Origin of the sequence: Mesorhizobium sp. ES1-1 (assembly GCF_020164785.1) — a bacterium.
Lineage (GTDB): Bacteria > Pseudomonadota > Alphaproteobacteria > Rhizobiales > Rhizobiaceae > Mesorhizobium.
The window spans coordinates 230687-286158 of the sequence record NZ_JAIUGX010000002.1 but is presented as its reverse complement, the minus strand read 5'-3'; the positions used below and the strand labels follow the sequence as shown (position 1 = coordinate 286158).

The following is a 55472-nucleotide window of genomic DNA, read 5'->3' as shown; positions in this document are numbered from 1 at the left end:
GGCGAGCTGTTCAAGGCCGCGCGGCGTCTGAATTGGGGAGATACATTGGAGGTAACCCCTAGCTGGCCGTAGATTGTTCTTGCTTCGTTCTTATGGCTCACGTAAGAATCGCCGCTTGCTGAGTCAACTGGAATCCGGCCGCTCCAGCACTCTGCTGTGGACGGTCGCCCGATCCCTGTGAACAACGGGCATCAACGCCGTTTGGGTATGGGGTGATGCAGAAAGGTCAGCACCTGCTCGTCTCGTTCTGATATCGGAAGGCGAGACCGGGAATGGGGACATCATGGCTGAAGCAGCGCGAAAATTCGGCATCGCGGAAACACCGCTTTATCGCGAGGCGCCGAATAACATCGAGGCCGAGCAAGCCCTGCTTGGCGCGATCCTTGTCAACAACGATGCCTTCTACCGCGTCTCCGATTTCCTCAAGGCGGGTCATTTCTACGAACCGCTGCACCGGAAGATCTTCGAGGTCGCGGCCGAACTCATAAGGATGGGTAAGGTCGCGACGCCGATCACGCTCAAGACCTTCCTTCCCGCCGACGAGAAAGTCGGCGACATGACCGTCGCGCAATATGTCGTGCGGCTGGCGGTGGAAGCCGTCACGGTCGTCAACGCCACCGATTATGGCCGCGCCATCTATGATCTGGCGACACGGCGCGCGCTGATCACCGTAGGCGAAGACATGGTCAACATCGCCTATGACGCCCCGGTCGACATGTCGCCCTCCGAGCAGATCGAGGATGCCGAACGCCGCCTGTTCGAACTGGCCGAGACCGGGCGTTACGATGGCGGCTTCGAAAGCTTCACCGACGCCGTCAAGACGGCCGTCGACATGGCCAACGCCGCCTATATGCGCGACGGCCATCTGTCTGGCCTCGCCACCGGGATGCGCGACCTCGACCGCCGCATGGGCGGCCTGCAGGCGTCCGACCTGATCATCATCGCCGGACGCCCCGGCATGGGCAAGACGTCGCTTGCCACCAACATCGCCTTCAACATCGCGGAGGCCTATGTGCCGGCTCAGCAGGCCGATGGTTCGTTCAAGGCCGCCAATGGCGGGGTCGTCGGCTTCTTCTCGCTGGAAATGTCGTCCGAACAGCTTGCTACCCGCATCATTTCCGAACAGACGGAGATCTCCTCCTCGAAGATCCGCCGCGGTGAGATCACGGAGATGGACTTCGAAAAGCTGGTCGCCTGTTCGCAGACCATGCAGAAGATCCCTCTCTTCATCGACCAGACCGGCGGCATCTCGATTGCCCAGCTCTCGGCCCGCGCCCGGCGGCTGAAGCGCCAGCGTGGCCTCGACCTGATCGTCATCGACTATATCCAGCTGATGCAGGGTTCGAGCGCCAAGTCGTCGCAGAACCGGGTGCAGGAAATCACCGAGATCACCACCGGGCTGAAGGCGCTGGCCAAGGAACTGGCCGTGCCGATCATCGCTCTATCGCAGCTGTCGCGTCAGGTCGAAAGCCGCGACGACAAGCGCCCGCAGCTCTCGGACCTTCGCGAGTCCGGCTCGATCGAGCAGGACGCCGACGTGGTGATGTTCGTCTACCGCGAGGAATATTACCTCAAGAACCGCGAGCCGAAGCTTGGCACCGAGGACTATGTCAAGTGGGAGAACGAGATGAACGAGATGCGCGGCAAGGCCGAGGTCATCGTCGCCAAGCAGCGTCATGGACCGACAGGATCCGTCACGCTCGCCTTCCAGGGCGAATTCACGCGCTTCTCCGATCTCGCGGAAGAGCACCATATCGCCGAAAGGTTCGAGTAGCTTTTTGACCCAAAGTCGCGCTCCGTCATTCTGTCTTCGGCCCTGCCGGACATCCCGCTTGCAAGCAGGGCGGGCTGGATCCGCACCTAGGATCGTCGAATTGCAGGCCGGACCCGTCTGATGGCCAAATCGCGCGTCCAGTTCATCTGCCAGAATTGCGGCTCCGTGCATCAGCGCTGGGCCGGCAAATGCGATGCCTGCGGCGAGTGGAACACGCTGGTCGAGGAAGGGACTTCCGGGGGCATCGGCTCCGGCCCCGCCAACACGCGGAATGCGCGCAAGGGCCGACCTGTGGTGCTCACCACGCTGTCGGGCGACATCGAGGACGCACCGCGCATCATCTCGGGCATAGGCGAACTCGATCGCGCCACCGGGGGCGGCTTCGTGCGCGGCTCGGCGCTGCTGGTCGGCGGCGATCCCGGCATCGGCAAATCGACGCTGCTCACCCAGGCCGCCGCCGCGCTGGCTTCGCAGGGCCATCGCATCGTCTATGTCTCAGGCGAAGAGGCGGTGGCGCAGATCAGGCTGCGTGCCCAGCGGCTGGGCGTTGCCTCGGCGCCGGTGGAACTTGCCGCCGAAACCAATGTCGAGGACATCCTCGCCACGATCGCCGACGGCAAGCGGCCCGACCTGGTGATTCTCGATTCGATCCAGACGCTATGGACCGACCTCGCCGATTCGGCACCGGGCACCGTCACGCAGGTGCGCGCGGCAGCCCAGGCGATGATCCGCTATGCAAAATCTACAGGCGCAGCGATCGTCCTGGTCGGTCATGTCACCAAGGAGGGCCAGATCGCCGGGCCGCGGGTGGTCGAACACATGGTCGACGCCGTGCTCTATTTCGAAGGCGAAGGCGGCCATCATTATCGGATCCTGCGCACCGTGAAGAACCGCTTCGGACCGACCGACGAGATCGGCGTCTTCGAAATGTCGGACAAAGGTCTGCGCGAAGTCGCCAATCCATCCGAACTCTTCCTCGGCGAGCGCCACGCCAAATCGCCGGGTGCGGCGGTCTTCGCCGGCATGGAAGGCACAAGACCGGTGCTGGTCGAGATCCAGGCGCTGGTCGCGCCCTCCTCTCTCGGCACGCCGCGCCGCGCCGTCGTCGGCTGGGACGGCGCCCGGTTGTCGATGATCCTCGCCGTTCTGGAGGCCCATTGCGGCGTGCGCTTCGGCAGCCATGACGTCTATCTCAACGTCGCCGGCGGCTACCGCATCTCGGAGCCGGCGGCCGATCTGGCGGTAGCCGCGGCCCTGGTTTCCTCCCTCACCGGTCTTGCCCTTCCCGCCGATTGCGTCTATTTCGGCGAAATCAGCCTTTCTGGCGCGGTGAGGCCGGTTGCGCATGCGCAGCAGCGCCTCAAGGAAGCCGAAAAGCTGGGGTTTGGAAGCGCGGTGCTGCCCTTGGGCAGCGAGGAACTTGTTGGTGCCAACGGGTCGGGGGGGATCGGGGCCGGCGCTTTCCAGCCGACCGAGCTTGCGGACCTCGTGGCACGCATAGCCGGCTCCCGCCGAAGCCGCGTGGACGAGCAGGACTGACGCGGCTGATGGAGTGGGGCGAAAGACATGCCAATTACGCTGCTTGACGGAATTCTGGTCGGCTTCACCCTGGTCTCGGCGATGCTCGCCATGGTTCGCGGCTTCTCGCGCGAGGTTCTATCGGTCATCTCCTGGGCGGCGGCGGCGGCGGCGGCTTTCTTCTTCTACAAGCCGGTCCTGCCTTACCTCACGCCTTACGTCGACAATGAAAAGATCGCCATGGCGGCTTCCGCCGGCATCGTCTTCATCCTCGCCCTGATCATCGTTTCCGTCATCACCATGAAGCTGGCCGACTGGATCATCGATTCCAGGATCGGCGCGCTCGACCGCACGCTGGGTTTCCTCTACGGCGCGGCGCGCGGCGTACTGGTCGTTGCCGTAGCCCTATTGTTCTTCAACTGGCTGGCTGGCGCCAAGGCGCCGGCTTGGGTGACGGAGGCCAAGTCTCGTCCATTGCTCGAATCGATAGGCGCCAAGCTCGAAAGCCTGCTGCCCGAGGATCCCGAAAACGCAATCCTCAAGAAGCTGAGCCCTCAGCCTGCCGCCGAGACGCCCGTGGCTCCTGACGCTCCGGCGGCGGACGCTCCCGCGGGTAACGACGATGGCAGCACACCGGCGCCCGACGACAGTGACACGACGACGCCTCCGGCCGACAGCGCGCCGGCCAATCCAGCGCCGGCAAACTGACGTCAGGATTGACGATCATGTGAACGGCGGTACGGCGCGCGTTGCTTTCGATGCGAACCCGCACTATATGGCGATTTTAGCGGAGCTTAAGATGGCAGACGCAGACGACGTGCTTTCCGCAGAGGCCGACGACCACTTCCATGACGAATGCGGCGTGTTCGGCATTTTCGGCCGGCAGGATGCGGCCGCCATCGTCACGCTGGGCTTGCATGCGCTGCAGCATCGCGGCCAGGAAGCAGCAGGCATCGTTTCCTACGATGGTACCCAGTTCCATGTCGAACGTCATGTCGGCCTGATCGGCGACACCTTCACCAAGCAGCGTGTCATCGACAGCTTGCAGGGCAACCGCGCCATCGGCCACACGCGCTATGCCACCACCGGCGGCGCCGGCATGCGCAACATCCAACCCTTCTTCGCGGAACTCGCCGATGGCGGATTTGCCGTCGCCCACAATGGCAACCTCACCAATGCGATGACCGTGCAACGGGCTTTGCAGAAGCAGGGCGCTATCTTCTCGTCCACCTCCGATACCGAGACGCTTCTCCACCTTGTTGCAACCAGCAAGGAGCGCGACCTCAACGCGCGCTTCATCGACGCGGTGCGGCAGGTCGAGGGTGCGTTCTCGCTGGTAGCGATGACGGCCAAGAAGATGATCGGGTGCCGCGATCCGCTCGGGATCCGTCCCCTGGTCCTCGGCGACCTGGATGGCGCTTGGATCCTCGCCTCCGAAACCTGCGCGCTCGACATCATCGGCGCGCGTTTCGTGCGTGACTTGAAGCCCGGCGAGATGGTGGTCGTCACCGCCAAGGGCATTGAGAGCCTGTTTCCCTTCGAGGCCCAGAAGACGCGTTTTTGCATCTTCGAATATGTCTATTTCGCGCGGCCGGATTCCTCGGTCGAAGGCCGCAATGTCTATGAGGTGCGCAAGCGCATCGGCTCCGAGCTGGCGCAGGAAAGCCCGGTAGAAGCCGACATCGTCGTGCCGGTGCCGGATTCCGGCACCCCGGCGGCGATCGGGTTCAGCCAGGCAGCCGGCATCCCCTTCGAACTCGGCATCATCCGCAATCACTATGTCGGCCGCACCTTCATCCAGCCCGGCGACTCGATCCGCCACATGGGCGTCAAGCTGAAGCACAATGCCAATCGCCGGATGATCGAAGGCAAGCGCGTGGTGCTGGTCGACGACAGCATCGTGCGCGGCACCACCAGCCAGAAGATCGTGCAGATGGTTCGCGACGCCGGCGCCAAGGAAGTGCATATGCGCATCGCTTCGCCGCCGACGCGCGCCTCCTGCTTCTATGGCGTCGACACGCCGGAAAAGTCGAAGCTGCTGGCATCGCGCATGTCGATCGAAGAGATGGCCGAGTTCATCCGCGTCGATTCGCTTGGCTTCCTCACCATAGACGGGCTGTATCGCGCCGTCGGCGAAGCGAGCCGCGACAACGACCAGCCGCAATTCTGCGATGCCTGTTTCACCGGCCAGTACCCGACCCGGCTGCTCGACTTCGAAGGCCACGACAATGTGCGCACGCTATCGCTGCTTGCGACAAGCGGCGCTTAGGCCAGACCTCCTCACGGAAATTCGCGCATGACCCTCGACCTTACCGGCCGCGTTGCGGTCGTCACCGGCGCCTCGCGCGGCATCGGTTACTTCATTGCCAAGGAACTGGCCGCTGCCGGTGCTCACGTCATCGCGGTTGCGCGAACCGTTGGTGGGCTGGAGGAGCTTGACGACCAGATCAAGGCGGCGGGCGGACAGGCGACGCTGGTGCCACTCGACCTCGCCGACATGGCCGGCATCGACCGGCTGGGCGGCGCCATCCACGAACGCTGGGGCAAGCTCGACATTCTCGTCGCCAATGCCGGCGTGCTCGGCGTCATCTCGCCCATCGGACACGTCGAGGCGAAGACCTTCGAGAAGGTGATGACTATCAACGTCACCTCGACATGGCGGCTGATCCGTTCGGTGGACCCGCTGCTGCGGCTTTCCGACGCCGGCCGCGCCATTCTGCTGTCTTCCAACGCGGCCCATTCGGCTCGGGCATTCTGGGCTCCCTACGCGGCGTCCAAGGCAGCGGTCGAAACGATGATGCGCTCATGGGCGCATGAAACGGAAAGCCTGGCCCTGCGCGTCAACGCCGCCGACCCCGGCGCCACCCGTACCGCGATGCGAGCTCAGGCTGTGCCCGGCGAGGACCCGACGACCCTTCCGCACCCCTCCGAGATCGCCAAGCGCATCGTGCCGTTGGCCAGCGCAGACTTGAAAGAGACCGGACTGATTTTTCAGGCCAAGCACAATCGCTTCGTCGCCTATCGTCAGCCGGAATAATCATATCCTTCCCGCGGGGAATTCCGGAACTCTCCAAATTGCTGCCGTCAATGGACGGGCGAGGAATTATCACGCGGCTGTGAAGTCCTTCTGGAAGCCAGCTCGGCGGTCATGCTTTCGTCATTTCGGAGGAGTTGATAAGATCGCAGCGACTCCCCCAGCAAGCGCCCATAAGGGCAGAACAAGGAAATCCCCATGGCTTCGACCGTAGCGTTGGTCTGGTATCTGGTAATCGCTGGTCCGCAAGGCGGCATGGTGGTGCTGCCCAGCACCTTCGACAAGCGCGAACAGTGCACCGCCGCCATCACCGAATATCAGAAGCAGCCGACACCGGCCGGTTGGTCGGTACAGTGCGTGCCGAGCGCCTCGCCTTTCACCGACGAGGGCGATGCCGAAGAACCGGCGGCGCAGTAACCATCAGGCGCAGTGAGATCCGCGGCCATCGGCCGGGGATCTCATCGCGGTTCAGCGCTTTGCCATCACGGTCAATTCGGGCTTCTGGTTGATGGTCTGGAAAACCACGCAATAGCGCTCGGTCAGCTTCAGCAGGGAATCGATCCGCTCCTGCGGCTCGTCAGTGTCGAGATTGAAATTGAGCCGGATGGCCTGAAAGCCAACCGGCGCCTCTTTGGCGACACCGAGCGTGCCGCGAAAGTCGAGGTCGCCCTCGGCCTCCACCGTGGCGGCGCCCAGCCTAAAGTCGAGCGCCGTGGCCACCGCCTTGAGCGTCACCCCGGCGCATGCCACCAACGCTTCGAGCAGCATGTCGCCCGAACAGAGGTCAAGTCCCGACCCGCCGGTTGCCGGATGCAGTCCGGCGATGGCGATCGCCCTGCCCGTCTCCACCTTGCAGGCGACGGACTGGCCATCGATCGAGCCCCTCGCCTTCAGCGTGACCAAGGCCCGCGAAGCGTCGCTGCGGTAAGCCTCCTTCAGCGGCGCCTGCATGGCTTTCAATCCCGTGGCGTCCATCTGCGCTCCTTTTTTCGCTGTCGGGCCGGCAGAGGCACGGCCTGCGGATATAAGAGCCGATGGCCTGACCAAAGCAAGATTGTCGGACTCCTGCGCCAACGCAAGCTCGGGGCTGGCGTAGCGCTGCAACGACTTTCGACCGTATAGCTCTGTCAGAGGGCCTGCCCTTCTTCACCCGCGCCTGACAAGCACGTCTTTGCTACGCAACCCTGGTCGAGCGCCCTATGGCCGACATCGCCATTCTCGAAACACGCGAAAGGGTTCTCGCCGGAATCCTGCTGACGGGCGGCGCCTATTTCCTGTTTTCGACCCAGGATGCTTCGATCAAACTGCTGGTTGCCGGCATGAGTGTCTGGCAGATCATGTTCTTCCGCAGCCTCACCATTCTCGGCGCCTGCGCGGCGATCGGCGGCCCGCGATTGTTCGCGGACGCGGTTGGCTCGCGGATCGTCTTGCCGATGCTGCTGCGGAGTGCCTTCACCCTCGCCGCCTGGCTTTGTTACTATAACGCCGCGCGCAGCCTGCAGCTGGCCGAACTAACCACCGTCTACTATGCGGCACCGATCATCGTCACCGTGCTTTCGGTTTTTGTGCTCGGCGAGAAGGTACCATTGCTACGCTGGCTGGCGGTCGTGATCGGCTTCGTCGGGGTCTTTGTTGCCTGCGACCCGACCCATCTTGGCCTGTCCTTGCCAGTGCTGCTGGTACTTGGAGCCGCCTTTTTGTGGGGCATAGCTATCGTGCTGCTGCGCAAGACCGCCCTTGCGGAGCGCTCGATGATCCAGCTTCTCCTCAACAATTTCTATTTCCTTCTCTTTTCCACGGTGCCGGCACTGTTGTGGTGGCACACGCCAAACTGGGGCGAGTTGTTGCTGCTCGCCAGCGTCGGTGCGTTCGGCGGCCTTGCGCAGTACCTTCTATTCGAAGGCATGAAACGAACCCCGGCGTCGATTATGGCACCTCTCGAATACACATCCCTGCTATGGGCGTTCGCGCTCGGCTTTGCCATCTGGGGCGACGTGCCGCGCAGGGAAGTTTTCGTGGGCGCCGCGCTTATCGTGGTCGCCGGGCTGCTGATCGTCGGCACCGAGCATTTCCGCAAACGGCTATGATGTGGATGGGATCTCCTGCTGACACTACGGTGTCATGACCCAATGAATTAGGCTGGCGCATGCCCGACACTGGAATCACCACCGATAGCGCGGAACGCAAGCTGGGCATTCTGCTGGTGTCGTCATCGGCGGCGGTCTTCGGGCTCACCGGCGTTCTGACCAAATCGATCCATGCCGACCCGCTGACCATCATCTGCTGGCGCGGCTTTGTCGGCTCGATCCTGATCACGCTCTACGTTCTATGGCGGCGGCGTCGGTCGGACGGACGCGAGAGCCTGCGGCTGGGGTGGCGCGGCTGGCTGCTGGCCGTAGAAGGCGCTCTCGCCAGCATCGCCTTCATTTCGGCATTCAAATTCACCTTCGTTGCCAATGTCGCCGTCATTTACGCCACCGCCCCTTTTGTCACCGCTTTGCTGGCCTGGGTTCTGACGCGTGAGCCTTTCCGCCTACAGACCATGGTGGCTGCGGCCGTCTCGCTCTGTGGCGTGGCCATCATGGTTTGGTCCGGTTTCGGGACCGGGAATCTGTTCGGCGATGGGCTGGCGCTGCTGATGACGATCGGCAGCGGGCTGTACATGATCATGGTGCGCGCCTTCCGCGACACGCCAGTGGTGTGGGCTGGCGCGGTGTCGGCCTTCCTGCTGTTCATACTCGGCTGGTTCGTCACCGATCCCCTGGCGGTTTCATCGAGGGACGCCATTCTGCTCTCGACCTTCGGGGCATGCTTCGCCCTCTCCTCGATCCTGTGGACGGAAGGCGCCCGGCTGATCCCCCCGGCCGAATCCGGCCTGCTTGGCTCCGCCGAAGTACCATTCGCCATCCTGTTTGCATTCCTGTTCCTGAGCGAGATTCCTCCGGCCGCCAGCCTGCTGGGCGGCGTCATTGTGCTTTGCGCGGTGTTCGCCCATGCAGGCCGCGACTGGCTGGTGGCTCGCTCACAAAGGACAGCTGCAAATTCTTTCTAAAAAAAGTGGTACGCGATGGAACCATCTGTAGCTTGGCGGATTAATAGCGCGACGGGCCCCCCCAAAGTCCCCCCAAACCCCTCGGCCCGTCCTACTCCCAAGCCGACCGAAAGGTCGGCTTTTTCTTTGCCGTTCGTTGAACTGTCGCGGTGGACCACCTGATTTCAGGCTGAGGTGGTCGACAAGGCAAGATTGGACCTCAGGAGCGCAGCCAGGTCTCTGGCAGGGGCATCGGCCTGCTCGCGCAACCGTACGGCGAACTCAGCAAGAGGCACAGCCGGCAGGTCGAAATCCCGTGGCGCCTCAATGATACCGGAATGTGCAAAACGCGCCGTGCGCAGTGTCAGCGCGATACCGGCATTTACGGCTGTTCGCAGCCCAGCCAGGCTGGCACTACCGGCGGCGATGCGATAGCGGCGGCCTGCCGCATCGAGCGCGGCAATCGCAGCTTCGCGAAAGCCGCAATAGGGATCGAGCAAAGCCAGCGGCAAGCCGTCCTGCGCGGCCAGCCCTTGTTGCGAACACAGCCACATCATCGGCTCGCGCAGGATACCGACCTCGTCCTGTGCCGCCGTGTGGCGCATGACGATCGCCAGATCGAGGCTGCCGCCCTGCAGCGCCTGCGCCAATTCGGCGGAGCGCCCGACACGCAGCTCGATCCTGACGCGCGGATGACTGGCGGCAAAGGCACGCAGCAGTTCAGGTAAGCCGCTGTCTGCGAAATCTTGCGTCGTGCCGATGGCAACATGCCCGGCTGCCCGGGCTCCTTTCAGCGCCAACCACGCTTCACGATGAACAGCGAGGATGCGCCTGGCGTGGGCGACAAGGTCCTCGCCGGCCGGCGTCAGGCCACGACCCCTGCCCTGTGTTACCAGCAGCGGCTCGCCGATGATCTCCTCCAGCCTTTGCATCTGAGCGGTTACAGCCGAGGGCGAACGGCCGACATGTGACGCCGCCTGTGCCAGCGAGCCGCTGTCGACGAAGGCGAGGAATGTCCTGAGCAGGTCCGGGTCCAACGTGTCCATAATTCGATAGTATCGAATCTTTGCTTTAATACAATTCGATTTTTCTGATCTAACTTCGGTGCCATGGTTTATTCATCGGCAATCGGACGCCGCTCGAACCAAGGAGAAGAAGATGCCCATCATCAACATCAGCTTAACCAACAAGCCTGACACCGCCCTTTCCGCCGACATCGCCGGGGAAATCACCGAGATTACCGCCAGGCTGCTGCGCAAGGATCCGACGATCACCGCGGTGGCGGTATCCTACATCGATCCGCAACACTGGTTCGCCGGCGGCAAGTCGCTGGCCGAGCATGGCACCAACACGTTCTGGCTTGACATCAAGGTGGTCGATGGCACCAACACCAAGCTCGAGCTGGAAGCCTATCTCAAGGCAATCTTCGAGGCGTTCGGCCGCCTGCTCGGGGGCGTCCATGAGGAAAGCTATGCCTTCGTGCATGAGGTGCCCGCCGCTGCCTATGGTTATGGCGGCAAGACCCAGGAATTCCGTTTCATCAGCGGCCGGCAGAAGGCCGCGTAGCGATCACCTTACCTGCCACGGTGGAGCCAGCCGGGTTGAGCATTGCATCGCTACGCTGACTAGAAGCGACTGGATCATTTGACCTACGTCGCGCTTCCGGCAGTTCCACCCGGCGGCGCCCGGGCCGGTCTCCCATTGCCACGCCGGGGGACAACAAGCTCCGCATTGACCTCGCGCCCACTTGCGTTACCCTCCCTCCGAAGCGGCCACAGAGCCGCGACGACGAAAATCGTTGGGAGAAACGCGGCAATGATCCTGACACTGGCGCTGCTTGCGGGTCTGGTCCTGGCCTGGCTGCTGATAGGCGTGGTGGAGAAATTCCGCCTTGGCCTGCGCTTCACGCAAGCGCTGCTTTACGTTCCCTTCAAGCTTGCCTACCGGATCGGCGACAGCCGCATCGCGATCGCCCGCAAGGCGCGCTTCCCTGTCATCTACGTCATCTCGCATCAATCGCGCATCGAGCCTGCATTGATGCTGTCGCTGCTGCCCGACGACACTTTGCATATATTGGACGAGGTCTCGGCTCGGTCGCCCTGGCTGGAACCTTGGCGCGAACTTGGCCGCACCATTGCCTTCAACGCCGAACATGTCTTCGTCAGCCGGCGGCTGGTGCGTGTGCTGAAGGGCAAGGGCCGTCTCGCCGTCTATTTGCCGGATGCGGTCGAGCCTGACGTGAAAACCTTCCGGCTGTTTCGCGCCGTCACCCGCATCGCCATGCAGGCAGACGCCCGGATCGTGCCGATTTTCATTGCGGGAGCGCGCAGCCTGCCCGTTTCGCTGACAGCAGCAGGCAAGGCACAATGGTTTCCCCGATTGTCTATCAGCGTGCTGGAGCCGATGACCATCGCCGAACTGGCGGCACGCAGTCCGGGTCAGGCGTCGAACACCAATGCATTGTTCGATCGTGTCGCCGAGGCGCGGCTTTTCGGCACCGACCTCGATCGTGGCCTGTTCTTGGCGATGCGCGATGCCGCGGCCAAAGCGGGGGCCTCGCACCCGATCATCGAAGACGTCATCTCGGGCGCGTTAAGCTATCGTAAGATGTTTATCGGTTCGCGGATACTGGGCCGACGCTTCGAGGCGGTGACCGCCGCGGGCGAGGCCGTCGGCCTCATGCTCCCCAACGCCAATGGCGTTGTACTGTCGCTTACCGGACTTCTATCGGCGGGGCGAGTGGCGGCCATGATCAACTACACGGCCGGCCCCGCCAGCGTCACGGCAGCCGTGCGGACGGCCGTCATCCGCACAGTCATCTCTTCGCGTGCCTTCGTCGAAAAAGCCGGTCTTGCCGATATCGTCGCGGCGGTCGAAACGGGCGGCGCCAAGCTTCTGTGGCTGGAGGATGTACGGACCAGCGTCACCGCGCTAGAAAAGCTAGCCGCCGCCCTGCTGTGGCGCTGGCCGCTGCGTCGGCAGGATGCCGCCAAACCAGCGGTGATCCTGTTCACATCCGGGTCGGAAGGCACGCCCAAGGCTGTGGTCCTGTCGAACAGGAACCTGCTCGCCAATGCCATGCAGGCCGAGGCGCGGATCACCATTTCCCCAGCCGACACCCTGCTCAACGTCTTGCCGGTGTTCCATTCCTTCGGTCTTACAGGCGGCACCATCCTGCCACTGGTCAGCGGCGTGAAGCTGTTCCTCTATCCATCGCCCCTGCACTACAAAATCATTCCCGAGATCGCGCGGAAGGTGAAGCCGACCATCATGTTCGGCACCGACACGTTCCTCGCCAACTATGCCCGTACCGCAAAGGATGGCGACTTTTCCAGCTTGCGCTTCGTCGTCGCCGGCGCCGAGGCGGTGAAGCCGGAAACCCGCCGCGTCTATCGCGAACGCTTCCAGGCGGAGATCATCGAGGGATACGGGCTGACAGAAGCAGCGCCCGTGGTTGCCGTCAACACCGCGTCCCATGGTCGCGACGGCAGCGTTGGCCGACTGCTGCCGGCCATGCGCATGAGACTGGAACCCGTAGAAGGCATTGCCGATGCCGGCCAATTGTGGCTCGACGGACCGAACCTGATGTTGGGATACATGACGGCGGACCGGCCGGGTGAATTGCAGCCGCTGACCGGCTGGCACGACACCGGCGACATCGTGGCGGTCGACCGAGAAGGCTTTATCAGCATTCGCGGCCGCGCCAAGCGCTTCGCCAAGATCGCCGGCGAGATGGTGTCGCTGGGTGCGGTGGAGATGCTGGTTCAATCGCTGTGGCCCGAAGAGCGCCATGCCGCTGTCGCGGTGCCGGACAAGCGGCGCGGCGAGCGCATCGTGCTGGTGACCACTGCCGACGATGCCAACCCCGACGAGCTTCGCAAATTCGGCAAGCAGGCCGGTGCGGCCGAACTGATGGTGCCCAACGACATCATCAAGGTGGACGAGATCCCGGTGCTGGGATCGGGCAAGACCGACTATGTGTCGACCAGGAAGCTGGCGATCGACAGGCTGGGGCTCGGCATCGCGGCCTGACTCGGATCAACAACTTCGACGGATTTTCTAACCTATGTCGGAAGGCGGAACCCTCTCGCCTTCCCGTTTCGCGCGCTTGGAGTAGGCAAGCACGCTGAAGGGCAGGAAGACGAGGTAACCGGCGACCGAGGCGGTCAGCGTGTACCAGGGATAAGTCATCAGCAGGAGAACATAGAGCACGACGCCGAGGATGATCGGCAGCACCCTGTCGCCCGGCACCTTCAAGCTCTTGCCGGAATAGACAGGCAACCGGCTGACCAGCAGGAATGCCACCAATACGGTGAAGCCGGCGGCAACGAAGGCTGCCGGACGGCCCGGTTCCAAGCCGACGCGCAGGAAGGAGAGATAAAGCGGCAGCATCACCAGCACGGCGCCGGCCGGCGCCGGCACGCCGACGAAATATTCGGACTGCCAGACTGGGCGATCGGAATCCTCGTCGAGCACGTTGAAGCGGGCAAGTCGCAGCCCGCATGCGATGGCAAACAGAAGGACCGCGATCCAGCCCGGCGATCCGGCACGATCGAGCAGGAAGGCATAGAGCACCAGAGCCGGCGCCACGCCGAAATTGACGATGTCGGCAAGCGAATCCATCTGCGCGCCGAATTTGGAGGTCGCCTTCAGCATCCGCGCAAGGCGCCCGTCAATGCCGTCGAGGAACGCCGCGAGCAGCACCATCACCACCGCCGGCTCGAAGCGTCCCTCGAAGCCGAAGCGGATGCCGGACAGGCCGGCACAGATGGCAAGCACGGTGACCAGGTTGGGCAGAACCATGCGCATGGGGATTTCGCGGATGCGCGGGCCGCCGCTGCCATGGGCTTCGAACTTCTTATATTGCGTGCCCACCGTTCAGGAAATCCGCACGAGAGGCGTGCCCGTAACACCACCGAATTCGGCCAGGACAGTTTCACCGCCGACCGCCGTCTGGCCTACCGCGACACGCGGCGTGGCGGTCAAAGGCAGGAAGACGTCGACGCGCGAACCGAAGCGGATCAGGCCAAAACGCTCGCCGATGGCGATCGAGCCGCCGGCCTCGGCCCAGCACACGATGCGGCGGGCGACCAAGCCGGCGATCTGGACAGCGGCCACGGTGCCGTTGGGGCTTTCTATGACCAGGCCGTTACGCTCGTTTTCGGTGCTCGCCTTGTCGAGTTCGGCGTTGAGGAATTTTCCCGGCCGATGTTCGATCTTGGCGATGCGGCCTCGCACCGGGGCGCGGTTCACATGGCAGGAAAAGACGTTCATGAACACCGAGATGCGGGTCATCTCGATATTGCCGAGGCCTAGCTCGCGCGGCGGCACCGCCGGCCCGACTGCCGAGACGATGCCGTCGGCGGGGCTGACCACCAGGCGGTCGTCGACCGGGGTGACGCGTTCGGGGTCACGGAAGAAATAGACGCACCAGGCGGTCAGGATCAGGCCGATCCAAAACAGGATCGAGGAAAAATAGCCGAGGAAAAGGGTCGCCGCCCCGAAAGCCGCGATGAAGGGGTAGCCCTCGCGATGGATCGGCACGAACACGTTCTTGACCGTATCGACAAGGCTCATCGGGCTGGGGCGGCTCCGTTTCGGGTGGGGCCTCAATAGCCGAAAGCCCCCCTTCCCGCAACGCAACAATGGCTGGCGTCGCATTGGCCGCGGCAGGGCGAAGATCGATCACGGCGCATACCGCAGCGAGAACTAGTGATCGGTGAGTTTGGGAAACCCGCTGTCTGGAACCATCACTCGCCAGTAGAGCGAGTAGGCGTAATGATCTCCGAGCTCGATCCGATCAGTCCCTGCCAGGCTTCGCTGCTTGTCGGGACGGAGGAAGACACCGCGGGATGATCAGCTCACCTCCGAGGTGCGTCGACGCACGATGACGCCCAGTTCGTCTCCCTCGCGGGCGATGCGCAGCCGCTCCTCGGCCTCGGTCGCCTCGCGCTGGCGGTCCCACATCGAGGCGTAGAGGCCATGCTTGCGCATCAGATCGGCGTGCGTGCCACGTTCGGCGATCTGGCCATCCTGCAGGACGATGATCTCGTCGGCGGAAATCACGGTCGAGAGGCGGTGGGCGATGACGATGGTGGTGCGGCCACGGCTGACCAGATCGAGAGCCGCCTGGATCTCCTGTTCGGTGTGGCTGTCGAGTGCCGAGGTCGCCTCGTCCAGCATCAGGATCGGCGGCGCCTTCAAGATGGTGCGGGCGATGGCGACGCGCTGTTTCTCGCCACCCGAGAGCTTCAGCCCGCGTTCGCCGACCATCGATTTGTAGCCATCGGGCAGACGCTCGATGAATGGGCCGATCTGGGCGAGTTCGGCCGCCTTGCGTACGTCTTCCTCGCTCGCGCCGACGCGCCCATAGCGGATGTTGTAGGTGATCGTGTCGTTGAACAGCACCGTGTCCTGCGGCACCATGCCGATCACCGCCCGCAGGCTTTCCTGCGTCACGTCGCGTACATCCTGACCGTCGATCAGCACCTGGCCGGACTGGACGTCGTAGAAGCGGAACAGCAGCCGCGAGATGGTCGACTTGCCGGCGCCGGACGGGCCGACGATGGCCACTGTCTTGCCGGCCGGGACTTCGAAGCTGACGCCTTTCAGAATCTTGCGGTTCGGATCATAGGAGAAATTCACGTCGCGGAATTCCACCGTGCCGGCTTGGACAACCAGCGGCTTGGCGCCCGGCTTGTCGACGATTTCCGGGGGCACGTCGAGCAGGTCGAACATCTGCTCGATGTCGGTCAGGCCCTGGCGGATTTCGCGGTAGATGAAGCCGATAAAGTTAAGCGGCACGGAAAGCTGGATCAACATGGCATTGATGAAGACGAAATCGCCGACCGTTTGGGTGCCTGCCTGCACCTCCAGCGCCGACATGCACATGACGATAACGGTGCCGAGACCGAAGATGACGCCCTGGCCGAAATTCAGCCAGCCGAGCGAGGTCCAGATTCTCGTCGCCGCGATCTCATAGCGCGCCATCGAGCGGTCGAACCGCTCTGCCTCCATGCCTTCATTGTTGAAATACTTGACCGTCTCGTAGTTGAGCAGCGAGTCGATGGCCTTGGTGTTGGCGTCGGTATCGCTGTCGTTCATGTCGCGACGGATTGATATGCGCCAGTCGCTGGCGCGCACCGTGAACCATACATAGAGGAAGACGGTGACCGCGACCACGGCCACGTATTTCCAGCCATAGGTATAGGCGAAGATGCCCGTCGTCAGTCCGAATTCCAGGATCGTCGGCGCCGTGTTGAGCATGATGAAGCGCACGATCGTCTCGATACCCTTGGTGCCGCGCTCGATGATGCGTGACAGGCCGCCGGTGCGCCGCTCGAGATGGAAGCGCAGCGACAATTCGTGCATGTGAACGAAGGTGCGGAAGGCGAGTTGCCGCACCGCGTATTGTCCGACACGCGCAAAAAGGGCGTCGCGCAACTGATTGAAACCGAGTTGCACCAGGCGCACGACATTATAGGCGACGACCAGCATGACGGGCGCGAGCAGGAAGGTGGGCAGTGGCGGCACCGACTTGGAATCGCCGGCCAGCGCATCGGTCGCCCATTTGAAGAAATAAGGTCCGGCCACCAGCGTGAGCTTTGCGACGACCAGCAGAAGCGTCGCCCATGTCACCCGCGCCCTGAGGTCGGGCCGATCCGCCGGCCACATATAGGGCCACAGATTGATCATCGTCTTGAATGTGGAGCTGTCGGCTGAGACGGTTTTTTCGGCCATTCTGGTGCTTTCTTCTTATCTTTCAGCGGCCGGTGCAGCAGGAATTGACGAGCGCGGCAAGCGATGCCGAGACTTTGGCGAGGCCGGAGCGATCGACTTCATAGCGCGAGCGCTGGCGGTCGGGCGCGAAGCGGACAAGACCGGCATCAACCAGTATCTTCAGATGCTGGGAAACGGTCGACTGCGCCAGGTCGAGATGATCGACCACGTCGCGGCAACAGCAGGAGTTGCTGGCCGACAGATGTTTTATGATTTCGATCCGCGCAGGATGCGAAAGCGCGGCGAGCCATACAGCAACAGCGCGGCTGTCCGGAACGTCCGTGACACGGTTATGGCTGCAGGGCTGAACAATGGATTCGGTCATCGTCCATCGGCGATAGACGATGACCGAACCGACGGCAAGCTGGCCTTAAGGGCAGCGAGCGATCGATGCCCCGGACATTGTGCCGCGAGAACCGCAACTCGCCCCCGGACGGTCTCCGAAGGTAAGCATTGGCAACGCCTCAATTGGTCTTGGTCGGTGTCGTCGTGGCCTGCTCGCCCATGGCCTTGAGGTCGGCGGCTTCACCTTCCTTCGACGTTTCGGGGACCTTGAACACCTGACCCGGCCAGATGCGGTCGGGATCGCTGATCTGGTCCTGGTTGGCGAGGTAGATGGTCGAGTAGCGCACGCCATGGCCGTAGACGCGCCGCGAAATCCGCCACAACGTATCATGACGCCGGATGATGACGGCACCGTCGCTGTGCTCCAGCTTTGGCGACACGACTTCGGGCACGTCGGCTGGCGGTGTGGCAGAGGCAACAACTGCCGAAGCTTCCGGTGCAGGCGGTACAGCTGTCGTGTCACCCACAGCGGCGGCGACGGGCGGAGCTGGCGTTGGCGCGTCGGTGGCCGGTGCGGCGGGAGTCGATGCGGAATCGGCTGGCGCGGCCTCGGCAACGGCAGGCTTTGATGTAGCCGGAGCAGCGGGCGAACTGGCGACGGCGGCTGGGGGTGGGTTAGCCTCGGCCGGCTTGGTCTCGGTGGGCTTGGTTTGGGCGGGCTTGGTCTCGGCAGGTGCCACTGCGGCGATCGCCTCCCCCGGTTCGCGTTCGAACGGCACGGCGGCACGAGCCACCACCTTGGCTCCGTCGGCATCGAGACCGTCGACATGGATGGTATAGCTGCCGACCGGAATGTCGCGTGTCGCCTCGACCAGGAAATGACCGTCCGGCGATGTCAGCGCGTCACCAAGCAGGATGTCATTGGCATAAGCCCGCACCTTACGCCCCGGATCGGCAAGACCGGCGACGAAAATCTTGTTGCCGTCGATCTCGACCGCCTCGACGACGATCTTGGGTTCCGCCAGGGGTGCGAAGGGCGGCTTTGCGGCCACGGCAGGAGCCGGCGCAGCAGGAGCTGGCGCAGCTTCGGCAGCCGGCGCCGGGGCTGTTGCAGCGGGTGCCGGAGCGGCAGACGCCGGTGATGGCGGCGTCGCCGCAGCAGCCGGGGCCGGAGTAGCCGCCTGATCACCGGCGGCCGGTGCCGCGGGCTTGGTCTCGGGCGCCGGAACGGTGAGCAGTTCCGCTGGCTTGCCGGGTTCCTCGACCATGGCCAGGACCTGACCGGCGGCATCCTTGGGAACCGAGACGACAGCTGTCTGCGCCGAAGCGGTCACGACATCGCCGGCGACTGCGCGGAGCGCGATTGTGTAGTCGCCCGGCTTGAGCGGATCGTCCAGCACGATGACGAAGGCGCCATCGGGGCCGGCGACCGTCGAACCGAGGACGGTCGCGCCGTTGAGGATCTCAACCTTGGAATTGGGCGCCGCATTGCCTGCGACGACAATGGAACCGTTGCTTTCGACGCGCACGACATCGAATGTCGGTGCGACCGGGCCGGCCGTGGCGGGTGCGGCGGGAGCCGCCGCATCGGCTGCCGGTGCGACCGGAGCCGTCGCATCCGTGGCAGGCGCGCCGGCGGCGGGCGCCTCGGCGGCTGGCGCGGTCGGTGCGGCCGGAGCCGTTGCCTGGGGGGCAGTGGCGGGAGCAGCCGGCGACGCCGGCGCAGCAGGCAGCCGACCTTCCGTGCCGGGATCGGCCGGTTTGGGGGTCTCGGGCGCAGGCAATGCGGCCACTTGCGCCGGCGGGGAGCTGTCGAGATACGGGTCGAGTGCGCCCGATACATAGGCGGCTCCCGCGACCGCAACGGTCCCACCCGCCGCGAACAGGAACACCCTTAGTGGATTAGTTGCCATTTTTCCCCTACCCCTTAGCCACCTAAAGCCGGTCTAGCGTGTTTTCCCAAGGCCGACAAGAAAAAGGGGCCTACAGAAAAAGGCCATGCTTGTGAGCGTCTGGGGCTTGACCACACTTTCACAGACTATCACCAATCATCGGCATGAACACGATTCGATCCATCTGCGTCTATTGCGGCTCATCTCCGGGCCGCGATGGAATTCATGTCAAGGCCGGACACCTGCTCGGACGCTCGATTGCCAAGGCAGGGCTGAGGCTGATCTATGGCGGCGGCACCAAGGGCATCATGGGCGCCGTCGCTGAAGGTGCGCTCAAGGCCGGCGGCAAGGTGACGGGCATCATCCCGCGCTTCCTGATCAACCGGGAGGCAACCGAAACCGCGCTGGACCGCCTCGACGAGTTGCTGATCACCGAGAACATGCATGAGCGCAAACACAGCATGTTCGAGAAATCCGACGCCTTTGTGGCGCTGCCCGGCGGTATCGGTACGGTCGAAGAGATCGTCGAGATCATGACCTGGGCCCAGCTTGGACATCACCGCAAGCCCATCGTCTTCGGCAATGTCAACGGGTTCTGGGATCCCATGCTGGCGTTGCTTGATCACATGGCGACGGAGGGCTTCATCCATACCGCGCAGCGGGTCAAGCCGCTGGTGGTGGAAGACCCCGAAGCGATCGTCGCCGCCATCATGGTTGCTGGCTCTTCGGTCGACGCGCCAACGGAAGGCGTGCAGTCGGTGATCGAGAAGATGTAGCGGGAACGCCAGCGGCCGGTAAGGCCGAAGGCGACGCGGTTACTGACTTGCCGCCCCACCATCCGGCCACACCGGCAGGCGTGATCGGCTGTCAAGAACCTGTCACACGAAACCAGGTCTGCTCGTGCTAGGGGTCGTTGCCTGCGTGACGGCCATGCAGCACGCGTCGAAACCAATTCTGGCACGTCCCCCCTTGAACATCGCTCTCGCACCCGAAGGCACCGATCTGTCGGCTTACATGCCGGATGAGCATGGGCTGTTCTTCGTCTATCATTTTTCCGCCGACGGCCTGCGTACCACGGATTCCGCTCAGGCGGCATGGACTTGGCGCAGCTACCAGATCACCGACCTGCATGCCCGCCAGGAGATAAGCGCCGAGAAGGCCTTGTCTTCAGCGGCTCGCGATGCATTCCTCGCTCCCAGCCATGGCTGCCATATCGACTACGAGGACAACTGGCTGTTTGGTGACCTGCCGGATTTGAGGCACGATTTTTCGGAGGCGCGAGGCCTCGTCCATTTCCGTTTCGCCTTGAACGACACGATGCTGATCGGCGCCCGCAAGCAGCCGCTCGAATCAGTGGACGCTGTCCGCAAGGCGGTGGAGAACGGGGCCCGCAAATTCCGTTCGCCGGCTGAGCTAATAGAAGCGGTCATGGGCCAGTCGCTCGACGGCATGGCGCGCGGCCTCAGCAAGCTGGGCGACACGCTCGACGGCATCGAGGATCGCGTGGTGCGCGATGCATGGCACAATGAACGGCAGTCCCTGGTCGAGGCGCGGCGGCAGCTGGTGGTGATCCATCGGCAGATGGCCACACTCACCAACCTGTTCAGGCATCTTGAGCATTCCCACCGCGACGAACTGCCCGAGCCGCTCAGCGTCATGGCGGCGAGGCTCTCGCAGCGGGCTCACACGCTCTATCATGACGGCGAGCAGTTGCAGGCACGCACAAGGCTGTTGCAGGATGAGCTGATGGCCAAGCTGACCATGCAGTCGAACCGGCTGCTTTATGCGCTTTCCGTTATGACGGCGGTGCTGCTGCCGATGACCATCATCTCCGGCCTGTTCGGCATGAATGTCGGTGGGCTGCCACTGACCGACACGCCGATGGGCTTCCGGGTGGTGACCGGCATATCGCTGGTTATCGCGGCGGCCACCTTCTTGTTCGTCAGAGGGCTCGGCAGAGGAAGTTGACAACAGCGCGACATCTAGGCCGTCGCGCGAAAATCCTCTGTTATGGTGCCGGCGGCCGTGACTTCCGCCTCGTGGCCCGGCTCACGCCAAGGTTCGGCAATGGCGTCGGCATACCATTGGCGCATTGCCGGCAGGGCTAGCAGGCGTGCCGGATAGTCGGCAGCCGCACCCTCGAAAGCGAGCCCATAGGACTGAGCCCGAAACGCCACCGGGGCAAAGAAGGCATCGACGGCGGTGAAATGGGCTCCGGCCAGAAATGGGCCGGCGAAACGGGCAAGGCCATCATTCCAGAGATCGCCGAGCCGAAAGAGATCCTGTTCCAGCGCAGCCGACATCGGGAACGGCTCCACACGCACACCGCAATTCATCGGGCAATCGTTGCGGAGCGCGGTGAAGCTCGAATGCATCTCGGCCGCGGCGGACCGCGCCCAGGCGCGCGCCCTGGCCTCGACAGGCCAGACGCCGTGGTGGCGTTCCGCCAAATATTCGATGATGGCAAGGGAATCCCAGACCGGCCGGTCATCGTCGCTCAGGCATGGCACGCGGCCATTGGGCGAAAATGACCGGTAGAGATCCCAGCTCGATCCGGTCGGAAATGGCGTCAGTCGCTCCTCGAACGGGATGTCCAGCGTCCGCATCAGCACCCATGGCCGAAGCGACCACGAAGAATAGTTCTTGTTGGCGATGTGCAGGACATACATCGGAGGACCTCTACCGTGCTGCGGGCACTGTCGCCCGACTTTCCCGACCGCGGAACATCGACCAGGAGTAGATGGCTAAAGCTGCCCAGATCAGTGCAAAGGCTATGGCTTGAACCGTGTCGAAAGGCTCATTGAAGATCAGGACGGCGATCAGGAAGACCATGGTCGGCGCGATATATTGCATGATGCCAATGGTGGAGAGGCGCAACAGCTTGGCGCCGAAGGCGAACAGCAGCAGCGGCACCGACGTGACGGGGCCGCAGCCGATCAGCAACGCCGTGTCGGTCATATTGCCGGACACAAGATGGTCCTGCCCGCTGGCGATCAGATAGACGATATAGCCAAGGGCCGGCACCGACAGCAGAAGCACTTCGAGCAGGAAGCCCTGGCTCGGGCCTATCGGCAACGTCTTGCGAAAGAAGCCGTAGGCGGCGAAGGAAAACGCTAAGGCCAGTGACACCACGGGCAGCTTGCCGCCCTCGAAGGTCAGCACCGCGACCGCGATCGCCGCCAGCACGACTGCTGCGACCCGCAGTCGGTCGAGCCGCTCGCCAAGCAGCAGCGCTCCGACAACGACGTTGACCAAGGGATTTATGTAATAGCCGAGCGCTGTCTCGACCGTACGGTCGACGGCGATCGCCCAGACGTAGATGCCCCAATTGAGCGAGATCAGAGCCGCCGTGAGTGCGGCCATGGCGATGGTGCGCGGCGAGCGCAGCGCCGCCTTGAAATCCGCAGTGCGGCCCGCCCAGACCAGGACAGCGGCGGCGATCGGGACGGACCAGACGATGCGGTTGGCGATGACTTCGGCGAGCGGCAGATGCGCCACGGCCTTCATATAGAAAGGCAGCAACCCCCACAGGAGATAGGCGCCCAGCGCGAGCAGGAAGCCGCGCCGGCCCTTTGCATTCGCATCCAGGGTCGTTGCTTCAATGGCCATGGGCCAACGCTATGGCTCAGTCCCCCTGGCAAAACCATCGCAAAGTTATGATGGATCAATGGAGTTTCGCTGATGGTTCAAATCACTCCGCGGCCACCAGCCCGGCCATCTCGCGGTTCTTCATCAGCTTGTAGAGGATGGAATCCATCAGCGCCTGGAAGGAGGCGTCGATGATGTTTTCGGAAACGCCGACCGTCCACCAGCGAGCCCCGGTCCCGTCATGGGACTCTATCAGCACGCGGGTGATCGCCTCGGTACCACCGTTGAGGATACGCACCTTGAAATCGGCGAGTTCAAGATTGGCGATCTCGCCCTGGAATTTGCCGAGGTCCTTGCGCAAAGCCAGGTCGAGCGCATTGATGGGGCCGTGGCCTTCGGCGACAGACATCTTTTCCTCGCCGTCGACCAGAACTTTTACGATCGCCTCCGAGACCGTCTTCAGCTGGCCGTTGGCGTCGAAGCGGCGTTCGACCATGCAGCGAAACGAGGTAACGGCGAAGAATTCGGGCAAGCCGTGCAGCATCTTGCGTGCAAGCAGTTCGAATGAAGCATCGGCGCCTTCATAGGCGTAGCCTTCGGCCTCACGCTCCTTGACCACGGAAATCAGCGCGTCGAGCCGATGATCGTCCCTGGGCACGTCAATGCCCCGTCGCTTCAGTTCGGCCAGGAAATTAGCCTTGCCGCCCTGGTCCGAAACCATGACGCGACGGCGGTTGCCGACAGCTTCGGGAGGCACATGCTCATAGGTCGCCGGCTCCTTGGCCAGTGCCGATGCATGGATGCCGGCCTTGGTGGCGAAGGCCGAGGCGCCGACATAGGGCGCCTGCGCTTCCGGCGCGCGGTTGAGCAGTTCGTCGAACGCCCGGGAGAGCCTGGATATGCCGGCAAGAGCCTGCTGCGAGATACCGATGTCGAATCGGGTGGAGAAAGCCGGCTTCAGGGCCAGGGTCGGCACGATCGAGACCAGATTGGCATTGCCGCAACGTTCACCAAGGCCGTTCAGCGTGCCTTGGATCTGGCGCACGCCCGCCTCGACGGCGGCCAGTGAATTGGCGACGGCCTGGCCGGTGTCATCATGGGCATGGATGCCAAGATTGGCGCCGGGAATACCCGAGGAGACCACCTTTTCGACAATGGCGCGGACCTCCGAGGGCTGCGTGCCGCCGTTTGTATCGCACAGCACGACCCAGCGGGCACCGCTATCATAGGCCGTCCTTGCGCAGGCAAGCGCGTAGTCGGGATTTGCCTTGAAGCCGTCGAAGAAATGCTCACAATCGACGAGCGCCTCCTTGCCGGAAGCCACAGCCGCCTCGACCGACGCCTTGATAGCCTCCAGATTCTCCTCATTGGTGCAGCCCAGCGCGACGCGGACATGGTAGTCCCAGCTCTTTGCGACGAAGCAGATGGCGTCCGACCTTGACTGCACCAGCGCCGCCAAGCCGGGATCGTTCGAAGCCGACACCCCCGCCCGCTTGGTCATTCCGAAAGCGACAAACTTGGCGCCCGCAGTGCGCTTTTGCTGGAAGAAGGCCGTGTCGGTTGGGTTGGCGCCGGGATAGCCGCCCTCGACATAATCCATGCCGAACTCGTCGAGCAATCCGGCGATGGCGATCTTGTCCTCGACGGAAAAGTCGACGCCCGGCGTCTGCTGGCCGTCGCGCAGCGTCGTATCGAAGAGATAAAGCCGCTCGCGGGTCATTTTTTGCCCGCGAACTTGTCCGTCGCCCGAATCAGCTGGTCGAGGATGCCCGGTTCGGAGAAGGCATGGCCGGCGCCCTCGATGAGGTGGAAATCGGCCTTCGGCCAAGCCTTGTGCAGCGCCCAGGCATAACGGGCCGGGCACGGCATGTCATAGCGGCCATGGACAATGGTGCCCGGAATATCGCGCAGCTTGTGGGCATCGCGCAGCAACTGTCCCTCTTCCAGCCAGCCGGCATGGACGAAATAGTGGTTCTCGATGCGCGCGAAGGCGACCGCGTAGTCGTCCTCGCCGAAGGGGCCGCTGGTTTCGGGTTCCGGCAGCAGCGTGATCGTCTCGCCTTCCCAAAGGCTCCAGGCGCGCGCGGCTTCGATTTGCGCCTTACGATCGTCGCCCACCAGCCGCTTGCGGTAGGCGGCCATCATGCCGCCGCGTTCGGCCTCCGGGATCGGTGCCAGGAACCTCTCCCATTTGTCCGGGAACATTTCCGAGACGCCGAATTGATAGTACCATTCGAGTTCGGCACGGGTGAGCGTGTAAATGCCGCGCACCACCAGTTCGCTGACACGCTCGGGATGAGTCTCCGCATAGGCCAGCGCCAGCGTCGACCCCCATGAGCCGCCGAAGACCAGCCATTTGTCGAAGCCGGCCATTTCGCGCAAACGCTCGATGTCGGCGACCAGATGCCAGGTCGTGTTGGCCTCGAGGGAGGCGTTGGGGGTCGATTTTCCGCAACCGCGCTGGTCGAACAGGATGACGTCGTAAAGTTTCGGATCGAACAGCCGCCGATGTCTTGGCGCTATCGTGCCGCCCGGCCCGCCATGCAGGAAAACCGCCGGCTTGGCACCCCTGGTGCCGGAGCGTTCCCAATAGACCTGATGGCCGTCGCCGACATCGAGCATGCCGGAGTCGAAAGCCTCGATCTCGGGATAGAGCGTGCGCAATTGACTGCTCATAGTTGCAAACCCTTGGTTGGCCAATCCGCCGTTTCATGGTCGGGGTGCTGGAAAGAAATGATGGATTCCTGCCTGGTGTAGAAGTCTGGGTCCTGGTGGACGGGTTGATCGAAAATGGTCTCCACCCAAGGCAGCCGCGCGGCGTAGTTGACCTGGATTTGCGGGGCGAGATCTGACCGGTCGTCGAAGGCGCCAATGGCAATCTCCAGTCCGCCGGGCTGCCTGTAGGTGAGTGGCGTGCCGCAGCGCGCGCAGAAGCCGCGATCGATGTTGACCGATGACTGGAAATAGCTCGGCTGCTCATGGGTCCATTCGACACCGTCCTTCGGCACCGTCACCAGCGCGCCAAAGAACGATCCGAACTGCTTCTGGCACATCCGGCAGTGGCAGATGGAGGGGCGGCCGAGCGCTCCATGAACGCGGAAGCGCACCGCTCCACATTGGCAACCTCCGGTTCGTATCGTCTCGGTCATGGCTTTTCCTTTGGCGGCCATTGTTCAGTGTCGTGGTCGGGATGCTGGTAGGAGATGAGGTCGGCCAGATAGGCGGCCGACGACAAGTCAGCCATCGTCTCCTCGCCCCGCAATTGCGGAATCGCGTCGACATAGGGCAGCTTCGCCTCGACGCCCCACTGCACCAGCGGCACGATTTCCGCCGGATTGTCGAAGGCGCCGATGGCGAGGCCGACCCCGTCCGGTGCGGTGAAAGTCAGCGGCGTGCCGCAATTGGCGCAAAAGCCGCGGTCGACCCTGTTGGACGAGCGGAAGTATTTCGGCTCGCCGCGTGTCCAATCGAGCTTGGCGTCATGCACCGAAACCAGCGGTGCGTAGAAAGAGCCGAAAGCCTTCTGGCACATGCGGCAATGGCAGACCGAGGCGTCGCCAAGCGCGCCCTCGACGCGAAACCGAACCGCGCCGCATTGGCAGCCACCCGTGTAGATCGGCCGATTGTCGAGGCTCATCTTAGTCACTCCGGTTCATGGCAGACGGCTCGACATTGTTGCCGTCAGGATCGAAGACGAAGGCGCCGTAGTAGTTCGCATGATAGTGCGGGCGCAGGCCAGGAGCGCCATTGTCCCTGCCGTCGGCGGCCAGCCGCCGCATGGAAAGCGTCGACTTCGGCGCGGCTGCGCGCTGTAAAGGCCACGTGCTGACGATCCTTCGGCCGCTCCTTGCCGGCATTCAGCCAGAACACCGGACGGTCGCGGCCATAGCCGCCAACCATGGCGCCGCCAGTGAATTCCTGCGGCACCATGTAAAGTAAGGCAGCGCCCAATGGCGCCATCGCCTTGTCGTAGAAGGCCTTGGACGTATCGAAATCGGCAACGATGATGCCAAGGTGGTCGATCATAGTACAGCCTCCCTCGCTGGTTCGCTCGCCGGCACCTGGGCAGCCGCCAAACCGGCCTCGATTACGATGTGCTGACAAACATTGCCCATATCGCGAATGACGTCGTCGTTCCAGAAACGCAGGATGGTCCAGCCGCTGGCCTGCAAATAGACGCTTCGTGCCTCGTCATATTGCAAATGCCCCGCGTCCGCGTGTTGACTGCCATCGACCTCAACAATGAGGCTATGAGCCGAGCAGGCAAAATCCACGATATAGGGGCCAATCGGGACCTGCCGGCGAAAGCCCATCCCCATCAGCCGATGGGCACGTAACTCATTCCATAGTTTCAACTCTGCTTCGGTCATGACACGACGCATCGTTTTTGCATTCCGGCGGTGGCGTGACTGAACGAGATCGTGACCCATAGTCAGGCGGCCTTGCGCTGGAGATTAGCGAAAATCCGGGCAGCAGCCGATCTCCCCCCATGCGGGGGAGATGTCCGGCAGGACAGAGGGGGGTGCTGTCCCGCCAGCTTATCAACCGGCGGCCGCTGCCCTCTCAAGAAACAATTGGAACGGACAAACGCAAAAGTTGGCAATCCTTCACACCCCCCTCTGCCCTGCCGGGCATCTCCCCCGCAAGGGGGGAGATGGGCTGTTACCAGCGCCTCCGCCAAACTTGTAGAGGCCCTTGGCGCCGCCGTCACCGCTTGACCTCCCACGTCGTCACACGTTCGCCGGTAGCCGGGTCCTTGCCATCCTTCAACTGCACGCCCTGCGCCAGCAAGTCGTCGCGGATGCGATCGGCCGCCGCCCAATTCTTGGCGGCGATGAGTGCCAGGCGATCGGCGATTGCCCTGGAGATGTTGTCCTCATCCACAGTCGCGGAGGCGACATCGAAGCCCAAAAACAACAGCGACGCTTTCAGCCATGACGCCGCCTCATTGTCGTCCCCCGCCTCGCCCGCCAGCCGCGTCAGCACCTGGAAGGCGGCGTAGGTGGCGAGATCATCAGACAACGCATCCAGAACCTCGGCAGGCAAGCTGGCTGCCGGTGATGTCGCAAGATCCGCCGCTCGCTTCCATTTGCGCAGGGTGTTCTCGGCCTCTTCCAGCTTTCGTACCGAAAAATCGATCGGCTCGCGATAGTGCGTCATCAACATCGCCAGCCGCAGCACCTCGCCCGGCCATTCGCGTCCGCCAAAGGTCCTGGTCTCCAGCAACGCGTTGATCGAATAGAAATTGCCGAGGCTCTTCGACATCTTCTGGCCTTCGACCTGCAGGAAGCCATTGTGCATCCAGACCCTTGCCATCGCTTCGGTGCCATGGGCGCAGCGCGACTGAGCGATTTCGTTCTCGTGATGCGGGAAGATCAGGTCGAGACCGCCGCCATGGATGTCGAAGACCTCGCCGAGATAGGCAGCCGACATGGCCGAGCATTCAATATGCCAGCCCGGACGGCCCCTGCCCCATGGAGACTTCCAGCCCGGCTCTTCCGGCGAGGAGAGTTTCCAAAGCACGAAGTCGCCTGAGCTCTTTTTGTGCGCGTCGACGGCGACGCGAGCACCGGCCTGCTGCTCATCGAGGTTGCGTTTCGAGAGCTCGCCATAGTCCGGCATCGACGCGGTGTCGAACAGGACTTCTCCTGCCGCGACATAGGCATGGCCGCGTTCGATCAGGCTTTGAATCAAGGTGATCATGTCGGCCTTGCCATCGGCGCGCGGCTCGACGAAATCGGTAGCGCGCGGCTCGAATGTGGGCTCCAGGCAGCCCAGCGCCGCAACGTCCCTGTGAAACTGATCGGCGGTCTTCTCGGTGACGCGGCGGATCGCCTCGTTGAGGGAAAGCGCCCCGGAAGCGATCTCGCCGCCGAAATCACGCAGGGCGCGCGCGTTGATCTTGTCGTCGACATCGGTGATGTTGCGCACATAAGTGACATGCGCCTCGCCATAGACGTGTCGCAGCAGGCGGAACAACACGTCGAAGACGATGACCGGCCTGGCATTGCCGATATGGGCGAAGTCATAGACCGTCGGGCCGCAGACATACATGCGCACATTGCGCGGATCGATCGGGACGAAGTCCTGCTTGCTCCGCGTTAGCGTGTTGTGGAGGCGCAGGCCCTTGGATGCGTCAGACATTCGTGCCTTCCCGGTCTGTTGTACTCGGAAGCCCACACCGCGCCGAGACGCAACACGGACTCCAGCCTGCTGGCCGGGGCGTTTGTCCAATCTGGGGAAAGATGAGGCGAAAACGTCCGGACCAGCGCGAAGCTAGCCAATAATGCAAATACCACAAATGGCGAAAGACGTTTTCATGGGCGGCTTTATCGCCTTGCCCAGTGTTGCCGTCAAGTCGCTCGTTTCAACAAAACCGTCGCTGAAGCACAGGTAATCGCTCCGTGAAACATTTTATTAAACATGTCGGCACAGTCATGAAACATTCGCCGGCTAGAGGACCAGACGTCACGATTTGGTCGGATTCGGCCATCAACGATGACACGGAAATGTTACCTGGGAAGAAACCATGCTCCGAAGCAAGCAAGAGTCCAGCCGCGCCAAGCACCCGGCGCTGACCAAGCACTATCGCGCGATCGGCCCGGCGGCGATCGTCGCCGCCCTTCTTCACACCGCCAAGAAGAACAAGCCTGCGCAAAAGATCATATCGCCTCGCGCTGGCTGAGACGCGCGCCCGGCTCCCAGCGCCGGATATGGCGGGTCGCGGACGCATCGACATTGCGGCCTGCGCTAGAACAGCGTCATCTGACCGCCGTCCGCGCCTGGCTTCCGGCCTCTGCCGTTTGTTTTGGGCTCCGCGGACGCCGTTACGCCCCTCTCCTGGATAATCGGTCCGGTGTTGGCGACCTTGTTGACAAGGTCGGATACTGGAATGGCCTCGAAGAAGTCCGCTGGTGCGGGCCGCAGCAGGTCGGCGACATCGCGCGGCTCCTGAGTCTGGCAGTCCAGCCAGCGTTCAAAATCCCGCGTAGCGATGACGACCGGCATGCGGTCGTGGATATGGGCGATGTCGGCACTGGCTGTTACGGTCAGAATGGCGCCGGTGTCCATCTCGGAGCCGCCAGGCTCTGCATAGGTTTCCATCAGGCCGGCAAAGGCAATCAGGCCGCCTTGCCTGGGCCGGATCCAGAAGGCCTGGCCCCTCCTGCCGCCGGTTCGCCGCCATTCATAGAATCCGGACGCCGGAACCAGAGCGCGGCGATGGCGCATGGCGGCCTTGAACGATGCCTTCTCTATCGCGGTTTCGGATGGCGCGTTGAACAGCAGCGGAAATTTCCTGACGTCTTTGACCCAGGCTGGGATCAAACCCCATCGCACCAGCAGGGGTTGCCGGTTTGGGAGATTTGATCCGACGGCCGGGGCCACGCCGCTCATCGTCATCAATATCGGCTGGGTCGGGGCAATGTTGTAGCGTGGCGGGAAATCCTCGACCGCCACCATGTCCAGGAAGGACGCTGTCTGATCCGGCGTCGCGGTCAAGGCGAAGCGTGCACACATGATGATTTGCTCCTGCCCCTAAAATGACTACGCACGAAAGTGGCGATGGAACAGCAGCGCCGCAACCGATAAAGCTCTCCAAAAGTTAATCGGCCCACGGCGGTTTGTGCCTCGAGAGGTTGGCTATGAACGAAATGCGCGCGACGCTTCCGGCAGTTTCGGTCGCTGTAGTTCGTGGCGACACGGTGCTCCTGGTCAAGCGCGCGCGCCAGCCTTCAAAAGGCCTCTACGCCTTTCCCGGCGGCAAGGTCGAGCCAGGCGAGACACTTGCCGACGCCGTGGAACGTGAACTGCTTGAAGAGACCGGCCTGCACGCCACAGACTACCGGCCATTGCGGGAGATCCATATAGACGGCAGGGATGACGGGCACCCCGTCGATTATCGGCTGACCGTATTCGGCGCCGCCTACGCCGGTGGCGACGCCGAGGCCAGTGACGACGCTGAGACCGCGGCATTCTACACTCTCGACCAGATGAGCGCCCTGCCACTGGCGGGGTCGGTGTTCTCCGTTGCCGAGGAACTCCTCCGTGCGGATCCCTCCCGAACGCGTTCCTGAAAATCGCCTTGCGGGCGACAAAATGCTTCGCCAAAAAGGACTTACTGTTGCCCCCACGACGAGCCCACGATCGGCGAAGGAGCGGTTCGGCGGGCCATAATGCTACGCCGTTAGGCGGAGAAGGATCATGAAACGTCGATCGATTCTCGTTGCGCTCTGTCTCACCGCCAGTACGGCCATCTCGACTCGGCCAGTTTTCGGCGCCGAGGCGCCGTTCGAGCCCGGTTTGATGCGGCTGGCGGAGGTTCTGGGATCGCTGCATTTCCTGCGCAATCTGTGCGGCGAGAAAGGCGACCAGTGGCGGGCGGAGATGGGAAAACTGCTTGAGTCGGAAAATCCGAACGCCGACCGGCGTGCCCGCTTCATCGCGAGTTTCAATCGGGGCTACCGCTCGTTCGGTGGGACCTATACGCAGTGCACGCCCTCAGCGAGCGAAGCGATCAGCCGCTACATGAAGGAGGGCGAAACGCTGTCACGCGAAATCGCCTCGCGTTACGGCAACTAGGTGCTGCGAGCCCATTGGCCACCCGCACGCGGACAATGGCGGAGCACGACGTTCATATTCGGCTTGTGCGGAAAATCCCCTGGTGCGATCGTAATGTGGCGATTCTGCAACAGTATTAATCAAACCTTACCGCACCAGTGTCGAATTAACTCAAACTGAAGGTTTTCGCCCCGGGGCCCGTTCTTATCGGCTAAGTTGACTCGAACTGAAGGCATGGTTGCGCCGGTCAAAGGAATTCGTCCGAAGCTACCAAAAAAATGTCTTATTTACAGAGACTTAATTACCACGCAAGTGAAGTGGACAGATCAGGCCAATCCAAATCGCACGGATCCGGCTTGAAAGGGTGGGCATCGCATATGGAACATGCCGTCAACGACATCGACGCCCTGGTCAGGGAAGAAAAGCGCCTGACCGCCGTGGAGAGCCACAATGAAGCGTGGGCGGAGGGCCTCTCCGCGGGCATAGAGCCCGAAATCATTGCCGAAGCTGCACTCGAAACAGCCTTCGGCGAGATGCTGCGGGCCAATGGCGAGACCTCGGCACTTGCCCTGCTTGACCGCATGCGTGAAAAGGTGATCGCAGGCGCCTTCGAACCTGAACGGCCTCGGCACTGAACTCACGCCCGGTTCATTGACGATATGCCGCTCGGGCGTGATGCCCGGAATTAAGGAGAGCGGGCAGTGACTCTTTCGATGTCAGGCAAGCCAAATGGCTTGTTGCCCTTCATCTGTTTCGTCGCCTCCTGTGCCGCGATTCCCCTGGTGGCCTGCCTGGCAAGCGGCCCCGCCTATGCGTTGAGCGAGATCAAACGCGAGGAGCTACCCTCACCCGTCACGCCGCCGGCGGACGACGACATGGTGCCCGGAAGCACCGTGCCGATGCCCGATCCGGTAGGTGCTCCGCCCTCCACCAGCCAACCGGCGGCCCCCGACGGGGCACAGCCTGAGAGCCCGGCCGATGGCGGTACGACCAGGCCGCGCGTAGATCCGGACACACCGGCACCCGAGGTCGTTTATGATCTCGGAAAGCTGCCCGAGCCGGTGCGGCGCATGCATGACCTGATCGTCGAGGCCTGCAAGAGCGGCGAAATTGAAAAGTTGCGGCCCTTGATCGGCAAGGGCGATAGCATGACGCAGATATCGCTGACCGATATAGACGGTGACCCCATCGCCTTCCTCAAGGGACTCTCCGGCGACCCGGACGGCCAGGAGATCCTGGCCATCCTGGAGGAAGTGCTGAGTGCCGGCTATGTCCATGTCGATGCCGGAACACCGCAGGAACTCTATGTCTGGCCGTATTTCTTCGCGCTGCCGCTGGACAAGCTCGACGCCAGGCAGAAGGTCGAACTGTTCAAGATCGTCACCGCGAGCGACGTCGAGGACATGAAGCAATTCGGGGCCTACATCTTCTACCGTGTCGGCATCACGCCGTCGGGGCAATGGACCTTCTTCGTCGCCGGCGATTGAGCGGCCTTGCCTGCACGGGCTACGGGGTCTGGACCGGCAGGGCCTCGGAAAACTCGACCGCCCTTCCCTGAGCCGGCGTGACAATCTCGCCTTCCCACATGACTCGGCGACCGCGAATGACGGTCCCGATCGGCCAGCCGGTGACGTCCTTGCCATTATAGGGCGTCCAGCCTGCCTTCGAGCCGACCTGCGCGTCAATGATGGTTTCGCGTCGCTTCATATCGACGATGGTGAAGTCCGCATCGTAGCCGGCGGCTATGCGGCCCTTTCTCGCCATGCCGAAGATGCGTTGCGGGCCGTGGCTGGACAGGTCGACGAAGCGCTGTAGCGTTAGCCTGCCCGCATTGACGTGGTCGAGCATGATGGGCACCAGCGTCTGCACGCCGGTCATCCCTGACGGCGAAGCCGGATATGGCTTCCCCTTCTCGGCTAGCGTATGGGGCGCGTGATCGGAGCCGAGCACGTCGACAATGCCTTGCGCGATGCCATGCCAGACGCCGTCGCGATGGCGCTTGTCCCGTACAGGCGGGTTCATCTGGATCAGCGTGCCGAGCCGGGCATAGTCGTCCGCCGACAGGGTCAAATGATGCGGCGTCGCCTCGCAGGTCGCAACATCCTTGTGCCCTTCGAGAAACAGGATCTCTTCCGCCGTCGAAATGTGAAGCACGTGGATGCGGGCGCGGACGCGTCGCGCGATGCGCACCAGCCGCTCGGTGCAGCGCAGGGCGGCGATTTCGTCGCGCCAGACCGGATGCGATGAAGGATCGCCCTCGATGCGCTCGCCCAAGCGTTCGCGCAGGCGGAATTCGTCCTCGGAATGAAAAGCGGCACGGCGGCGTGTATTGCGCAGGATCGAGGCAACTCCTTCGTCGTCCTCGACCAGCAGATCGCCGGTGGACGAGCCCATGAAGACCTTGATGCCGGCCGCTCCCGGCAACCGCTCGAGCTCACCGACGTCTTTCGCATTCTCGCGCGTGCCACCGACCCAGAAGGCGAAATCGCAATGCATACGGTCGGTGCCGCGTTGAACCTTGTCGGCAAGCGTCGCCTCGCTGGTGGTCAGCGGATTGGTGTTGGGCATCTCGAACACGGCGGTGACACCGCCCAGCACCGCCGACCGCGAGCCGCTTTCCAAGTCTTCCTTGTGCTCCAGTCCGGGTTCACGGAAATGCACCTGGCTGTCTATGACACCTGGCAGGATATGCAGACCACGGCAGTCGATCGTCTCGCCTGCCGAAGCCTGGGCGAGATCGCCGATGGCCGCGATCCGTCCTTGCCTGACGCCTATGTCGCGAGCACCTTCGCCGTCATGGTTGACCACTGTGCCGCCTGTCAGGATGAGGTCGTAGGTCATTGCCATGCTCTCTTGCGGGGGGAGTGCCAGCGGCTTACGTAAAGGCCGACCGTTTTGCAAGATCAGGTTCACTGCCGCCAATGCCCCTCGCCCAGCTCACAGACCGCGCGCTAGTTTCTGTCTCGGGCCCGGATGCTGAGCATTTCCTGCAGAACATCCTGACCACCGATCTCGACGCCCTTGTCGCGGGCGACGCAAAGCCGGGAGCCCTGCTTTCGCCGCAAGGCAAGATCCTGTTCGACTTCCTGATCTCGCGCGCCGGCGAAAACGCATTCCGGTTGGAATGCCGTGCCGACATATCGGATGATTTCGTGCGCCGGCTGACGCTCTACAAACTGCGGGCCAAGGTCGAGATTGGCAAGGCGGATCAGGCGCTTGTCACAATCGCCTGGGGAGGCGAGTCAACGACCTCTCAATCCGAGTCAGCCGCGCTAGTCGACCGACGCTTTTCCGGCAATGGCGTTACCCGTTCCTATGACGACGCCGTGGCGGGGGGCGATGGCGCTGCGTGGCTGGCCTTCCGTATTGCAAACGGCATTGCCGAAAGTGGCAGCGACTATCAGCTGGGAGACGCCTTCCCCCATGATGTGCTGCTCGACGAAACCGGTGGTGTCGGCTTTAGGAAGGGCTGCTATGTCGGCCAGGAAGTGGTTTCGCGCATGCAGCATCGCGGCACGGCCAGGCGGCGCGTGCTTATCGTCGCGGCCGAACAGGCCCTGCCCGCTCCCGGAACCGAGCTCACCGCCGATGGCCGACCGGTCGGCGCGCTCGGCTCGACCGCCGGCGTGGTCGGGCTGACGATTGCCCGTATCGATAAGGTCAAGGCGGCAGTGGACACCGACAGGCCGATCATGGCGGGAGACGTGCCAGTCACGTTAGCTATTCCCAGTTGGGCTAAATTCAGCTTCCCATCGGAAGCCGTCAGCGAGGAGCAGGCCTGATGTCAGCCGACCGCGTCGGCGCGCCGGCACGCGCCTGGCAGCGCATGCTGTCCGGCCGCCGGCTCGACCTGCTCGACCCCTCACCGCTAGACATCGAAATCTCCGACATCGCGCATGGGCTTGCCCGGGTCGCCCGATGGAACGGCCAGACCCGAGGCGAGCATGCCTTTTCGGTCGCCCAACACTCGCTGCTGGTCGAGGCCCTGTTCTGTGACATCATGCCTGATGCTCCGGCCAACGCCCGGTTGGTGGCGCTGCTGCACGATGCGCCCGAATACGTCATCGGCGACATGATTTCTCCGTTCAAATCCGTGATGGGCGGAAGCTACAAGGACTGCGAGCTGCGCCTGCAGCGCGCCATTCATCTGCGCTTCGCGTTGCCGCCGGAACCGGCCGCCGCGCTTCGCAGAGAGATAAAGCGCGCTGACCAAATCGCTGCTTATTTCGAGGCAACGCTGCTTGCGGGTTTTTCGGCCGCCGAGGCGACGGAGTTCTTCGGGCGTCCGCGCGGTTTCAGCGCCGATCGCTTCGATTTCACGCCCCGTTCGGTGACCTGGGCCCAGAACGCGTTCCTGGAGCGGTTTTCAGCGATCGAGAAGGCGCGAAGCGGAGTTCCAGCCTCCGCGCCAGGTTGAAGGCCAAAAGCTCCTGGTGCTGCATCGGCGTCAGTGCAGCGTGTCGATGTATTTTTCGTGGAAGCTGACATAGCCAGGCTCGACCACCTTGAGGTGCCGCTCGATCAGCGCGTGAAATTGCGGCAATTGGTGGAATGGCACGCCGGGATAGGCATGATGCTCGGCGTGAAACGGCATGTTCCATGCAAGCTTGCGCACCACCCAGTTGGTCAGCGTGGTTCTGGTGTTCTCCAGCATGTTGGCGACGAACGGACAGCGGCCGTGCTCGGCCAGCAAGTAGAGCCGCAGGAAGGGCTGGCCGAGCAGAGCGGGAATGATCCAGATATAAAGAAGCACCGTGAGCCGGAAGTAGACGGCTAGAAGGAGCAGCACGGCGTAAAATCCAATCATGGCGCGTGCCTCGGCCCGCACCTTGGGGCGGCCCTTCGTCGGAACGTAGCTCTCCTGGCTGTCGCCGAGGGCATTGGCGTAGATCGTCTTGAGATGGCCCCACCAAAGCGGGATTCCGGAAACATGCACGAGGTATTGCCGCAGCGTTTCGGGTTTGGGAAACGCCAGCTCCGGGTCATTGTCCGGATCCTGCGTGTAGCGGTGATGGGCGAAATGGAAATACCGGAACCAGTCGGCCGGCAATGCCAGCGCCAGGCTGCATATTCGCGCGACGACGTCGTTCAGCCACGGGGTCTCGAAGGCGGTGCGGTGGACAGTCTCGTGCAGCAGCGTGAACAGGAAGACGATCAGGATACCTTGCGGCAACATCAGCAACTGCCAGAACGGCACTTTTGCAGCGATCAGCGATCCGATGATCAGGATCGCGAGCCAGTGGGCGGCGAGCTGAAAGAGACCCGCAGCGTCGGATTTGGCCGTCAGGCGATTGCGCTCTTCGGGAGTCAATGAGGCGATGATGTCGCGATGGTCCATCGGCTCCGATCCGGGGTGTCGATCCTATTGCCAACTCTATCAGCTAAAAAAGCTTTCCAAAAACGACGATTCCTGCGATTTGGGTAAGCTCACCTTATCTATCCGGCGGTCATGGAAGCACTCCCATCACTAAAGGGGCTTCAGGCCTTCGAGGCCGCGGCGCGCACGGGCAGCTTTGCCACCGCGGCGGAAGAGCTTTCGGTGTCGGCCGCCGCAATCAGCCAGCTTATCCGCACCATCGAGGAACAGACCGGCCGCAAGCTGTTTCACCGGGTTAACCGCCGCGTCGTGCTCACCGAGGCCGGCTTGGAAATGCTGCCACGGCTGACCCTGGCCTTCCAGGAAATCGGCAGCGTCTCGCGAGAGCTGGGCGGCGCAGCGTTCCGTCCGCGCCTGGTGGTCTCGGTACCACCTTCGATGGCCATGGGTTGGCTTTCGCAGCGCCTCGCCGGCTTCGTCGCCAGCCATGGCGCGGCCGACATATCTCTGCGGGGTGAGGACGATCCGGTGCCATTCGATCGCGAGTTGATCGACATCAGGCTCTCCTACGGTCCACATTACCGTGAGCACCCGACCGAGGAGATTGCTCGCGACGCTGTCTATGCCGCCTGTGCACCACGGCTTGTTGGCGCGATCGAAGCGAACGAGAGTTCGGTTGCAGAGTTGCCGTTGATCCACACCGACTGGGGTCCAACCGGGGCGGCGTTTCCGTCCTGGCGCCACTGGTTCGAGGCTGCCGGTATCGAACCTCGCGGGCCAGCGCGGCGTGGCCTTTCCGCCAACTCATCACGCGCGGCGCTCGACCTCGCCATTGCGGGACTGGGCGCGACGCTGGCGCAAGGGGTCTATTGTGCCGAGGCGCTGGAGAACGGCAGGCTTGTGGGAGCGTCGCCCACGACAATTTCGTTGCGCCAACCCTATTGCCTGACGATTCCCGAGCGCAGCGCAAAGCGGGACGTGGTGGCGGCGTTCCGCGTCTGGCTGATCAACGAATGCCAGCAGGCGGTGGGCTCACCGGCGTTGCGTGCCAAATCCACACCATAAAGAATTAGCCGCTTTGCCCCGGACCAGCGGCGCCCTTGTAGACCAAGTTACCGCCCAGGGCGGTCGAGCCGCTCTAGGAACCATTGGGTCAGCCGTACCCAGACTTCATCCTTTTCGCCGGAATCCTCCCAGCCATGGTCAAGGTTCGGGTTGTCGTTGACCTCGATGACGAAGACGCCGTCCTTGGTCTCCTTGAGGTCGACACCGTAAAGACCATCACCGATGCAGCGCGCCGCCTTGACCGCCGTCTCAACGACATGCGCAGGCGTCTCCTTCAGCGTGAACGTCTTGATGCCGCCCTGGTCCGGCTTGCCGCTGGCCTTGTGGTTGACGATCTGCCAGTGCTTCTTGGCCATTAGATAGTGGACAGCGAATAGCGGTTGGCCGCCGAGCACGCCGACGCGCCAATCATATTCTGTGGGAATGAACTTCTGTGCGATCAGAAGGTCGGAATCCTCCAGCCATTCGGTGGCGAGCGTCTTCAACTCCTCGAAGTCGGCGCATTTCTTGACGCCGCGCGAGAATGACGAATCCGGGATCTTCAGCACCAGCGGGAAGCCCAGCGTCTGCGCCGCCAGTTCGAGGTCTGAGGTGCCAGCGATCATTACCGTCGGCGGCACCGGCACCTTGTTGTAGGCCATCAGCTCGTTGAGATAGACCTTGTTGGTACAGCGGATCATCGACAGCGGGTCGTCGATGACCGGCATGCCTTCCTGCTGGGCGCGGCGGGCGAACCGATAGGTGTGGTTCGAGATCGATGTGGTCTCACGGATGAACAGCGCGTCGTAATTGGCCAGCTTGGCGAGGTCCCGCTTGGTGATCGGCTCGATTTCGACGCCCATCTTCTCGGCGATCTTGGCCCAGTAGCGCAGCGACGAAATCTCCGAGGGCGGCAGTTCCTCGTGCGGATCGACCAGGGTTGCGAAGGTGTAGCGCGCCGGTGTGCGGCCTTTCGTGTCGCGCCATTCGCGGTTCGTGTAGGTCTCCAGGCACTGGATGAAGCTCTTCTCTTCGTCGTCGGTCATCCGCGCCAGCGGGTGAAAGCCGATCTTGCGGATCGAGGCCCATTCGTCGCTGTCTCTGATGTGGACTTCGAGTGCGGGTGCCCGGAACCAGTCAAACAACAGCTTGGCGAAACGATCCCAGATCTTGGAGGGGCCAATGCCGAAGAAGACGCAGACCTTTGCCGGAAAAACGCCGCCGAGATCCTTTCGGCATTTGTTGAGTGCCAGCTCCAGCTCCGGCAACGCATGCTCGTAGAGCTTGCGTTCGGACAGGTCGATCATCGTCTCGACCGTCGGGATCACCTTGTGGCCGCGCGAGCTTGCCAGGAGCGAGGCATAGTAGCCACGGCTCTGGTAGGCGTAATTGTTCGACAGGTTTATGACTTTCGGCCGCTGGCCGCGAAACAGCGAGGGATGTGCCAGATAATCGCGATTGGTGATGATCTTGTGCGGTGTCGCCACCTGGTCGAGATCGCTCTGCCTGCCGGTAAGGATGACCCAGGTCATTGTCTTTCGCGCTTTCCCAGAGTGATGGCGGCGCGCAGTCCGTCGCGGCCGAACTGCGCCATGTTCATGAAGATGTCGTAGGGCACGGGAATGTTGGCGGCATCAAGGATGGTCTCCTGCCTTTCGTCCTCCACCCATGGGTCATGGATCAGGATGTGATCGCCGTCGTCGCCTATGGCAAGCACCCAATGCGGCACCTTCTTGCCGAACATCAGAAAGCCGCTGATCAGCACCAGAACCAGTTTGCCCCCGGCTATGGCATTGCGGATGTCATCGATTGTGAACGGACGGTAAATCACTGGAATACCGTATTGTTCCGCGCGGCGTCGAAAGTCGACCTGCGCCAGTTCCATCACTCGGCGCTTGTCCCCGCTGCGGACCGATTGCAGGAACAGCGCTCCGTAAAAGGAGACGTGGATCTCCGCCGAAAGTCCGCCTTCATATCCCGAAACGGCAAGTCCGAACGGCTCGCAGCCGCCGGGCCCGGACATCATGAAGACGGTCGTCGCCTCGCGCCAGAGGCGGATCTCCATCACCGGATCCGGCACGAAGGTGCGGTCGAAATTGGCCATGGCCATCATCAGGCAGCATGGGCCGCAGGTGAACTCGCATGTCTGCTGGTAGAACGGTACCTCGGTAGCGACGGGCACGTCGCCGCGCAGGGTCTTTTCGTACCGAAGCGCTGTCTCGCCGTCCTCGTAATAGCCGTCCTCACGGCCGATCTTGCGATAACCCGCCTGCTCATAAATGCCGATGGCGCGGTCATTGTCCTCGCGCACTTCAAGACGGAGCATCATGCGGCCATGTCCGAAGGCGGCATCCTCGGCCGAGGCCAGTAGCATGCGGCCCACGCCGAGACCGCCGAAAAAGGGCCCGGTGGCAATAGAATAAAGGCGCGCCACGCCACTGCCCTTGCGAAACAGCACGATCGCATAGCCAGCCACGCGGCCACCGACTTCGGCCACCAGCGTCTCGGCCGTCTCGCGCTCGATGAACAGGCGGAAGGAGCGGCGGGAAATCCGGTCGCTTGAAAAAACAGCTTTCTCTATGGCGGCGAGATCATCGACGTCAGACGCGCGGGCCGTGCGAATCTCGGCAGGCATGCGACTTGAGAAAACCTCGATTGGGTTGCGGAAACGGCCCGGTCAAAAGCGTCGCAACACTGGGCGAAATTCCAACATTCCTCAAGCGCTATCGCACCTTGATTAGGGCCGAATTGTGACAGTTCGAGCCGCACAGGAAGCCCGCGAGCATTGGGCGGACACGAAGCATTAGAAAGAGAAGGCGGGCCAAATTACGGGCGATTCATGTAGCGAGGCCGGCCAAAAGCTGGTCGTAGGCGCTCCTTGCCACGACGGCCAGTTGCCCTTGGGGCAGCGAGCCGACGACGGCGCATCCATAGCCCTTGTCCAGCCAGTAGACGGCCTGTGGGCCGCTCTGCTCCGACGCATAGGTACCCTTGGCATTCTCGGTTGATTCCGCCGTGACGAAGAGGGATATGCGCTCGCCCTTGTCATCTTCGTAAAGCAGCATCGCGGCCTTGCCCTCGCCAGCCGGCAGCAAACGTCCGCCGATCAACTGGAAACCGTTGGCGCTCAAGTCCGGCGCCACCAGCTTCAGGCCCACCCGGTTGGACAGCCAGGTCTGCAGGTGATCCTTATCGCTCGCCGGCACTTCCACCGCGTGCCGCTTCTCGGCGGCGAAAATGACATGGGCGGCTATCGCCTGCTCGGCCAGTTGATCCTCGGCCGGATCCTCCCGGAGAATACCGTCCATGCCGGCAAGATAGCCTCCGAGCCCGCCCGCGACCAAAAGCGCGGCCGCGGCCGCGCCGAGCCACCAGCGCGAGGGTGGAGCCGACTTCTTGGCAGGTGCCTCGCCGAGAACCACGTTCCGCAACCGCGCAGGCACCGCCTCATCCAGAACGCTGGCGAAGGCGGCGCGCATTGCCGCCCGGTCGGCCGTGAAGCGACTGCTCCTGGCCTTCATCTCGGGATTGGCGTCGAGCCAGGCATCATAGGCGGCGCGCTCCTCGGCAGGCAATTCCCCGTCGAGCGCCATGTGGATGTCACGTTCGGAAAATTCTCGGCGGATCATTGCTCGACGATCCTTATCGCGCGGCGGCGCGCGGTGTCATCCAGCAAGCCGCGCAGTTCCTCGCGCCCGCGCGCAATGCGTGACATCAACGTGCCTGCCGGCACGCCAAGTATGTTGGCGGCTTCGGCGTAGGAAAACCCTTCGATGGCAACCATGACGAGGGCCGCGCGGCGGTCGGGGTTGATCGCCTGCAGCGCGTCGATGATCTCGCGCGACGCGATGGTCTCCACCTGATCGGCGGGTTGGGCAACCGCCTCGCCGGCCTCAAGCGGCAGCATCGCCGCCTCGCCGCGACGGTTCACCTTGCGCATCTGGTCGATGAACAAATGATGCATGATCGTGAACAGCCACCTCCTGGGGCTTTCTCCCGTCTGCCAGTTTTCGAGCCGCGAAAGTGCCCGCTCGAGGCAGTCCTGAACAAGGTCGTCGGCGGCATCGCGGTCGCGCAGGAGCGAGCGTGCGTAGCGTCGCAGGCGCGGTATTTCACCAAGGAGTGCTGCCTTCTTGTCGTCCATGACCGCTGGTTCTGAGAACGCCCTTGTGAATCCCGATTGAACGCGCCTTCGCGGCGCGGCGCAAGCGACCAGCGCGAAGCGGTCCGCGCTCCGATCACCCGAGCAATGACACAACGACACGGGATGCCGGTTTATTCCCGGCCGGTTGAAAGTCTGGTTCTTGTTGCTTCATCCGTCGGCCTTCGCCGCCCTGGTCAAGAGCCGTTGATAGAACAGGCCGATGCCGATCAGGACCGCGCCGAGGCCGATGAAGGAGAGCGCTCTGAGCACGCCTTCAAGCTCCGACATGTCGAAGAGGAAGACTTTCAATACGGCAATCGCGATCAAGGCTGCGGACGCCACGCGCAACACCTGCGACTTCAGCCAGACGCCGGCGGTCAGCAATGCCACGCCTATGACCAGCCAGAGCGCCGAATATGTGTAGGTTTCCAATTGGCCAAGGCCGCTCCACAGGCCGATGAACTCGCCCTTGAACAGACGCCTCACCGAGAGCGTTGCGTAGGCGAAGGCCAGGAGTGCCGCCACCAGGGCAAGCATTGCCGAATACCATCGCGGGCGCTTGCCCCTGCTATAGAGCGCCAAACCGCCGGCGGCGACAGCTGGCAACAAATAGGCGAGGAACAATAGGTTGAACACCGCGATGCCGCCGGTCGATTCGTCGGTGAACAAGGGGTTCAGGACCAGGAAATGCTGGACGACGATGAACGCGGCCGAGACGACGCCTGCCGCCATCGAACCCTGGCGCAGCACCGCGCTTGGCGAGCGCATGTCGATGGCGACCAGGATCGCGCCGGCGCCGATGGCGATCAGCGTGTAGATCGCCTGTTCGGCAAGCGTCACCGCGCCGGTGCTGATCACCCCGCCATGCATGGCGTGGCGCACGAGCATTGCGACGGTCAGAAGCGCGAACAGCGCCGTCGCTGCCTCTATGGCGAGACGCGGCCGACCGTTGGTGGTGCGCGCCAGCTGCCAGGCTGACACGCCGAACGCCAGCGCCGGTATGCCGTAGCCGGCCAGCAACCAGTTGAATACCGGCGTCCTCGACAGGAATTCGGCACCGACGATGGTCGGATCGAAGGCGACGCGGGCAAGCACCGCGATAACCGCGCCGACCGAGATCCAGCCGAGGACGGGATAGGACCGCCAGCGCGTCGCGAGCGCCGGAACGATGGCAGCAGCACCCAGCAGGATCGTTGTCCAGCCCGAATTGAAAGCCATGTGAAGCATCGCCAGCCCGGCTATCGCCGAGCCGCACAAGGCAAACGACACGGCCAGGCCGCCCTTTAGCGGAGGCTCTTCGGCGCGTGCAATCCATTCGCCGCCGGCGGCGAACGCCACGACCAGCAGTGCCGCGACCACGGCGTAGACGAAATCGCGGTCGAGATTGCCAAAGGCAGACCAGAGCGCAAGCAGGATGACCAGCGGTACGATGACGCCCCAGGCCGCCCATGACGCGGCGCGGACCCGTGCCGTCGCGGACCGCCGCGCGGCCCAGAAGCCCGCACCGATGAAGACCAGGCCAAGCGCGATGCCGATGCGCAATGTCAGGCTGCCTAGCGCAGCAACGGGCGAGCCGTCGGCGCCCATGGCGCCGATGGAAAAGTCGGAAACCATGGTCGTCGGCGGAATGATGCCGATATAAATCATGGCCGTGACGGTCCCGGCCGCATAAAGCAACGGCAACGCCAATGGGCGATAGAGCGCCACGGCGACCATCGCGGCGAGAACCATCGCTCCCGGCAAGGCATAGCCGGCGGCGGCGAAAGCAGGATCAACCGACAGACCCAGAGCGGAAAACGCGACGAACAGGCCTGGCACAATCGTCGGCCAGTCGAAATCGCGGGGCGGTCCGGCTGCATCACCACGGCCGCCTAGCCAGACAAGGGCCAGAACGCCCAGCGTGGCGGCGTCGATGAACAGGATGGCGGAGAGGTTCGCGCCCGGCGCGTCGACCATGTAGAGGATGGTCCAAATGCCGGTGCCGGCGAAGGCCGCCGCCATCAGCAATTTCCAGTCGCGCATTCGGGCGATGGCAGCGCTGGCGACAAGCACGATTGCCAGATAGCCGAACAGCGCCCATGGATTGGGGGCGCGCGAGGCGATCAGCATCGGCGTCATCATTGCGCCGACGAGACCGATACCGGCCAACGCCTGGCCGTGGACAAGGGCGGCCGCGATCGTCGCCAAGCCGATGGCGCCCAACAACGTGAAGGCCAGCGCCGGGCCGATGAAGCCGTAAACGCCATGTGCGGCGTAGACCGTGCCGAACAGGATGAAAGCGCCAGCCGATGTCAGGATCGCGGGGATATAGGCCCCGGCGGCACCTTTCACCGGCACCTTGAAGCCGGTGCGGCGAATGGCTTCGCCGCCGGCGATCAGGATCATACCGAGTATCGCCGCCATGGTCAGCCGAACGCCCGGCCCAAAAATGCCGGCCTCGATCGTGTAACGGACCAGGAACAGTCCGCCCAGCGCCAGTGCGATTCCGCCAACCCAGACGGCCCAGCGCGTGCCGAGCGCCGTTTCAACTTCGGATTGGCCGGCCGCTTTCGGCCTGGCCGGCTCAGCGGGCTTTGCAGCCTTCGGAGTCCCCTCGCCTGGCGCCCATGGCCCGGACACGACCTCACCGGCCTGGCTTTCCGCCTTGGGAGCGCTTGCCTGCACCACAGCCGGATCACTGACCACCGGCGATGCGGCATCGGTCGCCGCGACAAGCGTCGGAGCAGCGACCGCCGGCTGATCTTCGACCGCCTTCTGTTCGGATGGCTTGGCCACCGGCGGCACGCCTGAAAGGACGAGGCTGCGCAACGCGCCAAGTTCTCGCTCGACCAGGCCGAGACGGCTCTGCAGGCGCGAAATGATGACGAACAAAGCGATGATGGCGACAAGGCCGATCAGGCTTTCAAACATGGCGGTTCCCCCAAACCAGGCCAGTTCTCACTGACGTTTCGTGTCACTGACACTCAAATGCGGCGGCCGAACGGCCGGAAACATGCGCAATACTACCCTATGGTTCAACGGCGCTCATGCTGCGCTCTCCCCCGCAATCGCCTTGCCGCGCGCATGGTGCTTGCGCAGTGCCGCAAGAAAGCCGGTGCGGGCATCCGGTTGCTCGATGCCGCGCGGCTCGTAGACATGACGATTGAAGAAGAAACCGGTCAGCCGGAAGGCCTCGTCGACCGCTGCCTGATCCGCGCGCAAGCCGGAGCCGCGCTGCAGGAAGGCCGGCAGCGCCAGCATTTTGTCGCGCCATGGCGCGCCGGCTTCGCGCGATACGGCGCGTCCCGACTTTGGCGAGACATAGGCAAGGTCTTGTTGCGTGCCTGTAGCGGCGCACCGGCTGAGATCGAGGCCAAAGCCGAGTTCATCGAGAACAAGAAGCTCGAAACGCGCCACCAGCTCGCCGGCTGCGTCGGCGTCGTCGAGATGAACGATCATCACGGCAAGCGTTTCGAAGAGGCCTTCATGAGCGTCGCGCTCGGGCAACAGGCGCAGATGGGCCGCCATGGTCTGGAGCCCGTAGACGGCGACGGCGCTGTCCATCAGCCGCGCGGCATTCATCTCGATCGCCTCGGCCTGGAATGTGCCGAGATGTTCGTCGAGCCGCGCCCGCCACAACAAGTCGACGCGATTGCCGGGCTGAAGGACGGGCTGCTGCTTGCGCGAGCGGCCTCCGCGCACGAGGCCGAGATGACGACCATGCGCGCGTGTCATCACCTCGAGAATGGCGCTGGTTTCGCCATGCTTTCGGGTGCCGAGAATGATTCCCTCGTCGCGCCATTCCATCGCCGGAGCTTTTCACCGGTTGGGTGGCGAAATCAAGGTTTGCGATCAAGCTCCGTCCATCCAGGACAGGAACAACGCGCAACCAAGCCGCTCGCAACGAGACGTTGCGGGCGGCTTGATCAGGTCAATCGATCCTAGAACGAGCGCTGGAAGCGAACGATGCCGCCAATACCGTCCTTCTTGTCGGCCTTAGACCAGTTGCCGTAGATCGACTGATTGCCATGGTTGCCGTAGTGGTCCCAGTCGACTTCGGTCGTGATCGTGAAGCCCGGCACGATCGTGTAGGCCACGTTCGCCGCGAGGGCGATGTTCTTGTCGTCGTCGGCCGAAGCCTGGAGGTTGAACAAGGTCTTGTCGTTGAACTTGTAGGTACCACCGCCCCAGACGGCCCAGTTGCCGCCCCAAGGCTTGTACTGAGTGCGGCCGTTCTTGGCAAAGACGTCGCTGTTGTCGGTGGTGCCATAGCCGCCCATGATGAACAGCGAGAATTCCTTGCTGACATTGACGTCGAGGCGAGCCTTGCCGGCCACTTCTTCGTAGTTGCTGTCATAGGCGACAACGCCCGTGATCGCCCCCCAGTCGCCCTTGTACTTCACGCCGCCGACGACGTGCGGAACATAGCTGTCGATCGTGTCATCGATACCCGTGGCATTCGCGCCTTCTTCGAGCGAAACGACGCCCGTGAAGCCGTTGCCAGCGTCGAAATAATACTGGAGGACGTTGGTGTCCTTGACGCCATAGGGAATGATCGTGTCCTGGATGACGTTGCCAGCATAACCGATGAACTGGTCGTATGCCGTTTCGTCCTTGCCGACGCGCAGGCCACCAAGCTGGATCCAGGCGAAATTAAGGGTAGTGCCCTTGTTGACGGCCTGCCAATCGTTGGCGCTACCAGCGTTCTGATTGGTATAGTCACCCGACTTGTTACCGAACTGGAAGCGGGTTTCGGTAAAGGTTTTCAGCGTGCCGAGCTCGGTTTCCTGGCCGGTATAAGTCCTCAGCGTGAAACGCGTGTTCTTGTACCGGGTGTCGTTGCTTTCGCCATCCTGGCGATCTGGAACGTTGTTCACGCCATCCAGCGTGCCGGAATCGCCTACGCCCATGTCATAGCGGAGATAACCGCCGATGCGCAGGCAGGTCTCGGTGCCTGGGATGTAGAAGTAGCCGGCGCCGTAGACGTCGCAAATCTTGACGTATTCGGCCGGTTCCGGTTCGGCGACGACGACAGCGTCCGCTGCGCGCGCGCCTGATACCGCGATCAGTGCCGCGGCTGAGCCGAGAAGGAGGCTCTTGATGTTCATTTTATGACCTCTCCAGTCAAAGTTAAAAGGCTTCGGATCTGTGGCTGGCGGATATGTTTCCCGCCTCACCCCCAACGAAAAAGGCCCGCACCGCGCCCCCTTTTCGCGGCGAACATACCCATCAACCCTCCGCCTTCAATGACGATTCCAGAAATAATCCTGCTTTTCTCTACAGATTAATGTTGTGTTGCACAAATAACACTAAACGTACCACTAGATGGCACAAATGGTACATCGTTATATATTCAATATAGAGCTTTATATTTCGACGGCTCACTATCTGCTTTTTGCTCAGTTTTTATGTATGCACTAAAGAAAGGGGGATTTCCTGCTATTTATCGCCAAGAAATACCATTTCCTCGCTCGTCTGATATCCATTGAAATCATCAGCATGCCGGTCGTCCTCCCAGTAGGGACCGGAAGCGAGCATCGACCACCGGTCGGAAGGCTTCTTTGCCAACGCGTCCGAAACTTGTCGCAGCGCCTTCGCGTATTGGATTGTGACAGCAGCCAACCCTTGCAGACGGATCATCCGTGACGCTTCCCGCCCTTCTTGTCGCAGTAGCCATCGCCTTGTCGCTCGTGATGGCGGGAGCCTGGCTGATCGCGCTTCGCTCGGGGCAGTCGGGTTGGGTCGATGCGATCTGGTCTTTCGCGACCGGAGGCGCGGGCGTCGCCATGGCGCTCGCCCCCGTGGGCGGTTGGCATCAGCCCACTTCCAGACAACTCATCGTGGCGGCGCTTGCCGCGCTCTGGGCGCTGCGCCTGGGCTCGCATATCGTCGGGCGTACGATCAAGGGCGGCGATGATCCGCGCTATGCGCAGTTGCGGCGGGACTGGGGAGCGGACTTCGGCGGGCGGCTGTTCTGGTTCCTGCAAATCCAGGCAGCATCCGCTCTGTTGCTGGCACTGACCATCGCGATAGCCGCTCACAATCCAGCGCCTCGCCTTCGCCCAGGGGACGTGTTGGGCATGGCCATCCTGGCTGTCGCAATCGGCGGCGAAGCGATAGCAGATCACCAGTTGACGCGCTTTCGGGCTGATAAAGCCAGCAAGGGCCGGATTTGCGATATCGGCCTATGGGGATATTCGCGCCACCCAAACTATTTCTTCGAATGGCTCGGCTGGCTTGCCTATGCGGCAATCGCCATCGACCTGACGGGCGCCTATCCCTGGGGTTGGATCGCGCTTTGCGGCCCGGCCTTCATGTACTGGCTGCTGGTGCATGTGTCGGGCATCCCACCGCTGGAAGCGCATATGCTGCGGTCCCGTGGTGACGCCTTTCGCGAGTACCAGCGTCGCGTCAATGCCTTCTGGCCGGGTCCGCAGACGCGGCCGTCATCCATCAAGACACCGGGGAACTCAAGCCGATGAACCTGATCGCGTCCGCCATCAACACGGTCGAGCGTGCTCCCCTTCCCGATCCGGTTACGCGCTACGGCATCCGGTTCCTGGTGGGCCGTACACGCCGTCGATTGTCCGCTGGCTCGATGGCCACGGAGGCGGATTTCGCGCGCGAGATGGCGCGGCGTCCGATCGCAATGCATGTCGAGTCCGCAAACGAGCAGCATTACGAACTGCCTCCGGCCTTTTTCAGCCTGGTGCTTGGACCGCGCCGTAAATATTCGAGCTGTCTCTATGACAAGGGCGCCGAGACGCTGGAGCAGGCGGAGTTGCGTGCCTTGGAAAAAACGGTTGCCCATGCCGACCTGGCCGATGGCCAACAGATTCTCGAACTCGGTTGCGGCTGGGGATCGCTGACCCTTTACATGGCCGAGCGCTTCCCAAAGGCGCAAATCGTCGCCGTCTCCAACTCCGCGCCACAACGCCACCACATCGAAGAACAGGCCAGGATGCGCGGGCTCGACAATGTCCGCATCGTCACAGCCGACATGAACGATTTCAGCCCGGAAGGTGTTTTCGACCGGGTGGTGTCGGTTGAGATGTTCGAACATATGTCGAATTGGAGGGCATTGCTCGAGCGTATAAGCGGCTGGCTGGCGCCCGACGGCAGGCTGTTCCTGCACGTCTTCACCCACAGGCTGGGCTGCTACCGTTTCGACCACGCCGACAAGAGCGACTGGATCGCCAATCATTTCTTCACCGGCGGCGTCATGCCGAGCCATGGCCTGATCCGCTGTTTCGCGGACATCTTCGAGGTCGAGCAGGAGTGGCGTTGGAACGGCAAGCACTATCAGAGAACAGCGGAGGACTGGCTGGCCAATTTCGATGCAAACCAGCCGGAGATCGATCGGATCCTGCTTGCGGTCTATGGCGCCGACGCCGGATTGTGGCGGCGGCGCTGGCGGCTGTTTTTCCTGGCCACTGCAGGCCTGTTCGGCCATGCCGATGGCGAGGAATGGGGCGTTAGCCACTACCGCCTGCAGCCTGCCAAAGGCAAACAGCGTTGAACATTTCGTCGCTTTGGCAATCGATCAAGACTTATGCGGCGCATCCCGACCCTTTGGTGGCGACCGCCAACACGATCGCCCTGGTGGTCGTCTCCAACCAGCCCTTCTACCCTCTTTATCTTTATTGGCTTGTGGGACCGGATGTGGCGCCATCCTACTGGCTGTTCCTGTCGACACCCTTTTTCGCCTTGGTGCCGGCGATTTCTCGATTGAACACCGTCGCCGGCCGTCTCCTTCTGCCGCTCGCCGGCATCGCTAACACAATGCTCAGCGCCAAGGTTTTCGGGGTCGCGTCGGGCGTAGAGATGTTCCTCATCCCATGCGTGCTGATCGGGTTCGTCGTCTTCAGGCCAAGCGAGCGGATTATTGGCCTTGCCATCGCCGGGCTCGCGTTTCTCATATTCACCATGCTGCACAGGGCTTATGGGCAGCCGGTTCATCTCTACACGGCCGAAGAATATGCCAACTTCATCAAACTCAACGCAACCAGCGTCGGCACGTTGACGGCATTCGTCGGGATGCTGGCCGCGGGGCTGATCGACCAGCGCGGCAGGACATCGTCATAGCCGGGAAAAGTGGCGAGCTATGATGAAGCCCAACGTGGCGGACGTGGCCGTCAGCACCGTTCCCCAGCACAGATCGGCGAGAGTGATCTGAACCGGCCAGTTCTTCAGGGTCGCCTGGTTGGTGAGATCGTAAGTTGCGTAGGCGACAAAGCCGAGAAGCGCGCCGTTCAAAGCCGCCGTCGTCGTACTGCCATTGGTCAGGGCCGGCTGGATGGCGAAATAGACGATGCCGCCGATATAGACGACATAAAAGACGATAGCTGGCGCGACGTTGAAGCCGTCGGCCAGCATGTCGCCGAGCAGCGGCCTGTAGAGCCTGCTTGCGGTCAAAGTCAACCATACGGAATCGATGCCGAGAAAGACCAGTGCTGTCGCCAGATAGGCAATCACGTATGTTTTCAACAAATCTCTCTCCTGTGCCGGCGCCCGCCTCTGCGTCACAGAAACGGTCGATGAGGCAATACAGTTTCGCGGCAGATGCGTCCGCCCTTCCCGGCAATCTACAGAACCACTGAAATTCGAGCTTTCTGCGAAACTCCCGCCCGAGGAACCGCGTATTTCCGCTGGTAGCAGGGTGACGAGGTGGACATGAAAATCAGCAAAATCGCCGTGGGGTTGGGCATATTCTGGATGGCTGGAGCCGCCATTGCCGCATCGAGCCCCGACCCAAGCGGCATCTGGATGCGTGGCGACGGCAATGCCAAGGTGCGCATCGCTCCATGCGGCGCCGACATCTGTGCCACCAATCTTTGGATCAAGGATAGCGGCCGCGGCGAGAATGTCGGCGACAAGCTCGTCATGACCGTGAAGCCGAAGTCGGCCGATACGCTGAGCGGCAAGGCGTTCGATCCGAAACGCAAGCTCACCTATTCCATACAGGTGAAGGTCGGTAAGGCCAGCCTGGTAACCCGGGGCTGCGTCGTTGGTGGACTGGTCTGCAAGAATGTGAACTGGTCGCGCGCCGATTGAGGAATCGCGACTTTGCCGCCTGGCCTGACGCGCAGCGTCTATCCGGCGAGCGACCTGCTGGGTCCCGCGAGGCTACCGCGGGAACTCCAACCCCATCTCACGATAACGCTCGGGGTCGTCGCCCCAGTTTTCGCGGACTTTGACGAATAAGAACAGGTGGACCTTCTGCTCGAGGATGCCTGAAATCTCCATGCGCGCCGCTTGGCCGATGGCGCGAATGGTTTCGCCCTTGTGACCGAGGACGATCTTCTTCTGGCTGTCGCGCTCGACAAAGATGGTCTGGTCGATGCGAACCGAGCCATCCGGTTTCTCTTCCCATTTCTCGGTCTCGATATGGGAGGAGTATGGCAATTCCTGGTGCAGGCGCAGATAGAGCTTCTCGCGGGTGATCTCGGCCGCCAGCTGGCGCATCGGCAAGTCGGAGATCTGATCTTCCGGATAGTACCAGGGACCAGCCGGCAGCGCTTCAGCGAGGTAATCGAGCAGATCCTTGCAGCCTGAACCGGTCAGGGCCGATATCATGAAGGTACGCTTGAACGCCACCCTTTCGTTGGCCGTCGCCGACAAGGCCAGCAGCGCCTCGTGCTTGACGCGATCGACCTTATTGAGGATCAGCACCATCGGCTGGCGGACGTCCTTCAACCGCTCGAGAATGGCGTCGGCGTCACCCCGGATGCCGCGCTCGGCGTCGATCAGCAGCAGGACGATATCGGCATCCTTGGCGCCTCCCCAGGCGGTGGTCACCATCGCCGTGTCCAGCCGCCGCTTGGGCTTGAAGATGCCCGGCGTGTCAACGAAGACGATCTGCGCGTTGGCATGCGTGGCGATGCCGCGCACGATGGCGCGGGTGGTCTGGACCTTATGGGTGACGATCGAGACTTTGGCGCCGACAAGCTGGTTGACCAAAGTGGATTTGCCGGCATTGGGCGCGCCGATCAGCGCAACGAAGCCCGAGCGCGTCGCGGCGGCTTCAGGCGCCGGCTCTTCGGTGGCGATCATGCCGCGCTCCCTTCATTGGCCCAGACGCCCTCGCGCAACAGAAACGCCGAGGCCGCCGCTTCTTCGGCGGCCCGGCGCGAACCGCCGGTGCCTTTTGTTGGTTCAAAGCCTTCGACCTGCACCGAGACCGTGAAGACGGGCTGGTGATCAGGCCCCTCACGTTGTTCGATAACATATTCCGGCCTGGCATCGCCGGTCTTGGCGATCCACTCCTGCAGTTCCGACTTGGGATTGCGCGGCTTGACCACGACCATGCGCGCGCGCGGCTCCCAGTAGCGGAGAATAAACCGCCTTGCCGGCTCGATGCCGCCGTCGACATAGATGGCGGCGATCAGTGCCTCCACCGCATCGGCCAGATAGCTGCCGCCGGAGCCCCGCGAGCGGGCCTTCAGCGCGGCATCGGCGCGCACCAGGTTCTCCAGGTTCATCAGCAGGCCGATCTCCGAACAGGTCTTGGAATCGACCAATGCGTTGAAGCGCGGTGCGATCTCACCTTCCGAAGCGTCGGGGAATTTCTGGAACAGCATATCGGCTACGACCAGGCCGAGCACGCGGTCGCCGAGAAATTCAAGACGCTCGTTGTTGGTCGCCGCCTTGACGGCGCTGGAATGAGTGAGCGCCGTCTCCAGAAGCCGCCTGTCTTTGAAGACGTAGCCTGTGCTGGCCAGTACCGCTTCGGCCAATGCTTCCCCGGTGGGCCGTTTCAAAGCCATCAATTGACGAAGTGGAACAGGCGCGAGGCGCGCATCAGCGTCGGCCATTTCCAGAACTCGAGTGGGCTCGCCTTGCCGGCGATGGAGAAGAACACAAGATTGGCACGACCAACCAGGTTTTCCGCCGGGACGTAGCCGACGGTAAACCGGCTGTCGGCGGAATTGTCGCGGTTGTCGCCCATCATGAAATAATGGCCCGGCGGAACATCGAATTCGCGCGTGTTGTCGCCGATCGAGTTCGAATCCAGGTCAAGCGTGTCGTAGCTGACGCCGTTGGGCAAGGTTTCCCGGTATACATCGATTGGCCGCGACACTTCGGTGATATCGGGATTGTCGATCTGGCCGGTCTTCACCCGGGGCACGCCGACGCCGTTGATGAACAACTGGCCATCCTTGACCTGGATCTTGTCGCCGGGCAGGCCGACGACGCGCTTGATGTAGTCGACGGACGGATCGGGCGGGAACTTGAACACGGCAACGTCGCCGCGCTTCGGCTCTGAACCCCAGATGCGGCCAGAGAAAATGTCAGGGCCGAAAGGAAGCGAATAACGCGAATAACCGTAGGACCATTTGGTGACGAACAGATAGTCGCCTTCCAGAAGAGTCGGGCGCATCGACCCCGAGGGGATCGAGAAGGGCTGGAACAGCAGCGTGCGGATGACCAGGGCAAGCAGGAGCGCCTGGACGATGACGCTGACGGTTTCGCCAAGCCCGCCAGACTTCTTCTCGGATTTTTCAGCCACGCTCATGTCGTCCTCGATTGTGCGTTGGATGGTATAGAGTCTCGGCGCGCGCTGGGCAACGTCAATGCCGGTCGTCAGATGCAATCAATGTGGCGCTTGTTCGACCGGTAACGCCTCAATAATCACAAAGGCTTGAGCAAGCGGGAAATCATCCGTGATGGTGAGATGGATTGCTGCGCGATGGCCCTGTGGAAGGATTGTTTCGAGCCGCGCCAGCGCACCGCCTGTCAGCGCCATGGTCGGCGCGCCGCTCGGCAGGTTGACCACTCCCATGTCACGCCAGAACACGCCCTGGGCAAGACCGGTGCCTAGCGCCTTGGCGCAAGCCTCTTTGGCGGCGAAGCGTTTGGCATAAGAGGCGGCGCGCGTCCCACGGTTCTCGGAGCGTGCCTGCTCGACATCGGTGTAAATTCTCTTGATGAAGCGCTCGCCATGTCGTTCCAGCGACTTTTCGATGCGCCTGATATCGATCAGATCACTGCCGATGCCGATGATCATTGCGCGGTGGAACCGATGTTCCCGCCCGTCGCGGTGGACTGATTGTGACGGCTTGCGCGCTCGGCAAGGCGCTTGCGCCGTTGCTCGCGGAAACTGGTCATGCCCCAACGCGTAATGCCGTAGAATACCAGACCGAAGAAAAGCCCAAGCGGCACTGCGCCGATGATCATCGGCTTTAACACAGGCTCCCACAATTGGGCGAAGGACAGATGTTCCATCATGGCGCCGAGATGAGCAGGCGGGCCGTGCGCAGGCAGCCGGTCATGCAAGATCAGCTTGCCTGTTTCCCAAGAGGCGCCCCATAGAAGCGGGAACGTCAGCGGATTGCCGAACAAAACCGCGCCGAGCGCCGCGGCGACCAGGTTGCCGGCGATCAGCCAGCACAGGACGGCGGCGATGGCAAAGTGAAAACCGACGGGAAAGAACGAGGCGAAGACGCCGGCAGCCACACCTGCCGCGACCGCGTGCGGCGTTGCGTTGAGGCGCAAGATGCGCTTGGAGAAATACTGCAGCGAACGCGAAAACGAGCGGCGCGGCCAAAGATAGGTGCGCACCCGCTCCAGAATGCTATCAGGCTTGCGGCGTCGAAAAAGCACTCTGTTCCAATTCCCGGTTCATCAACGCCTGGACTTGCAACCAACCTGACCGGGCGCGACACATTATCCTGCGCTTCGTGGGGTCGGAAAGGCAACAACGACTTTGATATAGCGATTGCCCTGTCGCAGAACAACGAACCTTACCGCGATGGTCTGCCGCAGGCGTGTAACAAGGCCTGAGGCTGGTGCGAAAGCCCAGGGCATACCGAGAGCCAACACCATGACCACGATCCGACTTGCCCGTGAAGATGACGCCGAAGTGCTGCCGGATATCGAACAGTCGGCGGGAGAGGCATTCCGGACAGTGCCGGAGCTAGCCTGGCTCGCCGACGAGGGGAATGTCAGCGTGGAACGGCATCGGATCTTGATCAGGCGCGGGGCATGTCTTGTCGCGGCCGATAATCAGGACCGCCCGGTAGGCCTGCTCAGCGCCACGGTCGAAGGGGACGTGCTACATATCTGGGAGCTGGATGTCCGCCTTGAGCTGCAAGGCATGGGCATAGGTCGCTCCCTTCTCGAAAGGGCGGTCGAAAACGCCAGGCAACTCGGCGTTGCAGCAATCACGCTGACCACGTTTCGTGACGTCGCCTGGAATGCTCCGTTCTACCGCAGATTTGGATTTCGCATTCTGGAGGGCGCGGGCGTTGATGAAAGGCTGACCGGGCTGCTGCTCGCCGAGGCCAGGCACGGCATGCCGGCAGAACGGCGTTGCGCGATGCGGCTCGATCTTGGCCCGGCAGCCGGAGCTACTCAAGATATTCGCTGACCTCGACGAGATTGCCGTCCGGGTCGCGGAAATAGACTGACAGCATCCGCCCGCGCGCGCCGGTGCGCTCGACGGGGCCGACCTCGACAACAACGCCGTTGGCATCGAGACTGTGCCGGATTTCCGCGAGCGGCACTGCAGCGACAAGACAGAAATCAC

Annotated in this window: 59 protein-coding genes and 1 pseudogene (2 of these 60 running past the window's edge); 26 read left to right on the top strand and 34 right to left on the bottom strand. The window is 62.6% G+C overall.

The features are described 5' to 3' along the window. From LB513_RS04110 to LB513_RS04080, 7 genes are all read left to right on the top strand, one after another. Positions 1-72, top strand: partial view of a small ribosomal subunit Rsm22 family protein gene (locus tag LB513_RS04110; RefSeq protein WP_224662194.1) — the final stretch only. 912 nt of this gene lie to the left of the window's left edge; 72 of the gene's 984 nt are visible here — the last part of the coding sequence; the start codon falls outside the window, past its left edge; it ends in the stop codon at positions 70-72. Positions 73-283: 211 nt separating this feature from the next. Next, positions 284-1774: a replicative DNA helicase gene (locus tag LB513_RS04105; RefSeq protein ID WP_224662193.1), complete on the top strand. Its 1491-nt coding sequence runs from the start codon at positions 284-286 to the stop codon at positions 1772-1774. A 120-nt stretch (positions 1775-1894) separates the two neighbouring features. Continuing rightward, the gene (gene radA / locus LB513_RS04100; protein ID WP_224662192.1) at positions 1895-3313 is read left to right on the top strand and encodes a DNA repair protein RadA; all 1419 of its coding nucleotides are present in this window, start codon (positions 1895-1897) and stop codon (positions 3311-3313) included. A 27-nt stretch (positions 3314-3340) separates the two neighbouring features. Then, entirely contained in the window at positions 3341-4000 is a 660-nt protein-coding gene (locus tag LB513_RS04095) for a CvpA family protein (RefSeq protein ID WP_224662191.1), read from the top strand. A 91-nt stretch (positions 4001-4091) separates the two neighbouring features. Continuing rightward, complete coding sequence (gene purF / locus LB513_RS04090; RefSeq protein ID WP_224662190.1) at positions 4092-5561, top strand: amidophosphoribosyltransferase; 1470 nt, start codon at positions 4092-4094, stop codon at positions 5559-5561. Between the two features lie 27 nt (positions 5562-5588). Beyond that, positions 5589-6329 (top strand): SDR family NAD(P)-dependent oxidoreductase, encoded by a 741-nt coding sequence (locus LB513_RS04085; protein ID WP_224662189.1) that lies wholly within the window; start codon positions 5589-5591, stop codon positions 6327-6329. Between the two features lie 195 nt (positions 6330-6524). Beyond that, positions 6525-6743, top strand: a complete 219-nt coding sequence (locus LB513_RS04080) for a hypothetical protein (protein ID WP_224662188.1) — start codon at positions 6525-6527, stop codon at positions 6741-6743. A 51-nt stretch (positions 6744-6794) separates the two neighbouring features. Here the strand turns inward: LB513_RS04080 and LB513_RS04075 are convergent, their stop codons facing one another. Further along, a complete protein-coding gene (locus tag LB513_RS04075) occupies positions 6795-7301 on the bottom strand; it encodes an OsmC family protein (RefSeq protein ID WP_224662187.1) in 507 nt (168 codons plus the stop codon). 224 nt (positions 7302-7525) lie between these two features. Between LB513_RS04075 and LB513_RS04070 the strand changes: the two genes are divergently transcribed. Both LB513_RS04070 and LB513_RS04065 read left to right on the top strand, forming a co-directional pair. Beyond that, entirely contained in the window at positions 7526-8413 is an 888-nt protein-coding gene (locus LB513_RS04070; protein WP_224662186.1) for a DMT family transporter, read from the top strand. A 59-nt stretch (positions 8414-8472) separates the two neighbouring features. Beyond that, positions 8473-9378 (top strand): DMT family transporter, encoded by a 906-nt coding sequence (locus LB513_RS04065; RefSeq protein ID WP_224662185.1) that lies wholly within the window; start codon positions 8473-8475, stop codon positions 9376-9378. 164 nt (positions 9379-9542) lie between these two features. Here LB513_RS04065 and LB513_RS04060 read toward each other — a convergent pair whose 3' ends face one another. Further along, the gene (locus tag LB513_RS04060; protein WP_224662184.1) at positions 9543-10403 is read right to left on the bottom strand and encodes a LysR substrate-binding domain-containing protein; all 861 of its coding nucleotides are present in this window, start codon (positions 10401-10403) and stop codon (positions 9543-9545) included. A gap of 112 nt (positions 10404-10515) precedes the next feature. Between LB513_RS04060 and LB513_RS04055 the strand changes: the two genes are divergently transcribed. Continuing rightward, positions 10516-10923 (top strand): tautomerase family protein, encoded by a 408-nt coding sequence (locus LB513_RS04055; RefSeq protein WP_224662183.1) that lies wholly within the window; start codon positions 10516-10518, stop codon positions 10921-10923. A gap of 249 nt (positions 10924-11172) precedes the next feature. After that, positions 11173-13389, top strand: coding sequence for an AMP-binding protein (locus LB513_RS04050; protein WP_224662182.1), 2217 nt, complete (start codon positions 11173-11175; stop codon positions 13387-13389). 27 nt (positions 13390-13416) lie between these two features. Here LB513_RS04050 and LB513_RS04045 read toward each other — a convergent pair whose 3' ends face one another. The 5 genes from LB513_RS04045 to LB513_RS04025 form a co-directional block, all read right to left on the bottom strand. Further along, entirely contained in the window at positions 13417-14232 is an 816-nt protein-coding gene (locus tag LB513_RS04045; protein WP_224662181.1) for a CDP-alcohol phosphatidyltransferase family protein, read from the bottom strand. 3 nt (positions 14233-14235) lie between these two features. Then, on the bottom strand, positions 14236-15018 hold the full coding sequence (locus tag LB513_RS04040; protein ID WP_224662180.1) for a phosphatidylserine decarboxylase: 783 nt from the start codon (positions 15016-15018) through the stop codon (positions 14236-14238). Between the two features lie 195 nt (positions 15019-15213). Then, positions 15214-17097, bottom strand: a complete 1884-nt coding sequence (locus tag LB513_RS04035) for an ABCB family ABC transporter ATP-binding protein/permease (protein WP_224662179.1) — start codon at positions 17095-17097, stop codon at positions 15214-15216. 22 nt (positions 17098-17119) lie between these two features. After that, the gene (locus LB513_RS04030) at positions 17120-17461 is read right to left on the bottom strand and encodes an ArsR/SmtB family transcription factor (protein ID WP_224662178.1); all 342 of its coding nucleotides are present in this window, start codon (positions 17459-17461) and stop codon (positions 17120-17122) included. 139 nt (positions 17462-17600) lie between these two features. Then, on the bottom strand, positions 17601-19334 hold the full coding sequence (locus tag LB513_RS04025) for a LysM peptidoglycan-binding domain-containing protein (protein WP_224662177.1): 1734 nt from the start codon (positions 19332-19334) through the stop codon (positions 17601-17603). Between the two features lie 143 nt (positions 19335-19477). Between LB513_RS04025 and LB513_RS04020 the strand changes: the two genes are divergently transcribed. Both LB513_RS04020 and LB513_RS04015 read left to right on the top strand, forming a co-directional pair. Continuing rightward, on the top strand, positions 19478-20089 hold the full coding sequence (locus LB513_RS04020) for a TIGR00730 family Rossman fold protein (RefSeq protein ID WP_224662176.1): 612 nt from the start codon (positions 19478-19480) through the stop codon (positions 20087-20089). Between the two features lie 193 nt (positions 20090-20282). Beyond that, entirely contained in the window at positions 20283-21281 is a 999-nt protein-coding gene (locus tag LB513_RS04015) for a transporter (RefSeq protein ID WP_224662175.1), read from the top strand. 14 nt (positions 21282-21295) lie between these two features. Here LB513_RS04015 and LB513_RS04010 read toward each other — a convergent pair whose 3' ends face one another. From LB513_RS04010 to cysS, 9 genes and pseudogenes are all read right to left on the bottom strand, one after another. Next, on the bottom strand, positions 21296-21982 hold the full coding sequence (locus tag LB513_RS04010; protein WP_224662174.1) for a glutathione S-transferase family protein: 687 nt from the start codon (positions 21980-21982) through the stop codon (positions 21296-21298). A 10-nt stretch (positions 21983-21992) separates the two neighbouring features. Beyond that, entirely contained in the window at positions 21993-22922 is a 930-nt protein-coding gene (rarD, locus tag LB513_RS04005) for an EamA family transporter RarD (protein WP_224662173.1), read from the bottom strand. Positions 22923-23004: 82 nt separating this feature from the next. Then, positions 23005-24621, bottom strand: a complete 1617-nt coding sequence (cimA, locus tag LB513_RS04000) for a citramalate synthase (protein ID WP_224662172.1) — start codon at positions 24619-24621, stop codon at positions 23005-23007. Then, positions 24618-25577: a prolyl aminopeptidase gene (gene pip / locus LB513_RS03995; protein ID WP_224662171.1), complete on the bottom strand. Its 960-nt coding sequence runs from the start codon at positions 25575-25577 to the stop codon at positions 24618-24620. The genes cimA and pip overlap by 4 nt, the downstream gene beginning before the upstream one ends. Then, complete coding sequence (locus LB513_RS03990) at positions 25574-26050, bottom strand: GFA family protein (RefSeq protein WP_224662170.1); 477 nt, start codon at positions 26048-26050, stop codon at positions 25574-25576. Before LB513_RS03990 ends, pip begins: the two co-directional genes overlap by 4 nt. After that, positions 26047-26538: a GFA family protein gene (locus tag LB513_RS03985; protein ID WP_224662169.1), complete on the bottom strand. Its 492-nt coding sequence runs from the start codon at positions 26536-26538 to the stop codon at positions 26047-26049. Before LB513_RS03985 ends, LB513_RS03990 begins: the two co-directional genes overlap by 4 nt. A 5-nt stretch (positions 26539-26543) precedes the next feature. Then, positions 26544-26927: pseudogene (locus tag LB513_RS03980) on the bottom strand (VOC family protein). Next, positions 26924-27331, bottom strand: coding sequence for an endonuclease domain-containing protein (locus LB513_RS03975; RefSeq protein WP_224662168.1), 408 nt, complete (start codon positions 27329-27331; stop codon positions 26924-26926). The pseudogene LB513_RS03980 and the gene LB513_RS03975 overlap by 4 nt, the downstream one beginning before the upstream one ends. Positions 27332-27608: 277 nt before the next feature. Beyond that, entirely contained in the window at positions 27609-29045 is a 1437-nt protein-coding gene (cysS, locus tag LB513_RS03970; RefSeq protein WP_224662167.1) for a cysteine--tRNA ligase, read from the bottom strand. 385 nt (positions 29046-29430) lie between these two features. On the opposite strand from cysS, the gene LB513_RS03965 reads away from it, so the two are divergent. Beyond that, a complete protein-coding gene (locus LB513_RS03965) occupies positions 29431-29586 on the top strand; it encodes a hypothetical protein (protein WP_224662166.1) in 156 nt (51 codons plus the stop codon). Positions 29587-29651: 65 nt separating this feature from the next. On the opposite strand, the gene LB513_RS03960 is transcribed toward LB513_RS03965, so the two are convergent. After that, complete coding sequence (locus LB513_RS03960) at positions 29652-30419, bottom strand: SOS response-associated peptidase (RefSeq protein WP_224662165.1); 768 nt, start codon at positions 30417-30419, stop codon at positions 29652-29654. Positions 30420-30544: 125 nt separating this feature from the next. On the opposite strand from LB513_RS03960, the gene LB513_RS03955 reads away from it, so the two are divergent. The 4 genes from LB513_RS03955 (at position 30545) to LB513_RS03940 (ending at position 32947) form a co-directional block, all read left to right on the top strand. Beyond that, positions 30545-30976, top strand: coding sequence for an NUDIX hydrolase (locus tag LB513_RS03955; RefSeq protein ID WP_224662164.1), 432 nt, complete (start codon positions 30545-30547; stop codon positions 30974-30976). A gap of 127 nt (positions 30977-31103) precedes the next feature. Continuing rightward, entirely contained in the window at positions 31104-31481 is a 378-nt protein-coding gene (locus tag LB513_RS03950; RefSeq protein WP_224662163.1) for a TIGR02301 family protein, read from the top strand. Positions 31482-31837: 356 nt separating this feature from the next. Next, positions 31838-32095: a hypothetical protein gene (locus LB513_RS03945; RefSeq protein WP_224662162.1), complete on the top strand. Its 258-nt coding sequence runs from the start codon at positions 31838-31840 to the stop codon at positions 32093-32095. 66 nt (positions 32096-32161) lie between these two features. Next, positions 32162-32947: a hypothetical protein gene (locus LB513_RS03940; protein ID WP_224662161.1), complete on the top strand. Its 786-nt coding sequence runs from the start codon at positions 32162-32164 to the stop codon at positions 32945-32947. Positions 32948-32966: 19 nt separating this feature from the next. Here LB513_RS03940 and LB513_RS03935 read toward each other — a convergent pair whose 3' ends face one another. Continuing rightward, positions 32967-34307 carry a dihydroorotase gene (locus LB513_RS03935; protein WP_224662160.1) on the bottom strand — a complete coding sequence of 447 codons (1341 nt, stop codon included), beginning with the start codon at positions 34305-34307 and terminating at the stop codon, positions 32967-32969. Positions 34308-34381: 74 nt separating this feature from the next. On the opposite strand from LB513_RS03935, the gene LB513_RS03930 reads away from it, so the two are divergent. Together LB513_RS03930 and LB513_RS03925 are read left to right on the top strand one after the other, a co-directional pair. After that, the gene (locus LB513_RS03930; protein ID WP_224662159.1) at positions 34382-35242 is read left to right on the top strand and encodes a YgfZ/GcvT domain-containing protein; all 861 of its coding nucleotides are present in this window, start codon (positions 34382-34384) and stop codon (positions 35240-35242) included. Further along, the gene (locus tag LB513_RS03925) at positions 35242-35877 is read left to right on the top strand and encodes an HD family hydrolase (RefSeq protein ID WP_224662158.1); all 636 of its coding nucleotides are present in this window, start codon (positions 35242-35244) and stop codon (positions 35875-35877) included. The genes LB513_RS03930 and LB513_RS03925 overlap by 1 nt, the downstream gene beginning before the upstream one ends. A 30-nt stretch (positions 35878-35907) precedes the next feature. On the opposite strand, the gene LB513_RS03920 is transcribed toward LB513_RS03925, so the two are convergent. Continuing rightward, a complete protein-coding gene (locus LB513_RS03920) occupies positions 35908-36798 on the bottom strand; it encodes a fatty acid desaturase family protein (protein WP_224662157.1) in 891 nt (296 codons plus the stop codon). Positions 36799-36909: 111 nt separating this feature from the next. Between LB513_RS03920 and LB513_RS03915 the strand changes: the two genes are divergently transcribed. Continuing rightward, a complete protein-coding gene (locus LB513_RS03915) occupies positions 36910-37842 on the top strand; it encodes a LysR substrate-binding domain-containing protein (protein ID WP_224662156.1) in 933 nt (310 codons plus the stop codon). Positions 37843-37889: 47 nt separating this feature from the next. Here the strand turns inward: LB513_RS03915 and LB513_RS03910 are convergent, their stop codons facing one another. The 8 genes from LB513_RS03910 to LB513_RS03875 all read right to left on the bottom strand — a co-directional run bounded on the left by LB513_RS03910 (position 37890) and on the right by LB513_RS03875 (position 47584). Further along, positions 37890-39353: a RimK family protein gene (locus tag LB513_RS03910; protein WP_224662155.1), complete on the bottom strand. Its 1464-nt coding sequence runs from the start codon at positions 39351-39353 to the stop codon at positions 37890-37892. Next, a complete protein-coding gene (locus LB513_RS03905; RefSeq protein WP_224662154.1) occupies positions 39350-40456 on the bottom strand; it encodes a peptidase C39 family protein in 1107 nt (368 codons plus the stop codon). The genes LB513_RS03910 and LB513_RS03905 overlap by 4 nt, the downstream gene beginning before the upstream one ends. A gap of 202 nt (positions 40457-40658) precedes the next feature. Then, positions 40659-41450 carry an anti-sigma factor family protein gene (locus LB513_RS03900; RefSeq protein WP_224662153.1) on the bottom strand — a complete coding sequence of 264 codons (792 nt, stop codon included), beginning with the start codon at positions 41448-41450 and terminating at the stop codon, positions 40659-40661. Then, a complete protein-coding gene (locus tag LB513_RS03895; RefSeq protein ID WP_224662152.1) occupies positions 41447-41965 on the bottom strand; it encodes an RNA polymerase sigma factor in 519 nt (172 codons plus the stop codon). The genes LB513_RS03900 and LB513_RS03895 overlap by 4 nt, the downstream gene beginning before the upstream one ends. 168 nt (positions 41966-42133) lie before the next feature. Beyond that, on the bottom strand, positions 42134-44875 hold the full coding sequence (locus LB513_RS03890) for a DUF2339 domain-containing protein (protein WP_224662151.1): 2742 nt from the start codon (positions 44873-44875) through the stop codon (positions 42134-42136). Between the two features lie 114 nt (positions 44876-44989). Next, entirely contained in the window at positions 44990-45751 is a 762-nt protein-coding gene (gene recO, locus LB513_RS03885) for a DNA repair protein RecO (RefSeq protein ID WP_224662150.1), read from the bottom strand. A gap of 134 nt (positions 45752-45885) precedes the next feature. After that, complete coding sequence (locus LB513_RS03880; protein ID WP_224662149.1) at positions 45886-47052, bottom strand: porin; 1167 nt, start codon at positions 47050-47052, stop codon at positions 45886-45888. 331 nt (positions 47053-47383) lie between these two features. Continuing rightward, positions 47384-47584: a hypothetical protein gene (locus tag LB513_RS03875; protein ID WP_224662148.1), complete on the bottom strand. Its 201-nt coding sequence runs from the start codon at positions 47582-47584 to the stop codon at positions 47384-47386. 2 nt (positions 47585-47586) lie between these two features. On the opposite strand from LB513_RS03875, the gene LB513_RS03870 reads away from it, so the two are divergent. Genes LB513_RS03870 through LB513_RS03860 form a run of 3 tightly spaced genes read left to right on the top strand, consistent with a single transcriptional unit; the run spans position 47587 to position 50029 of the window. After that, the gene (locus LB513_RS03870) at positions 47587-48426 is read left to right on the top strand and encodes a DUF1295 domain-containing protein (RefSeq protein WP_224662147.1); all 840 of its coding nucleotides are present in this window, start codon (positions 47587-47589) and stop codon (positions 48424-48426) included. After that, entirely contained in the window at positions 48423-49463 is a 1041-nt protein-coding gene (locus LB513_RS03865; RefSeq protein WP_224662146.1) for an SAM-dependent methyltransferase, read from the top strand. Before LB513_RS03870 ends, LB513_RS03865 begins: the two co-directional genes overlap by 4 nt. Beyond that, positions 49460-50029 (top strand): hypothetical protein, encoded by a 570-nt coding sequence (locus LB513_RS03860; RefSeq protein ID WP_224662145.1) that lies wholly within the window; start codon positions 49460-49462, stop codon positions 50027-50029. The genes LB513_RS03865 and LB513_RS03860 overlap by 4 nt, the downstream gene beginning before the upstream one ends. On the opposite strand, the gene LB513_RS03855 is transcribed toward LB513_RS03860, so the two are convergent. Further along, positions 50024-50431, bottom strand: a complete 408-nt coding sequence (locus LB513_RS03855; RefSeq protein ID WP_224662144.1) for a DUF2177 family protein — start codon at positions 50429-50431, stop codon at positions 50024-50026. The genes LB513_RS03860 and LB513_RS03855 overlap by 6 nt on opposite strands. Positions 50432-50617: 186 nt before the next feature. Here LB513_RS03855 and LB513_RS03850 point away from each other — a divergent pair, with 186 nt between their 5' ends. After that, positions 50618-50998, top strand: a complete 381-nt coding sequence (locus LB513_RS03850) for a DUF2147 domain-containing protein (protein ID WP_224662143.1) — start codon at positions 50618-50620, stop codon at positions 50996-50998. A gap of 72 nt (positions 50999-51070) precedes the next feature. On the opposite strand, the gene era is transcribed toward LB513_RS03850, so the two are convergent. The 5 genes from era to LB513_RS03825 all read right to left on the bottom strand — a co-directional run bounded on the left by era (position 51071) and on the right by LB513_RS03825 (position 54547). After that, on the bottom strand, positions 51071-51997 hold the full coding sequence (gene era, locus LB513_RS03845) for a GTPase Era (protein WP_224662142.1): 927 nt from the start codon (positions 51995-51997) through the stop codon (positions 51071-51073). Further along, on the bottom strand, positions 51994-52710 hold the full coding sequence (gene rnc, locus LB513_RS03840) for a ribonuclease III (RefSeq protein WP_224662141.1): 717 nt from the start codon (positions 52708-52710) through the stop codon (positions 51994-51996). Before rnc ends, era begins: the two co-directional genes overlap by 4 nt. Next, positions 52710-53459, bottom strand: coding sequence for a signal peptidase I (gene lepB / locus LB513_RS03835; protein ID WP_224662140.1), 750 nt, complete (start codon positions 53457-53459; stop codon positions 52710-52712). The genes rnc and lepB overlap by 1 nt, the downstream gene beginning before the upstream one ends. 78 nt (positions 53460-53537) lie before the next feature. Then, complete coding sequence (acpS, locus tag LB513_RS03830) at positions 53538-53951, bottom strand: holo-ACP synthase (RefSeq protein ID WP_224662139.1); 414 nt, start codon at positions 53949-53951, stop codon at positions 53538-53540. Continuing rightward, positions 53948-54547: a DUF2062 domain-containing protein gene (locus LB513_RS03825; RefSeq protein ID WP_224662138.1), complete on the bottom strand. Its 600-nt coding sequence runs from the start codon at positions 54545-54547 to the stop codon at positions 53948-53950. Before LB513_RS03825 ends, acpS begins: the two co-directional genes overlap by 4 nt. Positions 54548-54806: 259 nt before the next feature. Between LB513_RS03825 and LB513_RS03820 the strand changes: the two genes are divergently transcribed. Beyond that, positions 54807-55313, top strand: coding sequence for a GNAT family N-acetyltransferase (locus LB513_RS03820; protein WP_224662137.1), 507 nt, complete (start codon positions 54807-54809; stop codon positions 55311-55313). On the opposite strand, the gene LB513_RS03815 is transcribed toward LB513_RS03820, so the two are convergent. After that, positions 55294-55472: the 3' end of a VOC family protein gene (locus LB513_RS03815; protein WP_224662136.1), read on the bottom strand. Its footprint extends 202 nt past the window's final position; the window shows 179 of its 381 coding nt (coding positions 203-381); the start codon falls outside the window, past its right edge; its stop codon occupies positions 55294-55296. The two genes, LB513_RS03820 and LB513_RS03815, sit on opposite strands and share 20 nt — an antisense overlap.

Bases quoted from the DNA above. Each gene is read 5' to 3' on its own strand.
- LB513_RS04105 (WP_224662193.1), top strand. From the start codon at position 284: ATGGCTGAAGCAGCGCGAAAATTCGGCATCGCGGAAACACCGCTTTAT.
- radA (WP_224662192.1), top strand. From the start codon at position 1,895: ATGGCCAAATCGCGCGTCCAGTTCATCTGCCAGAATTGCGGCTCCGTG.
- LB513_RS04095 (WP_224662191.1), top strand. From the start codon at position 3,341: ATGCCAATTACGCTGCTTGACGGAATTCTGGTCGGCTTCACCCTGGTC.
- purF (WP_224662190.1), top strand. From the start codon at position 4,092: ATGGCAGACGCAGACGACGTGCTTTCCGCAGAGGCCGACGACCACTTC.
- LB513_RS04085 (WP_224662189.1), top strand. From the start codon at position 5,589: ATGACCCTCGACCTTACCGGCCGCGTTGCGGTCGTCACCGGCGCCTCG.
- LB513_RS04080 (WP_224662188.1), top strand. From the start codon at position 6,525: ATGGCTTCGACCGTAGCGTTGGTCTGGTATCTGGTAATCGCTGGTCCG.
- LB513_RS04075 (WP_224662187.1), bottom strand. From the start codon at position 7,301: ATGGACGCCACGGGATTGAAAGCCATGCAGGCGCCGCTGAAGGAGGCT.
- LB513_RS04070 (WP_224662186.1), top strand. From the start codon at position 7,526: ATGGCCGACATCGCCATTCTCGAAACACGCGAAAGGGTTCTCGCCGGA.
- LB513_RS04065 (WP_224662185.1), top strand. From the start codon at position 8,473: ATGCCCGACACTGGAATCACCACCGATAGCGCGGAACGCAAGCTGGGC.
- LB513_RS04060 (WP_224662184.1), bottom strand. From the start codon at position 10,403: ATGGACACGTTGGACCCGGACCTGCTCAGGACATTCCTCGCCTTCGTC.
- LB513_RS04055 (WP_224662183.1), top strand. From the start codon at position 10,516: ATGCCCATCATCAACATCAGCTTAACCAACAAGCCTGACACCGCCCTT.
- LB513_RS04050 (WP_224662182.1), top strand. From the start codon at position 11,173: ATGATCCTGACACTGGCGCTGCTTGCGGGTCTGGTCCTGGCCTGGCTG.
- LB513_RS04040 (WP_224662180.1), bottom strand. From the start codon at position 15,018: ATGCGACGCCAGCCATTGTTGCGTTGCGGGAAGGGGGGCTTTCGGCTA.
- LB513_RS04035 (WP_224662179.1), bottom strand. From the start codon at position 17,097: ATGGCCGAAAAAACCGTCTCAGCCGACAGCTCCACATTCAAGACGATG.
- LB513_RS04030 (WP_224662178.1), bottom strand. From the start codon at position 17,461: ATGACCGAATCCATTGTTCAGCCCTGCAGCCATAACCGTGTCACGGAC.
- LB513_RS04025 (WP_224662177.1), bottom strand. From the start codon at position 19,334: ATGGCAACTAATCCACTAAGGGTGTTCCTGTTCGCGGCGGGTGGGACC.
- LB513_RS04020 (WP_224662176.1), top strand. From the start codon at position 19,478: ATGAACACGATTCGATCCATCTGCGTCTATTGCGGCTCATCTCCGGGC.
- LB513_RS04010 (WP_224662174.1), bottom strand. From the start codon at position 21,982: ATGTATGTCCTGCACATCGCCAACAAGAACTATTCTTCGTGGTCGCTT.
- rarD (WP_224662173.1), bottom strand. From the start codon at position 22,922: ATGGCCATTGAAGCAACGACCCTGGATGCGAATGCAAAGGGCCGGCGC.
- cimA (WP_224662172.1), bottom strand. From the start codon at position 24,621: ATGACCCGCGAGCGGCTTTATCTCTTCGATACGACGCTGCGCGACGGC.
- pip (WP_224662171.1), bottom strand. From the start codon at position 25,577: ATGAGCAGTCAATTGCGCACGCTCTATCCCGAGATCGAGGCTTTCGAC.
- LB513_RS03990 (WP_224662170.1), bottom strand. From the start codon at position 26,050: ATGACCGAGACGATACGAACCGGAGGTTGCCAATGTGGAGCGGTGCGC.
- LB513_RS03985 (WP_224662169.1), bottom strand. From the start codon at position 26,538: ATGAGCCTCGACAATCGGCCGATCTACACGGGTGGCTGCCAATGCGGC.
- LB513_RS03975 (WP_224662168.1), bottom strand. From the start codon at position 27,331: ATGGGTCACGATCTCGTTCAGTCACGCCACCGCCGGAATGCAAAAACG.
- cysS (WP_224662167.1), bottom strand. From the start codon at position 29,045: ATGTCTGACGCATCCAAGGGCCTGCGCCTCCACAACACGCTAACGCGG.
- LB513_RS03965 (WP_224662166.1), top strand. From the start codon at position 29,431: ATGCTCCGAAGCAAGCAAGAGTCCAGCCGCGCCAAGCACCCGGCGCTG.
- LB513_RS03960 (WP_224662165.1), bottom strand. From the start codon at position 30,419: ATGTGTGCACGCTTCGCCTTGACCGCGACGCCGGATCAGACAGCGTCC.
- LB513_RS03955 (WP_224662164.1), top strand. From the start codon at position 30,545: ATGAACGAAATGCGCGCGACGCTTCCGGCAGTTTCGGTCGCTGTAGTT.
- LB513_RS03950 (WP_224662163.1), top strand. From the start codon at position 31,104: ATGAAACGTCGATCGATTCTCGTTGCGCTCTGTCTCACCGCCAGTACG.
- LB513_RS03945 (WP_224662162.1), top strand. From the start codon at position 31,838: ATGGAACATGCCGTCAACGACATCGACGCCCTGGTCAGGGAAGAAAAG.
- LB513_RS03935 (WP_224662160.1), bottom strand. From the start codon at position 34,307: ATGGCAATGACCTACGACCTCATCCTGACAGGCGGCACAGTGGTCAAC.
- LB513_RS03930 (WP_224662159.1), top strand. From the start codon at position 34,382: ATGCCCCTCGCCCAGCTCACAGACCGCGCGCTAGTTTCTGTCTCGGGC.
- LB513_RS03925 (WP_224662158.1), top strand. From the start codon at position 35,242: ATGTCAGCCGACCGCGTCGGCGCGCCGGCACGCGCCTGGCAGCGCATG.
- LB513_RS03920 (WP_224662157.1), bottom strand. From the start codon at position 36,798: ATGGACCATCGCGACATCATCGCCTCATTGACTCCCGAAGAGCGCAAT.
- LB513_RS03915 (WP_224662156.1), top strand. From the start codon at position 36,910: ATGGAAGCACTCCCATCACTAAAGGGGCTTCAGGCCTTCGAGGCCGCG.
- LB513_RS03910 (WP_224662155.1), bottom strand. From the start codon at position 39,353: ATGACCTGGGTCATCCTTACCGGCAGGCAGAGCGATCTCGACCAGGTG.
- LB513_RS03905 (WP_224662154.1), bottom strand. From the start codon at position 40,456: ATGCCTGCCGAGATTCGCACGGCCCGCGCGTCTGACGTCGATGATCTC.
- LB513_RS03900 (WP_224662153.1), bottom strand. From the start codon at position 41,450: ATGATCCGCCGAGAATTTTCCGAACGTGACATCCACATGGCGCTCGAC.
- LB513_RS03895 (WP_224662152.1), bottom strand. From the start codon at position 41,965: ATGGACGACAAGAAGGCAGCACTCCTTGGTGAAATACCGCGCCTGCGA.
- LB513_RS03890 (WP_224662151.1), bottom strand. From the start codon at position 44,875: ATGTTTGAAAGCCTGATCGGCCTTGTCGCCATCATCGCTTTGTTCGTC.
- recO (WP_224662150.1), bottom strand. From the start codon at position 45,751: ATGGAATGGCGCGACGAGGGAATCATTCTCGGCACCCGAAAGCATGGC.
- LB513_RS03880 (WP_224662149.1), bottom strand. From the start codon at position 47,052: ATGAACATCAAGAGCCTCCTTCTCGGCTCAGCCGCGGCACTGATCGCG.
- LB513_RS03875 (WP_224662148.1), bottom strand. From the start codon at position 47,584: ATGATCCGTCTGCAAGGGTTGGCTGCTGTCACAATCCAATACGCGAAG.
- LB513_RS03865 (WP_224662146.1), top strand. From the start codon at position 48,423: ATGAACCTGATCGCGTCCGCCATCAACACGGTCGAGCGTGCTCCCCTT.
- LB513_RS03850 (WP_224662143.1), top strand. From the start codon at position 50,618: ATGAAAATCAGCAAAATCGCCGTGGGGTTGGGCATATTCTGGATGGCT.
- era (WP_224662142.1), bottom strand. From the start codon at position 51,997: ATGATCGCCACCGAAGAGCCGGCGCCTGAAGCCGCCGCGACGCGCTCG.
- rnc (WP_224662141.1), bottom strand. From the start codon at position 52,710: ATGGCTTTGAAACGGCCCACCGGGGAAGCATTGGCCGAAGCGGTACTG.
- lepB (WP_224662140.1), bottom strand. From the start codon at position 53,459: ATGAGCGTGGCTGAAAAATCCGAGAAGAAGTCTGGCGGGCTTGGCGAA.
- acpS (WP_224662139.1), bottom strand. From the start codon at position 53,951: ATGATCATCGGCATCGGCAGTGATCTGATCGATATCAGGCGCATCGAA.